Source organism: Nocardia sp. NPDC057227, assembly GCF_042669725.1.
Lineage (GTDB): Bacteria > Actinomycetota > Actinomycetes > Mycobacteriales > Mycobacteriaceae > Nocardia > Nocardia asteroides_A.
Map to the genome: position 1 here is coordinate 110,003 of NZ_JBHUXA010000017.1, position 42,716 is coordinate 152,718.

Annotated in this window: 40 protein-coding genes, 1 tRNA gene and 1 pseudogene (1 of these 42 cut by a window edge); 28 read left to right on the forward strand and 14 right to left on the reverse strand. The window is 71.3% G+C overall.

All coding sequences use genetic code 11. The annotated features are described in order from the left end of the window. Positions 1 to 331: the 3' portion of a hypothetical protein gene (locus tag ACFUJ1_RS23015; RefSeq protein ID WP_378648654.1), read on the forward strand. The gene continues 176 nt to the left of window position 1, outside the view; 331 of the gene's 507 nt are visible here — the last part of the coding sequence; the start codon falls outside the window, past its left edge; it ends in the stop codon at positions 329 to 331. A gap of 6 nt (positions 332 to 337) precedes the next feature. On the opposite strand, the gene ACFUJ1_RS23020 is transcribed toward ACFUJ1_RS23015, so the two are convergent. The 4 genes from ACFUJ1_RS23020 to ACFUJ1_RS23035 all read right to left on the reverse strand — a co-directional run bounded on the left by ACFUJ1_RS23020 (position 338) and on the right by ACFUJ1_RS23035 (position 4,233). Beyond that, a complete protein-coding gene (locus ACFUJ1_RS23020; RefSeq protein ID WP_378648655.1) occupies positions 338 to 1,927 on the reverse strand; it encodes a GMC oxidoreductase in 1,590 nt (529 codons plus the stop codon). Between the two features lie 242 nt (positions 1,928 to 2,169). Then, the gene (locus ACFUJ1_RS23025; protein ID WP_378648656.1) at positions 2,170 to 3,357 is read right to left on the reverse strand and encodes a phosphatidylserine/phosphatidylglycerophosphate/cardiolipin synthase family protein; all 1,188 of its coding nucleotides are present in this window, start codon (positions 3,355 to 3,357) and stop codon (positions 2,170 to 2,172) included. Positions 3,358 to 3,448: 91 nt separating this feature from the next. Then, positions 3,449 to 3,868, reverse strand: a complete 420-nt coding sequence (locus ACFUJ1_RS23030; RefSeq protein ID WP_378648657.1) for a roadblock/LC7 domain-containing protein — start codon at positions 3,866 to 3,868, stop codon at positions 3,449 to 3,451. Next, positions 3,865 to 4,233: a hypothetical protein gene (locus ACFUJ1_RS23035; protein ID WP_233017435.1), complete on the reverse strand. Its 369-nt coding sequence runs from the start codon at positions 4,231 to 4,233 to the stop codon at positions 3,865 to 3,867. Before ACFUJ1_RS23035 ends, ACFUJ1_RS23030 begins: the two co-directional genes overlap by 4 nt. 537 nt (positions 4,234 to 4,770) lie before the next feature. Between ACFUJ1_RS23035 and ACFUJ1_RS23040 the strand changes: the two genes are divergently transcribed. Then, the gene (locus ACFUJ1_RS23040; protein ID WP_378648658.1) at positions 4,771 to 5,871 is read left to right on the forward strand and encodes a hypothetical protein; all 1,101 of its coding nucleotides are present in this window, start codon (positions 4,771 to 4,773) and stop codon (positions 5,869 to 5,871) included. Here the strand turns inward: ACFUJ1_RS23040 and ACFUJ1_RS23045 are convergent. Further along, the gene (locus tag ACFUJ1_RS23045) at positions 5,831 to 6,841 is read right to left on the reverse strand and encodes an alpha/beta hydrolase family esterase (protein WP_378648659.1); all 1,011 of its coding nucleotides are present in this window, start codon (positions 6,839 to 6,841) and stop codon (positions 5,831 to 5,833) included. The two genes, ACFUJ1_RS23040 and ACFUJ1_RS23045, sit on opposite strands and share 41 nt — an antisense overlap. A 95-nt stretch (positions 6,842 to 6,936) precedes the next feature. Here ACFUJ1_RS23045 and ACFUJ1_RS23050 point away from each other — a divergent pair, with 95 nt between their 5' ends. From ACFUJ1_RS23050 to ACFUJ1_RS23085, 8 genes are all read left to right on the forward strand, one after another. Then, positions 6,937 to 7,707: a hotdog domain-containing protein gene (locus tag ACFUJ1_RS23050; RefSeq protein WP_378648660.1), complete on the forward strand. Its 771-nt coding sequence runs from the start codon at positions 6,937 to 6,939 to the stop codon at positions 7,705 to 7,707. Between the two features lie 110 nt (positions 7,708 to 7,817). Then, the gene (locus ACFUJ1_RS23055; protein WP_378648662.1) at positions 7,818 to 8,156 is read left to right on the forward strand and encodes an L-rhamnose mutarotase; all 339 of its coding nucleotides are present in this window, start codon (positions 7,818 to 7,820) and stop codon (positions 8,154 to 8,156) included. Between the two features lie 55 nt (positions 8,157 to 8,211). Beyond that, positions 8,212 to 9,528, forward strand: a complete 1,317-nt coding sequence (locus tag ACFUJ1_RS23060; RefSeq protein WP_378648664.1) for an MFS transporter — start codon at positions 8,212 to 8,214, stop codon at positions 9,526 to 9,528. A gap of 21 nt (positions 9,529 to 9,549) precedes the next feature. Further along, on the forward strand, positions 9,550 to 10,701 hold the full coding sequence (gene rhaI, locus ACFUJ1_RS23065) for an L-rhamnose isomerase (protein WP_378648666.1): 1,152 nt from the start codon (positions 9,550 to 9,552) through the stop codon (positions 10,699 to 10,701). A gap of 33 nt (positions 10,702 to 10,734) precedes the next feature. After that, complete coding sequence (locus ACFUJ1_RS23070; protein ID WP_378648668.1) at positions 10,735 to 12,771, forward strand: bifunctional aldolase/short-chain dehydrogenase; 2,037 nt, start codon at positions 10,735 to 10,737, stop codon at positions 12,769 to 12,771. Then, complete coding sequence (locus ACFUJ1_RS23075; RefSeq protein ID WP_378648670.1) at positions 12,768 to 14,213, forward strand: rhamnulokinase family protein; 1,446 nt, start codon at positions 12,768 to 12,770, stop codon at positions 14,211 to 14,213. Before ACFUJ1_RS23070 ends, ACFUJ1_RS23075 begins: the two co-directional genes overlap by 4 nt. Further along, on the forward strand, positions 14,213 to 15,460 hold the full coding sequence (locus ACFUJ1_RS23080; protein WP_378648672.1) for an alpha-hydroxy-acid oxidizing protein: 1,248 nt from the start codon (positions 14,213 to 14,215) through the stop codon (positions 15,458 to 15,460). The genes ACFUJ1_RS23075 and ACFUJ1_RS23080 overlap by 1 nt, the downstream gene beginning before the upstream one ends. A gap of 58 nt (positions 15,461 to 15,518) precedes the next feature. Then, positions 15,519 to 16,520 (forward strand): LacI family DNA-binding transcriptional regulator, encoded by a 1,002-nt coding sequence (locus tag ACFUJ1_RS23085; RefSeq protein ID WP_378648722.1) that lies wholly within the window; start codon positions 15,519 to 15,521, stop codon positions 16,518 to 16,520. Positions 16,521 to 16,646: 126 nt separating this feature from the next. On the opposite strand, the gene ACFUJ1_RS23090 is transcribed toward ACFUJ1_RS23085, so the two are convergent. Next, positions 16,647 to 17,414 (reverse strand): alpha/beta fold hydrolase, encoded by a 768-nt coding sequence (locus ACFUJ1_RS23090; RefSeq protein ID WP_378648674.1) that lies wholly within the window; start codon positions 17,412 to 17,414, stop codon positions 16,647 to 16,649. 134 nt (positions 17,415 to 17,548) lie between these two features. Between ACFUJ1_RS23090 and ACFUJ1_RS23095 the strand changes: the two genes are divergently transcribed. Continuing rightward, positions 17,549 to 21,406 (forward strand): PQQ-binding-like beta-propeller repeat protein, encoded by a 3,858-nt coding sequence (locus ACFUJ1_RS23095; protein ID WP_378648675.1) that lies wholly within the window; start codon positions 17,549 to 17,551, stop codon positions 21,404 to 21,406. Between the two features lie 10 nt (positions 21,407 to 21,416). Here the strand turns inward: ACFUJ1_RS23095 and ACFUJ1_RS23100 are convergent, their stop codons facing one another. Together ACFUJ1_RS23100 and ACFUJ1_RS23105 are read right to left on the reverse strand one after the other, a co-directional pair. After that, on the reverse strand, positions 21,417 to 22,637 hold the full coding sequence (locus tag ACFUJ1_RS23100) for an oxygenase MpaB family protein (protein ID WP_378648677.1): 1,221 nt from the start codon (positions 22,635 to 22,637) through the stop codon (positions 21,417 to 21,419). Continuing rightward, a complete protein-coding gene (locus ACFUJ1_RS23105) occupies positions 22,588 to 23,250 on the reverse strand; it encodes a TetR/AcrR family transcriptional regulator (RefSeq protein ID WP_378648679.1) in 663 nt (220 codons plus the stop codon). The genes ACFUJ1_RS23100 and ACFUJ1_RS23105 overlap by 50 nt, the downstream gene beginning before the upstream one ends. A gap of 295 nt (positions 23,251 to 23,545) precedes the next feature. Between ACFUJ1_RS23105 and ACFUJ1_RS23110 the strand changes: the two genes are divergently transcribed. The 6 genes from ACFUJ1_RS23110 to ACFUJ1_RS23135 all read left to right on the forward strand — a co-directional run bounded on the left by ACFUJ1_RS23110 (position 23,546) and on the right by ACFUJ1_RS23135 (position 29,492). Continuing rightward, complete coding sequence (locus ACFUJ1_RS23110; protein WP_378648681.1) at positions 23,546 to 24,787, forward strand: oxygenase MpaB family protein; 1,242 nt, start codon at positions 23,546 to 23,548, stop codon at positions 24,785 to 24,787. Between the two features lie 74 nt (positions 24,788 to 24,861). Further along, positions 24,862 to 25,752, forward strand: a complete 891-nt coding sequence (locus ACFUJ1_RS23115; RefSeq protein WP_378648683.1) for a cutinase family protein — start codon at positions 24,862 to 24,864, stop codon at positions 25,750 to 25,752. 272 nt (positions 25,753 to 26,024) lie between these two features. Continuing rightward, positions 26,025 to 27,494: an MDR family MFS transporter gene (locus ACFUJ1_RS23120; protein WP_378648685.1), complete on the forward strand. Its 1,470-nt coding sequence runs from the start codon at positions 26,025 to 26,027 to the stop codon at positions 27,492 to 27,494. A gap of 150 nt (positions 27,495 to 27,644) precedes the next feature. Then, positions 27,645 to 28,406: a polysaccharide deacetylase family protein gene (locus tag ACFUJ1_RS23125; protein ID WP_378648687.1), complete on the forward strand. Its 762-nt coding sequence runs from the start codon at positions 27,645 to 27,647 to the stop codon at positions 28,404 to 28,406. A 28-nt stretch (positions 28,407 to 28,434) separates the two neighbouring features. Further along, the gene (locus ACFUJ1_RS23130; protein ID WP_378648689.1) at positions 28,435 to 28,866 is read left to right on the forward strand and encodes a cupin domain-containing protein; all 432 of its coding nucleotides are present in this window, start codon (positions 28,435 to 28,437) and stop codon (positions 28,864 to 28,866) included. Between the two features lie 80 nt (positions 28,867 to 28,946). Then, on the forward strand, positions 28,947 to 29,492 hold the full coding sequence (locus tag ACFUJ1_RS23135) for a DUF4232 domain-containing protein (RefSeq protein WP_378648691.1): 546 nt from the start codon (positions 28,947 to 28,949) through the stop codon (positions 29,490 to 29,492). 165 nt (positions 29,493 to 29,657) lie between these two features. Here ACFUJ1_RS23135 and ACFUJ1_RS23140 read toward each other — a convergent pair whose 3' ends face one another. The 3 genes from ACFUJ1_RS23140 to ACFUJ1_RS23150 are packed head-to-tail and all read right to left on the reverse strand — an operon-like array spanning position 29,658 to position 31,334. Then, entirely contained in the window at positions 29,658 to 30,506 is an 849-nt protein-coding gene (locus ACFUJ1_RS23140) for a helix-turn-helix domain-containing protein (RefSeq protein WP_378648693.1), read from the reverse strand. After that, the gene (locus ACFUJ1_RS23145; protein ID WP_378648695.1) at positions 30,503 to 31,030 is read right to left on the reverse strand and encodes a DUF6879 family protein; all 528 of its coding nucleotides are present in this window, start codon (positions 31,028 to 31,030) and stop codon (positions 30,503 to 30,505) included. Before ACFUJ1_RS23145 ends, ACFUJ1_RS23140 begins: the two co-directional genes overlap by 4 nt. Continuing rightward, positions 31,008 to 31,334 carry a hypothetical protein gene (locus ACFUJ1_RS23150; protein ID WP_378648697.1) on the reverse strand — a complete coding sequence of 109 codons (327 nt, stop codon included), beginning with the start codon at positions 31,332 to 31,334 and terminating at the stop codon, positions 31,008 to 31,010. Before ACFUJ1_RS23150 ends, ACFUJ1_RS23145 begins: the two co-directional genes overlap by 23 nt. A 288-nt stretch (positions 31,335 to 31,622) precedes the next feature. On the opposite strand from ACFUJ1_RS23150, the gene ACFUJ1_RS23155 reads away from it, so the two are divergent. Beyond that, the gene (locus tag ACFUJ1_RS23155; protein WP_378648699.1) at positions 31,623 to 31,976 is read left to right on the forward strand and encodes a hypothetical protein; all 354 of its coding nucleotides are present in this window, start codon (positions 31,623 to 31,625) and stop codon (positions 31,974 to 31,976) included. A 257-nt stretch (positions 31,977 to 32,233) separates the two neighbouring features. Beyond that, the gene (locus ACFUJ1_RS23160; RefSeq protein ID WP_378648701.1) at positions 32,234 to 32,503 is read left to right on the forward strand and encodes a hypothetical protein; all 270 of its coding nucleotides are present in this window, start codon (positions 32,234 to 32,236) and stop codon (positions 32,501 to 32,503) included. Positions 32,504 to 32,949: 446 nt separating this feature from the next. On the opposite strand, the gene ACFUJ1_RS23165 is transcribed toward ACFUJ1_RS23160, so the two are convergent. After that, positions 32,950 to 33,174: a hypothetical protein gene (locus ACFUJ1_RS23165; protein ID WP_378648703.1), complete on the reverse strand. Its 225-nt coding sequence runs from the start codon at positions 33,172 to 33,174 to the stop codon at positions 32,950 to 32,952. Positions 33,175 to 33,261: 87 nt separating this feature from the next. Then, a tRNA-Pro gene (locus ACFUJ1_RS23170) sits at positions 33,262 to 33,335 on the reverse strand. Positions 33,336 to 33,560: 225 nt separating this feature from the next. Between ACFUJ1_RS23170 and ACFUJ1_RS23175 the strand changes: the two are divergent. The 6 genes and pseudogenes from ACFUJ1_RS23175 to ACFUJ1_RS23200 all read left to right on the forward strand — a co-directional run. Beyond that, positions 33,561 to 33,740: pseudogene (locus ACFUJ1_RS23175) on the forward strand (CYTH domain-containing protein); the annotation flags it as partial. 115 nt (positions 33,741 to 33,855) lie between these two features. Next, the gene (locus tag ACFUJ1_RS23180; protein WP_378648724.1) at positions 33,856 to 34,008 is read left to right on the forward strand and encodes a hypothetical protein; all 153 of its coding nucleotides are present in this window, start codon (positions 33,856 to 33,858) and stop codon (positions 34,006 to 34,008) included. A 45-nt stretch (positions 34,009 to 34,053) separates the two neighbouring features. Beyond that, positions 34,054 to 34,878: a DUF1206 domain-containing protein gene (locus tag ACFUJ1_RS23185; protein ID WP_378648705.1), complete on the forward strand. Its 825-nt coding sequence runs from the start codon at positions 34,054 to 34,056 to the stop codon at positions 34,876 to 34,878. A 121-nt stretch (positions 34,879 to 34,999) separates the two neighbouring features. After that, the gene (locus tag ACFUJ1_RS23190) at positions 35,000 to 36,784 is read left to right on the forward strand and encodes an exonuclease domain-containing protein (RefSeq protein WP_378648707.1); all 1,785 of its coding nucleotides are present in this window, start codon (positions 35,000 to 35,002) and stop codon (positions 36,782 to 36,784) included. A 134-nt stretch (positions 36,785 to 36,918) separates the two neighbouring features. Further along, positions 36,919 to 38,250, forward strand: coding sequence for a lipase family protein (locus ACFUJ1_RS23195; protein ID WP_378648709.1), 1,332 nt, complete (start codon positions 36,919 to 36,921; stop codon positions 38,248 to 38,250). A gap of 109 nt (positions 38,251 to 38,359) precedes the next feature. Next, entirely contained in the window at positions 38,360 to 39,895 is a 1,536-nt protein-coding gene (locus tag ACFUJ1_RS23200; RefSeq protein WP_378648711.1) for a DHA2 family efflux MFS transporter permease subunit, read from the forward strand. 50 nt (positions 39,896 to 39,945) lie between these two features. Here the strand turns inward: ACFUJ1_RS23200 and ACFUJ1_RS23205 are convergent, their stop codons facing one another. Beyond that, on the reverse strand, positions 39,946 to 40,377 hold the full coding sequence (locus ACFUJ1_RS23205) for an SRPBCC family protein (RefSeq protein ID WP_378648713.1): 432 nt from the start codon (positions 40,375 to 40,377) through the stop codon (positions 39,946 to 39,948). Positions 40,378 to 40,465: 88 nt separating this feature from the next. Between ACFUJ1_RS23205 and ACFUJ1_RS23210 the strand changes: the two genes are divergently transcribed. From ACFUJ1_RS23210 to ACFUJ1_RS23220, 3 genes are all read left to right on the forward strand, one after another. Beyond that, the gene (locus tag ACFUJ1_RS23210) at positions 40,466 to 40,840 is read left to right on the forward strand and encodes a VOC family protein (protein ID WP_378648715.1); all 375 of its coding nucleotides are present in this window, start codon (positions 40,466 to 40,468) and stop codon (positions 40,838 to 40,840) included. Between the two features lie 84 nt (positions 40,841 to 40,924). Then, positions 40,925 to 42,010, forward strand: a complete 1,086-nt coding sequence (locus tag ACFUJ1_RS23215) for an LLM class flavin-dependent oxidoreductase (protein ID WP_378648717.1) — start codon at positions 40,925 to 40,927, stop codon at positions 42,008 to 42,010. A 74-nt stretch (positions 42,011 to 42,084) separates the two neighbouring features. Then, positions 42,085 to 42,636 (forward strand): YceI family protein, encoded by a 552-nt coding sequence (locus tag ACFUJ1_RS23220; protein ID WP_378648719.1) that lies wholly within the window; start codon positions 42,085 to 42,087, stop codon positions 42,634 to 42,636. Positions 42,637 to 42,716 lie beyond the last annotated feature (80 nt).

The window sequence follows — 42,716 nt, forward strand, 5'->3', positions numbered from 1 at the left end:
GTCCGGGCTGCGCATCGCCATCACCAGGGTGGAGGCGGTCTCCAGCATCTCCGGCACCGTCACCGTGCTGCACTTCCGCTTCGAGAACCCGGGGCGTGACCCGCTGCCCGCGCGCGGCTGGACCGCCCCGGTGCTCACCTACGGCCCGTCGGACATGCCCGCGGCGCACGTGGTCTCGGTCTCCGAGGGGTACGGCGCCGAGGTGCCCGGCGCACTCGCGCCGGGCACCGGCCAGGAATTGAAGCACGCCTACCGGGTGAACCGGGGCGATCTGACGTCGGCCCGGGTGAGCGCAGGCGCCGTGATCTGGGACGGCGACTTCACCCGCTGACCGCGGTCAGATGACGCTGCCGACGTCCTGCGCGACCAGGTTGTCCAGCGCCCGCTCGGCGACGGCCGCGATGGTCATCGACGGGTTGCAGGCGGCGGTGTTGCCCGGCATGAGGGCGCCGTCAAGCACGTAGAGCCCGCGCTGGCCGAGCACCCGGCCGTTCAGATCGCAGACCGACCCCATGCTCGCGCCGCCGAGCGGGTGCCAGGTGGACGGGAATACCAGGTTGGTGTCGATCAGCAGGCCGTCCGGCCCGGCGATCTTCTGCGCGGCCGGGCCGATGTGGCCGGTCTGCACGACGCTGTCGCCCTCGTGCGGCCAGCGCAGCACCGCGTCGTCCTTGGCGCTGTCGTAGACGAACCGGCCGCGCCCGGCGCTCGCGCCGTAGCCGACCATCACGGTGCTCTGCGCGTTCAGCGAGAGCGGCGGGATGGAGGCCTGGATGAGGGTGTGCGCGTGCTGCGGGTCGGCCCAGTTCTTGCTGCCGAAGACCACCGGGCCGCCCTGCGGCGCACCGAATTCCGCGGAGGGGTCGGTCCACAGGTAGATCCGGTCGGCGTTGCTGCCCCAGTTGCCGCCGAGCTCGTCCGGCAGATCCGGGATCAGCCCCTTGGCGCCCGCCCGCATGAGCAGCCGGGTGGTGTTCATGGTGCCCGCCGCCATGATCAGCGTGGTGGTGGTGAGGATCTTCTGCTCCTGCACCGCGCCGGTGCTGTCCAGGCGCTGCACGTGCACGGTCCAGCGGCCGTCGCCCGCCCGCTCGACCTCGGTGACCTCGTGCAGCGTTCGCACGTCCACCAGCCCGGTGGCCTCGGCCTGGGCGATGTAGGTGACGTCGACGGTGTGCTTGCCGCCGTTGTTCACGCCCATCGCGCCGTCGCCGTTGGTGTAGGAGGCCTTCATCTCGCCGCGGTGCTCGGCCATCGCGAAGTCCCAGTCGATCGGCATCGGGATCTTCGACACCGGAAGCCCGGCGCGCGCGGCCCGCTCGGCGAAGACCCGGGCCGCGCGGTAGTTCTCGGTGGCGACGAGTTCGTCCGGAGCCACGGCGAGCCCGAGCATCTTCGCGACCCGCGGGTAGTGCACCCGGTCCATCCGCGCCCAGTCCAGCTCCTGCGGGAACCAGGTGTTGAAGACCGCCTCGTCCGGCTGCAGCGACATGCCCTGGTAGACCAGCGAGCCGCCGCCGAGCCCGGCCGCGCAGAGCGCCGTCATGTTCTCGCCGACCACCGCCTCCACCAGGCCGGTGTACGGCTCGAAGACCAGCGGGGTGCCGAAGAGGTTCGGGCTGGAGCGGTACCAGAGCACCCGCTTGTCCAGGTTCGACGCCCGCGGGAAGGTCTCCGCGTTCGGGCCGGTCGGCCAGCGCAGGCCGCGCTCGAGCACGGTGACCGGCACCCCGGCCTGCGCGAGCCGCAGGGCGCTCACCCCGCCGCCGAACCCGGAGCCGACCACGACCACCCGGTGCTCTTCCCGGGTGAGCGGCACACCGTTGACCCGGGCGGCGATCGGGGCGGCGATCGACCCGGCACCGGCGAGCACGGCGCCCGCGGCGACGGCCCCGGTCAACAGCGACCGGCGCGAGATTGCTGACATGTCCCACCTTCGGGATGTGGAGTTGAACCGGACAGTGTTGTCCGGTAGCCGAAGTCTGGGCGAGCGCTCCTGTCGCGTCAATCGGACCGGCCGGACGCCGATCGGCCGAGCCGCGCGGTGTCCGCGCGCCCGGCGATCACCGGCGGTGCGTCTGCGCAGGGCGGAACCCTCCGGAAAGCGTGCACGCGGGAATGATAACCCGGTTATCGAGAGGTTGACCGAAAAGGTGCAGAAATGTCTCGCTACAGGAAGCGGCGGATCGGCTGCACCGCGAACTCCCTGGCCCGCTGCGCCGCGGAGCGCCGCTTCCAACGCCCCTCGCGGATCCGCGCGGACTTCGCGACGTCCTCGTCGAAGTGCCCGTCCAGGGTGGCGCAGAACTCCGGGTCGAGCACCGCGAGCATGACCTCTTCGTCGTGGTCCAGCGAGCGCCGGTTGAAGTTGGTCGAGCCGACCAGGCTGGCGATCCCGTCCACCGTGATGATCTTGGCGTGCATCATCGTCGGCTGGTACTGGTGGATGACGACGCCGCACTCCAGCAGGTCCTCGTAGAAGTGCTGGCCGGCCAGCTGGCAGACGCGCTTGTCGGTGTGCGGGCCGGGCAGCAGGATCTCCACCTCCACCCCGCGCCGCGCGGCGGCGCAGAGCAGCTCGATGAAGTAGGCGTCCGGCGCGAAGTAGGCCGTCGCGAGCCGGAACCGGATCTCGGCGGATTCGATCATCACCCGGAGCAGCGTCTGCATGTCCTGCCAGCCGACGCTGGCCGAGCCGCGCACCACCTGGACGACGGCGTCGCCCTGCGGCTGCAGCTCCACGAAGCGGTCGTGCTCGTCGAAGAGCTCGTCGTGGCACTCGGCCCAGCCCTGCGCGAAGGCGGCCGCCATGCCGTCCACCGCCGGGCCGCGCACCTCGACGTGGGTGTCCCGCCACTCGTCCTCGGTGCGGGCGTCGCCGCACCACTCCTGGGCGATCCCGACGCCGCCGGTGAAGCCGATCTCCTCGTCCACCACCAGCACCTTCCGGTGGCAGCGGTGGTTCTGCTTGAACGGCGAGATGTAGACCGGCTTGCGGAACCAGGCGATCCGCACCCCGGCGTCGGTCATCAGGTCGAGCAGGTCCTTCTCGATCAGCCTGCTGCCGAAGCCGTCGAGCAGCAGCCGCACCCGCACGCCCGTGCGCGCCCGCTCGGCCAGCGCGTGCGCGAACTGGCTCGCGATATCGCCCTTCCAGTACACGAAGGTCATCATGTCGACGGTGTGCTCGGCGGCGCCGATGCGCTCGAGCATGGCCGGGAAGATCTCGTCGCCGTTGCGCAGCGCGGTCAGCGCGTTGCCCTCGGAGGCGGCGATGCCGATCAGCCGCTCCAGCCGCCGCCGCAGCGCGACGGTGCGCTCGGCGGTGCCTGCGGGGGTCTTGGTGGCCTCGGACATGTTCGCTCCTTCGCCGGTACGCGCACGACCGATACCCGCCCTGTCCGGCTCGGGCGGGTACCGATCGGTAACTGTAGTGGCCCCGCGCCGGTCAGGCGTCGGGAGCCTGCAGAAGGGCGAGCACCCGCTTGGCCGCGGCGTTGAACCGGCCCATCGTCACCGCGGGCCCACTCGCCACGACCAGCAGCAACGTGGCGGAGACCGGGAACACCCCGACGCAGCCCCGCTCGGCCTCGAAGACCGAGGCGTGCAGCCTGCCCTGCCGCACCAGGGTGGTGAAGTGGTCGCCGATGCCGGAGGCGGCGGCCGCCATGGCCGAGCCGCGCGCGGCGAGGGTGTCGGTGCCCGGCGGGCCGTCCGCGTCCCGGTTCGCCGCGATCACCAGACCGTCCCGCGTCGTCATGATCGCGTGCGCGACGTCGTCGATCTCCTCCACCGCGCGCTGCAGCAGCTTCCCCGCCACCGCCGGATCGCGCAGCGCGACCTCCACCCGTTCGACGGGTCGGCTCATACCCGGACCGCTTGCTCGATGCGCCGCAGCTGGTGCCTGGCCAGCGCGAGGTTCGCGCGGCCGCGGTCGAGCGCCAGGTAGAGGAAGAGCTCCTCGCCGTCGGCATTGCGCAGCGGCATGATGATGTGGAACTGCTGGCCGAGCGTGACCAGGATGTCCTGCACCTCGTCGCCGAGCTGCAGCGCCTCGACGGCCCGCAGCTTGGCCCGCAGCACCTCGGTGTTCAGCGCGCCCGCCATGTCCAGGTCGAACATATTGTGCCCGCCCTGCTTGGCGAGCAGCATGCCGCTCCGGAGATCGACCAGCGCGATCCCGATCGCGCCGTCCACGCTCATTCCGTCGCGCAGCGCTTCTTCCAGCTTCATATCGCACTTTCCCGCCCCGCGAACAACCCCGCCCCGACGGAGGGTGCGCATCCGCACACGCGGAACTACCTGTCTCGAATCGAATATTCAACCGTGCCAACAGAACAGCCGGTCTTGCCGCCGTTCGGCAGCGACAGTCTAGCAACGCCGTTCGGGCGCAACCACCGGGCGCGGGCCGTCCGTGCGCGAGGTTGCGAACCCGCCCGCGAAAGCCGCGCGGGCCTGGCCGGGGGACGGGTGATTCTGCCAGCGCCGCACAGCGGGGACGAGTCCCAATTCCGGGCTTCCGGCGAGTTCGCGCGAAGGCTGGCGAATTCGGGCAACATTGCGCCGAGCCACGCGCACAATTGCGAATGCGAATTCGAGATCGCATCGTCCGGAAGTATTCGCCCCGGTGCGAACGGGGTCGAATCGACGGCCCGGGATGTTCCGTCCGGAATTCCGGGCAACGGTGGGCGCCCTCGGCGGTGTGTCCGCCCGGATTCCGGCGGCGGCTGCGGGAGGCTGGGAGCGGCGGGGCAGGTGGAAGGAGTGCCGATGGCGACGAGTTCCCGGGTGTTGCGCAGCGCGTGGGGCAACTCCAGCGCCGAGGCGTTCCTCATCGTGGCGATCGCGACGATCCTGATCACAAGGCTCTACCTGGAGCTGACCGGGTATCCGCAGGTCGGCGGCAAGAGCCTGCACATCGCGCACGCGCTCTACGGCGGCGCGGCGATGGCGGTGGCGCTGCTGCTCGGCTGGCTCTTCCTCGGCTCCGGCGTGCGCGGCTTCGCGGTGCTGCTCGGCGGCATCGGCTTCGGGCTCTTCCTGGACGAGGTCGGCAAGTTCGTCACCAAGGACAACGACTACTTCTACGGCCCCGCCGCGGAGATCATGTACATCTCGGTGGTCGTGCTGCTGGTGGCGAGCAGGCTGACCAGGGAGCTGCGCACCCCGACCCGCGACGAGTACCTCGGCAACGCCGCCGCGGTCGCCGCCGACGGCCTGGTCCGCGGGCTGCCCCCGCATCGCCGCACCGCCGCGCTGCTCATGCTGGACAGCGCCGCCGAGCTCGGCGCCGACCCGGCCGACGTCACCGGGGTCCGCGCGCTGCTGGAGCGCGCCGCGCACAGGGACGACCGGCTGCGCGCGCTGCGGCTGCGCGCCGCCGCGTTCATTCCCGGCTGGGCGGGCGGGCCGTGGCCGGTGTGGATCCTCGGCTGGCTGCTGGTCTTCTCCGCCTTCGTCACCGTCGGCTTCGGCATCGCCCAGCTCGTCACCGGCGGGCTGCAACTCCAGGACCGCTCCTACGAGCTCGAGCTGGACCGGATGACCGTCTCCGGCGGCATCCTCTTCGTCAGCGCGCTGGTCACGCTGGCGCTGGCGCTGCCCGCGATGCTGCGCGCCCGCCGCGACGGCCCGCTCTGGCCGCTGCGGCTGCTGCGGATCGCGGCACTGGTCTACACCATGCTGAACGCCCTGGTCGACTTCGCCACCGAGGGGTTCGGCGCGCTCACCAATGTCGCGCTCGGGCTGCTCACCATGGCGTTCATCTCGCGCCGGATCGCGGTGCGGTACGCCGAGCTCGTCGGGGCGGCGGACGAGCTCGGCGAGCCGGTCAGGCGGGCAGTGGATGCGCCTGGAAGAAATCCCAGATGATCGGGGTCGCCGCGATCGACGGCGTGTCCTTGCCGACGAACGGCTCGGGGAAGGGCACTTTGCTGCCCGGCCACACGTGCCCGCCGCCGGTGATCGACCAGAACTCCACCGAGCCGTCGGCCGGGCAGCTGTACCGGTAGCGCACCACGTCCGGCGCGACCTGCTCGACGGCGGGGTTCGCGGCGCAGCCGTTGCGCGCGGCCCAGGCGGCGGCGTTGTCCGGGATGCTCCGCGGCGCCGGGCCGTTCGGCCCCCGGTCCTTGTCCTGCGGGTTGGCCGAGCCGGTGCCGTCGGTGCGTGGGAGCAGCCTGGCGTTCGGGCCCGCGCCGCCGCCGTAGGCCACGATCGGATCGTCGGTGCCGTGGAAGGCGAGCACCGGCACCGGCCGCGTCGTCGCGCACCACTCGAAGTCCTGCAACCCCGCCACCGGTGCCACCGCGGCGATCCGGTCGGAGAGCCTGCAGGCCAGCGCGGAGCTGGTGAAGGCGCCCATGGAGAGCCCGGTGACGTAGATCCGCCTGGTGTCGACGCAGAGCGCCGCCTGGGCGTCGTCGAGCACGCCGGTGAGCCAGTCGATGTCGGCGCCGCCCGGCTGGAAGTTCCAGCGCGGCGGCCCCGGCTCGTCGATCTGCGGGGTGACGGTGGCGTACCCGCGCTGCAGCCCGTACTCGCCGACCCCGCTGCTCCTGGTCTGGATCTCGGCCGGCTCCAGGTAGCCGTGCAGGTCGACGACGAGCGGGTACGGCCCGGGGGTGGCGGGGACGTCGCGCAGGTAGAAGCCGGAGCGGCCGGCCCCGGTGTAGGTCTGGGTGGTGTGGCCCGCGGCGGCGGCGGGGATCGCGCACCCGGCGGACGGCACCGCGCCGGGGTCGGCCCCCGCAGCGGCGGGAACGGCGGCCGGCGCGGCGAGCAGCGCCATTGTGGCGGCGACGGCGCCGAGCACCCGGCCGGGAATCACTCTCTGGAACACCCGGCCATGCTCTCACCCGGGAGGCCGCCACCCCCCTCGAAACAGTTATTCTCTAGTATGAGAATGGCATTATCGGACACGCGGCGGGAGATGCGATGACGGTGGACAGCAGGCTGGAGGAGCGCGGCCACATCCTGCGCGAACTGGGCTTTGCCACGCGCCGGGCCGGCGACGAGCTGCACGGCGCCGCGGAGATCACCCCGGAGATGCACGTGCCAGGCACCGAGCATCTGCGCACCTCGGTCCTCGTCACCTGGGCCGACACCCTCGCCGGGCTGCTCGCCTCGCTGGTCATGGGTCCGCGCGTGCCGGTCACCCTCGAGCTCGACATCCACCTGCACGGCCCGGCGCCTGCGGCGGGGCGGGTGGCGGCCGTCGGCCGGACGGTCAAGGTCGGGCGCTCGGTCTTCGTCGCCGAGCTCGACTTCAGCGTCGACGGCGAGCCGATCGCCGTGGCAGGCGCCTCCTTCATGGTCGCGCCGGACCCGGGCGTCACGCTCCCGGACCGGCTCAGCGTCGAGATGCCCGCCGGCACCGACCGGCTGCGCATCCCGCTGGCGGAGCGCGCGCAGTGCGTCCGCACGGGTCCGGGCGTCGCGGTGCTGCCGCGGACGCCGGAGGGGCTCAATGCCTCCGACACCGTGAACGGCGGGCTGCTCGCGCTGGTCGCCGAGGAGGCGGTGCTCTCGCTCGCGCCCGGCGCCACACTCGGCTTCCTCGGGCTGCGCTACCTGCTCGGCGCCAGGGTCGGGCCGGTCACCGCGACCGCGCGCAAACACGGCGAGCTGGCCCGGGTGCAGGTCAGGGATACCGGCAACGACGACCGGATCACCACGCTCGCCACCGCCCGGACCTTCGGCGGCTGAGCGCGCAGCTACCTGTTGACCGGACCACAGTGTGGGGCGTACGGTGACTGCACTCACAGATTGAAACGTTTCAATCTGTGCCGGTTCAACGACGAGGCGGATCAACCCCGATGCCGGACACCACCGAACGCGTCTGCTTCCTGCTGGCCCTGCGCCCGGAGCGGATCGACGACTACCTGGCGGCGCATGAGACCGTGTGGCCGGAGATGCTCGACGCGCTGCGCGCCGCGGGCTGGCGCAACTACTCGCTGTTCCTGCGACCGGAGGACGGCATGGTGGTCGGTTACCTGGAGTCGCCCGACTTCGAGCGGGCGCGATCCGCCATGGCGGCGACCGCGGTGAACACCCGCTGGCAGTCCGCCATGGCCGAGTACTTCCGGCCGGTGTCGAGCACCTCCCGCCCGGACGAGGCGCTGCACCGGCTCACCGAGTACTTCCACCTCGCCTGAGCCCCCCGAACCCCCCAACGAACAACCCCCACACTCCGCACCCCCGAGGAACACCATGAAGGTAGGCGCTCGCTCCACCACCGGGTGGAAGGCGACCATCTCCGTCGCGATGTCCAACTACATCGAGGCCGGCTCCATCATCGCCATCGCCACCAGCCTCGCCTTCTGGCAGGAGGCCTTCGGCATCAGCAACTTCGCCGTCGGCCTGCTGGCCGCGCTCTCCGCCAACGCCTTCGGCGCGGCGATCGGCGCAGGCATCGGCGGGCCGCTCTGCGACCGCTACGGCCGCAAGGCCATCTACACCTACGACCTGCTGGTCTACATGGCCGGCGTGCTGCTCGCGGCCTTCGCGGTGAACTTCGGCATGCTGCTGGCGGCCTTCGTGATCACCGGCATCGCGGTCGGCGCCGGCGTCCCCGCCTCCTGGACCTACATCGCCGAGCAGGCGCCGAGCACCGCGCGCGCCAGGCACGTCGGCACCGCCCAGCTGGCCTGGTCGGTCGGCCCGCTGATCGGCTTCGCGCTGGCCGCGGCGCTGGCTCCGCTGGAGCTGCTCGGCTCGCGGCTGATCTTCCTGCACCTGTTCGTGGTCGCCGCCGTGGTCTGGTGGATCCGGCAGGGGCTCGCCGAGTCGCAGATCTGGAAGGACGAGACCGGCTCCGGCACCGGCGCGGCCACCGAGGCCACCACCGGCGGCCAGGGCATGCGCGGGCTCTTCTCCCGGCGGATCAACATCACCGCGCTGCTCGTGCTGATCGGCATCTACGGCTTCTGGAACACCGTCGCGGGCCAGGCGGGGATCTTCATGCCCCGGGTCTACGACAGCGCGGGCGTGCACAGCGCCGTCCAGCAGAACCTGCTCCAGGTGCTGGTCTGGGGCTGCACCGTGGCCGCCACCTACTTCGGCTTCATGGCCTACGCGGACCGGGTCTCGCAGCGCAAGCTCTACATCTTCGGCGCCGCGCTCGGCATCCTGGCCTGGTGCGTGCTGGTGTTCTTCACCGACGCGGGCATGCCGACGCTGCTGATCTTCGCGGTGCTCTGGGGCATCTCAAGCGGCATCGGCGCCCAGGCCTTCTACAGCCTGTGGACCAGCGAACTCTTCGCCACCCCGTACCGGGCCAGCGCGCAGGGCTTCATGTTCTTCGTCGTCCGCTCGGCCACCGGCCTGCTCAGCTACTTCTTCCCGACCCTGCTCGCCGCCACCGGGCTCACCGCGGTGGGGCTGCTGCTGGTCGGGCTGCTCACCGTCGCACTGGTCATCGGCGCGGCCTTCGCGCCGAAGACGCAGGGCAAGACGCTGCGCGAGATCGAGACCGAGCGCTACGGCGCCCCGGTCGCCGCGGCCGAGCCGCGCACCCCGGTGGCCTGAGCCCCCGAGAAAGGAAGCATCATGTCCGTCGATACCGCGCTGCGGAATCTCGCGATCGAGCTGCCCTCCTGGGCCTTCGGCAACTCCGGCACCCGCTTCAAGGTGTTCGGCACGCCGGGCACCGCGCGCACCGTGCGGGAGAAGATCGCCGACGCCGCCACCGTGCACCGGCTCACCGGCCTCGCGCCCGCCGTCGCGCTGCACATCCCGTGGGACGCCGTCGACGACTACGCCGAGCTCGGCCGGTACGCGGGCGAGCTCGGGGTCCGGCTCGGCACCGTCAACTCGAACACCTTCCAGGACGACGACTACAAGCTCGGCAGCCTGACCCACACCGACAAGCGGATTCGGCAGAAGGCGATCGACCACCACCTCGACTGCCTGGAGATCATGGAGCGCACCGGCTCCCGCGATCTCAAGATCTGGCTCGCCGACGGCACCAACTACCCCGGCCAGGGCGACATCAGGGCCAGGCAGGACCGGCTCGCCGAGTCGCTGGCCACCATCTACCAGCACGTCGGCGACGGCAGGCGGATGGTGCTGGAGTACAAGTTCTTCGAACCGGCCATGTACATGACCGACGTGCCGGACTGGGGGACCGCCTACACCCAGGTGAGCGCGCTGGGGGAGCGGGCGGTGGTCTGCCTGGACACCGGCCACCACGCGCCGGGCACCAATATCGAGTTCATCGTGGCGCAGCTGCTCCGCCTGGGAAAGCTCGGCTCGTTCGACTTCAACTCGCGCTTCTACGCCGACGACGACCTGATCGTCGGCGCGGCCGACCCGTTCCAGCTCTTCCGCATCCTCTTCGAGGTGCTGCGCGGCGGCGCGCTGGAGCCGGACTCCGGGGTCGCGCTGATGCTCGACCAGTGCCACAACATCGAGGACAAGATCCCCGGGCAGCTCCGCTCGGTGCTCAACGTCCAGGAGATGACGGCGCGGGTGGCGCTGGTCGACCTCGACGCGCTCGCCGCCGCGCAGGAGTCCGGTGACGTGCTCGGCGCCAACGCCGTCTTCATGGACGCCTTCTACACCGACGTCCGGCCGCGGCTGGCGGCCTGGCGGGCCGAGCGCGGCCTGCCGGAGGACCCGATGGCCGCCTACGCCGGCTCCGGGCAGCAGGAGCGGCTCGCCGCCGAGCGCACCGGGGCCGCCGCCTCCTGGGGCGCCTGACCACACCCACACCGAAACGAGGAACCACCTGCCATGACCCACCCCACGGTCGCGGAACTGATCGCCAGGTCGAACCGGCTCGGCGCCGACCCGAAGAACACCAACTACGCGGGCGGCAACACCTCCGCCAAGGGCACCGGCACCGACCCGGTCACCGGCGAACCCGTCGAGCTGCTGTGGGTCAAGGGCTCCGGCGGCGACCTCGGCACGCTCACCGAGCCGGGGCTCGCGGTGCTCCGGCTGGATCGGCTGCGCGCCCTGACCGGCGTCTACCCGGGCGTCGAGCGCGAGGACGAGATGGTCGCCGCCTTCGACTACACCCTGCACGGCAAGGGCGGCGCCGCCCCCTCCATCGACACCGCCATGCACGGCCTGGTCGAGGCGGCGCACGTCGACCACCTGCACCCGGACTCCGGCATCGCGCTCGCCACCGCGGTGGACGGCCCGGAGCTGACCGAGAAGATCTTCGGCGACCGGGTGGTCTGGGTGCCGTGGCGGCGCCCCGGCTTCCAGCTCGGGCTCGACATCGCCGAGCTGCGCAGGGCCAACCCGCAGGCCATCGGCACCATCCTCGGCGGCCACGGCATCACCGCGTGGGGCGAGACCTCGGCCGAGGCCGAGGCGCACTCGCTGGAGATCATCCGGACCATCGAGGGGTTCCTCGCCGCCAACGGCAAGGCCGAGCCCTTCGGCCCCGCGCTGCCCGGCTACGCGGCGCTGCCCGAGCCGGAGCGCCGGGCGCGGGCCGCCGCGCTGGCGCCCTTCCTGCGCGGGCTCGCCTCCACCGACCGCCGCCAGGTCGGGCACTTCACCGACACCGGCCCGGTGCTGGACTTCCTCGCCCGCGCCGAACACCCCCGGCTCGCCGCGCTCGGCACCAGCTGCCCGGACCACTTCCTGCGCACCAAGGTCGCGCCGCTGGTGCTCGACCTGCCCGCCGACGCCCCGCTGGATCGGGTGCGGGAGCGGCTCACCGAGCTGCACGCGGCGTACCGGGCCGAGTACCGCGCCTATTACGAGCGGCACGCCACCCCGGACTCGCCCGCGCTGCGCGGCGCCGACCCGGCCATCGTGCTCGTCCCCGGCGTCGGCATGTTCAGCTACGGCGCGGACAAGCAGACCGCGCGGGTGGCGGGCGAGTTCTACCTGAACGCGATCAACGTCATGCGCGGCGCCGAGTCGGTCTCCCGGTACCAGCCGATCGACGAGGCGGAGAAGTTCCGCATCGAGTACTGGGCGCTGGAGGAGGCCAAGCTGGCGCGGCGCCCGGCGCCGAAGCCGCTGGCGGGCCGGATCGCGCTGGTCACCGGTGCGGCGTCGGGGATAGGCAGGGCCATCGCGCGGCGGCTGGCCGCCGAGGGCGCCTGCGTGGTGGTCGCGGATCGGGACGCGGCGAAGGCCGCCGAGGTCGCGGCCGAGCTGGGCTCGGCCGACGTGGCGATCGGCTTCGGCGCCGACGTCACCGACGAGGGGCAGGTCCAGGCCGCGGTGGACGCCGCGGTGCTCGCCTTCGGCGGCCTGGACCTGGTCGTCAACAATGCCGGGCTCTCGCTCTCGAAGTCGCTGCTGGAGACCAGCGCCGCCGACTGGGACCTGCAGCACGACGTCATGGCCAAGGGCTCGTTCCTGGTGTCCAAGGCGGCGGCGCGGGCGCTCATCGACCAGAAGCTGGGCGGTGACATCCTCTACATCTCGTCCAAGAACTCGGTCTTCGCCGGGCCGAACAACATCGCCTACTCCGCGGCGAAGGCTGATCAGGCGCACCAGGTCCGGCTGCTCGCGGCCGAGCTGGGCGAGCACGGGGTCAAGGTGAACGGCATCAACCCGGACGGGGTGGTGCGCGGCTCCGGCATCTTCGCCGGCGGCTGGGGCGCGCAGCGCGCCGCCGTCTACGGGGTCGAGGAGTCCGAGCTGGGCGCCTTCTACGCGCAGCGCACCCTGCTCAAGCGCGAGGTGCTGCCCGAGCACATCGCCAATGCCGCGTTCGCACTCTGCGGCGCCGACTTCTCGCACACCACCGGGCTGCACGTGCCGGTCGACGCCGGGGTCGCCGCGGCGTTCCTGCGATGACCGGCGCGGTCGCCGCCGTCGATCTCGGCGCCACCAGCGGACGGGTCATGCTCGCCGGGGTCGGGCCCGGCCGGATCGAGATGCGGCAGGTCGCCCGATTCGGCAACGACCCGCTGCCGCTCTGGCACGGGGACCGGGCGGCGTTGCACTGGGACCTGCCCGGGCTGTACCGCGAGGTCGGGCGCGGGCTGGCCGCGGCCGCGCGGCTGGAGCCGGGGCTGCTCGGCGCCGGAATCGATTCCTGGGCGGTGGATTACGGCCTGCTGCGCCGCGGCGCGCTGATGAACCTGCCGTACCACTACCGCGACACCCGCACCGCCGCGGGCGTCGAGGCGGTGCACGCCGTCGTGGACCAGGCCGGGCTGTACCGCCGCAACGGCCTGCAGTTCCTGCCCTTCACCACGGTGTACCAGCTCGCGGCCGAGAAACTCGCGGGCACACTGGATGCCGCCGACGCGGCGCTGCTCGTCCCCGACCTGCTCGGCTACTGGCTCACCGGAGCACAGGTCACCGAGCGGACCAATGCCTCCACCACCGGCCTGCTCGGGCTGGACGGCACCTGGGACACCGAGCTGCGCACCCGGCTCGGGCTGCCCGCGCTCTTCCCGGACGTGGTCGACCCGGGCACCCCGCTCGGCCCGGTCCTGCCGACGGTCGCGGCCACGTTCGGGCTCGACCCCGGCTTCACGCTGAGCACCGTCGCCTCGCACGACACCGCCTCCGCGGTCGCCGCGGTGCCCATGGCACCGGACGCCGCCGCCTACATCTCCTGCGGCACCTGGGGGCTGGTCGGCGTCGAGCTGCCCGCCCCGCTGGTCGGCGCGGCGGGCCGGGCCGCCAACTTCACCAACGAGCGCGGGCTGGACGGCCGCACCCGCTACCTGCGCAATGTCATGGGGTTGTGGCTGCTCAGCGAGTCGATGCGGCACTGGCAGCGCACCGGCACCGGCGCCGACCTGGCCCGGCTGCTCACCGCCGCGGCCCAGGCGCCCGCGCCCGCCGCCACCTTCGACGTCGACGACCCGGTCTTCGGCACCCCCGGCGACATACCCGGCCGGATCGCCGAGTGGTACGCCGCGCGCGGCCTCGAGGTCCCCGATGGCCCGGTCGCGATGGTGCGGGCCATCGTGGAGAGCCTCGCCGCCGCCTTCGCCACCGGCGTCCGCACCGCCGCCGAGCTCACCGGCACCCCGGTGCGCAGCATCCACCTGGTCGGCGGGGGAGCGCGGAACACGCTGCTCTGCGCCCTGCTCGCCGACCACGCCGGGGTGCCGGTGCTCGCCGGACCCGTCGAGGCGACCTCGCTCGGCAACATACTGGTGCAGGCCCGCACGCACGGGCTGCTGCACGGCGATGTGGACGCGCTGCGGGCCGAGGTGGCCGCCGCGTTCCCGCCGCGCCGCTACCCGCCCCGCACCGAACCCGTCAGGAAGGCAGGCTGATGAAACGACAGCTCCCCAGGCCGCGCGATCTCGCGCCGCTCATGCGGTTCAAGAAGCCGCAGTTCGGTGCGGAGCGGCGACTGGCGGCCGCGCTCACCATCGAGGACCTGCGCCGGATCGCCGAGCGCCGCACCCCGCGCGCCGTCTTCGACTACACCGACGGCGCCGCCGAGGCGGAGATCTCGCTGGACCGCGCCCGGCAGGCTTTCCGAGACATCGAGTTCCACCCGGCCATCCTGCGCGACGTCGCCAAGGTGACCACCGGCTGGGACGTCCTCGGCGCCCCGGTCGCGCTGCCCTTCGGCATCGCACCGACCGGCTTCACCCGCATGATGCAGACCGAGGGCGAGTACGCCGGGGCCAGGGTGGCGGGCCGCTCCGGCATCCCGTTCTCGCTCTCCACCATGGGCACCGCCGCCATCGAGGACGTGGCCGCCGCCAACCCGCACGGCCGCAACTGGTTCCAGCTCTACATGTGGAAGGACCGGGAGCGCTCGATGGCCCTGGTCGAGCGCGCCGCCGCCGCCGGGTACGACACCCTGCTGGTGACCGTCGACGTCCCGGTGGCGGGCGCGCGGCTGCGCGACACCCGCAACGGCATGTCCATCCCGCCCGCGCTCACCCCCGCCACCGTGCTCGACGCGCTGCCCCGGCCGCGCTGGTGGATCGACTTCCTCACCACCGAGCCGCTGGCCTTCGCCTCGCTCGACCGCTGGTCCGGCACGGTCGCCGAGCTGCTCGACTCCATGTTCGACCCCACCGTGACCTTCGAGGACCTGGCCTGGATCAAGGAGCAATGGCCGGGGAAGCTCGTGGTCAAGGGCATCCAGACGCTCGCCGACGCCCGCGCGGTCGTCGACGTCGGGGTGGACGGCCTGGTGCTCTCCAATCACGGTGGGCGCCAGCTCGACCGCGCGCCGATCCCCTTCCACCTGCTGCCCGAGGTCGCCCGCGAGCTGGGCCGCGACACCGAAGTCATCCTGGACACCGGCATCATGTCCGGCGCCGACATCGTCGCCTCGATCGCGCTCGGTGCCCGCTTCACCCTGATCGGCCGGGCCTACCTGTACGGCCTCATGGCGGGCGGCGAGGCCGGGGTCGAGCGCGCGGTGCAGATCCTGGCCGGGCAGGTGGAGCGGACCATGCGGCTGCTCGGGGTGCGCAGCCTGGAGGAGCTGGAGCCGCGGCACGTCACCCAGCTGACCAGACTTGCCCCGCGCCCGGTGGCGGATCAAGATCGGGGGTGAGCAGTTCGGGCGCGGTGCCCGCACCGGAACGGAGGAGGCGCGAGCCCCGGTGGTGAGCATGAAGGAGGTGGCCGCCGCGGCGGCGGTCTCGGTCGGCACCGTCTCCAATGTGCTCAATGCCCCGGAGAAGGTCGCGCCCGCCACCGTCGCGCGGGTGCAGCAGGCCATCGACCGGCTCGGCTTCGTCCGCAACGACGCCGCCAGGCAGCTCAAGGCCGGGCGCTCGCGCTGCGTCGGGCTGGTGGTGCTCGACATCGGCAACCCGTTCTTCTCCGACATCGCCCGCGCCGCCCAGGAGCGCGCCGCCGCGCACGACCTCGTCGTCCTGCTCGGCTCCAGCGACGACGACCCCGAACGCGAGCGGCAGTACCTCGAAACCTTCGACGAACAGCGCGTTTTCGGGCTCATGATCTCGCCGTCCGGAGCCGGCGACGAGCGGATCGGCGCGCTGCGCAACCGCGGCATCCCGGTGGTGCTCGTCGACCGGGACGGCAACGGCACCCCATTCTCCTCGGTCGCCGTCGACGACATCGCCGGCGGCGACCTCGCCGTCCGGCACCTGTGCGGCACCGGACGCCGCCGGATCGCCGTCGTCGGCGGCCCGGCCACCCTCTCCCAGATCGCCGACCGCCGCACCGGGGCCCGCCGCGCCGCCGCCGAGCACGGCGTCGAGCTCGAGATCTGGGACACCGCCGCGCCGACCGTGCTCGCGGGCAGGCAGGTGGGCGAGCGCATCGCGGACCGGCCCGTCGGCGAGCGCCCGGACGCCGTCTTCTGCGTCAACGACCTGCTCGCCATCGGGGTGCTGCAGGCGCTCACCCTGCGCGGCGTCCGGGTGCCCGCCGACATCGCGCTGATGGGCTACGACGACATCGACTTCGCGCAATCCGCCATCGTGCCGCTGACCTCGATCCGGCAGCCGCGGGCCGAGATCGGCTCCTCCGCCGTCGACCTGCTGATCGCCGCGGCGGAGCGCGGCGGCGAGCCGGAGCACGTCTGCTTCCGCCCCACCCTCGTCGAACGCGCCTCCACCGAACCGATTGCCGGTCAACACGTTTGAGTGCCCCGATCGGAGCAAGTCCGAGGGTGACGCCGGGGCAACCCTGTCCGTGCCCGATGGTGCGGGCCTCGGCGTCGTAACCGGCCCCGGGCGGGCGCCCTGCGACCAGGTCTCCGCCCGGGGCTCCTACCCTCCGGCGCGCCGGATGGGCTGGCGGGTCGGCACCGGGTCGGTGCCGAGGAACCCGGCGACCAGCCCGTACACCAGCTCCGGCTTCTCCATCACCAGCAGGTGCGAGGTGCCCGGCACGATGGCGAGCTCGGCATCCGGGATCGCGCGGTACAGCTCGAGCGTGTGCTCCGCGGCGATGACGTCGTCGTCACCCGCCATCACCAGGGTGCGGGCGGTGACGGCCTTCAGGTCCGCGGCGGTGTACTCCGGCTCGGCGCGGCCCAGCTCGATCACCTTGCGGGCCAGCTCGGGAAAGTGCTCCTCGCCGTCCGGCGAGACCTCGCCGTGCCTCGTCGCCAGGTATGCCATGGCGGATTCGTCCTCGAAGCTGTCGAGCACGCCGGGCAGAATGCCATCGGCGTGGTAGTTGCCGCTGATCAGCACCAGTTTTCGCACCAGGTCCGGCCGATCCAGCGCGACCCGGAGCGCCAGGTTCGCCCCGTCGCTGTGCCCCACCAGGTGCGCGGGCCCGCCCACCACCCGCTCCAGGAAGGCGATCAGATCCGCCGCCAGCGCCGCGTAGCTCAGCGGGCCCGGCACGTCCGGGGTGTGCCCGTGCCCCCGCCGGTCCATCCGGTGCACCTGGAATCGGCTGATCAGCAACGGGAGCGCGGGCGCGAAGGTGCGCGAGTCGACGAAGCCGCCGTGCAGCAGCACCGCCGGTTCGCCGTCCCCGTGCACGTCGAACCAGGTGGGCACGGTACCGAGCTCGATGTTCGCCATGCGCCCATCATCCGGCATCCGCTCGGTGCCCCCGCACCCCGTGTACCTCGAACAACGGATACCGGGGTGAGCCGCAGCTCCGTACCGTTCCGCAGTGGGGGAGTCGGGTGCCGCGGGCGAGGGATGGGTGTGTGATGTCGAGCGAGCAGCAGCCGATCCACGAGCTGAAGCCGTGGGAGGTGGCGCGGGTGGCGGGCGTGCTCACCGCGCTGCCCGTGCTCTACATCTTCGGGATCGAAGGGGTCACCACCGAGACCGAGATCGACCTGACGACCGGGGAATCGACCTCGACGAGCGATCTCGGAACCCAGTTCGGCCGTGCCGCGGTGTGGCTCGTGCTGACCCTGGTCGCCGCCGGGGTCGAGCGGTACACGCGAGCGCACGCGACGCCGTGGCCGCCGCGCGTGCGGGCGCTGCTCGCCGTTCTGCGGCTCGCCCCTGCGCCCGCCGTTTCGGAGCCTGCCGCCGTGCGGCCGTTCGAGCTGCGGCCGTACCACGTGGCGCGGGCCGCGACGGTGGTCGCGGTGTTGCTCGCCGTCTTCGGGGCGGCGGGGGTCATCTGGCTGCTGGTCGCGGGCTGCTGCCTCGGCGCGGAGTGGTTCACGCGGACGCGGGGGATCGGCTGGCCCGGCCCGGTTCGGGAGGCGCTCGCCGAGTCCGGGCCGGCACCGCCGCGCGAACCGGGGGCCGAGGCGCCGGGGCAGCGCTGGGCCCGCACGATCGGCGCGGCACTGGTGAGCGATGCGGCGGCGCCGCTGCTTCCGGCACGGGCGCTGCGGCTCGGCGAGATCTTCCGGGTGGCTACCGTGGCGACCCGGCGCAGCTGGCGGGTGTCGGTCGTGTTCACGGTGGTGGCGGTGATCGTCGCGTTCGTGCTGTTCTTCGTCGTCACGAGCCAGGTCGCGCAGATCGGGTCGAGCGGCGCCGAGTTCGCCGGTGACGATCCGGCGGCGGGGCTCGCCTTCCTGATCGGTTCGTTCCTGCTCGGCTACCTCGTCGCCATCGTGGTGATCGGGGTGCCCGCCGATGCGGCGATCAACGGCGTCACGGTGTTCGCCGCCGACGCGGCGCTCCGCGGGGTTCCGGTGCGGCTCGACGGGGTGCTCGCGCGGGTCCGGCCGCGCCTCCTCGCGCTGTGCGGGTTGCAGGCGGTGTGCTACGCCGTCGCGGTGGTGATCCGCACCGCGCTGCCGATCCTCGCGCTGCTCGTCGGCGGATTCTCCGCGCTGGTGGTCGCCTGGGTTCTGACGATTCCGCTGTCGTTCGCCGTCGGCATCGTCATCGGGCTGGCGCCGGTGGTACTCACTCTGGAGGACATCGGCATCGGTGCCGCGCTCCGGCGCTCGGTGGAGCTGGTGCGGAGCGCGCTCGGGCGGGTCGTCGCGATCCATCTGGTGTGGGTGGGGATCGTGGTGGTCGCCCTGGTGACGCTCCTCCTCCCGCTCGGCATCGGCCTGCTGCTCCCCGGCGTGCAGGTGCTGGTCTTCCCGGTCGCCGCGCTCGTCCTCGCCGCCGGTTTCCCCTACTTCCGCACCCTGCAGACGGTCGTCTACGCCGATCTCACCCGCGGCACGCGAGCCGACACCAGGGAGGTATCCGGGATCTCCCCGGCGGAACCCGCCTCGCCCGCTGCACTCGCGTCGCCCACGCCGTCACAGGCGCCGACGGTGTCACTGCGGAAGGAAGCACCCGCGTTACCTGCCTCGCCTGTGCTGTCGGCGTCGGCCGGACTGCCCGCCCCGCCGCCCCCGCCGACCGGGGCATCGAGCAGGGAGGAACCTGCGGCAGCGCCGCGCTCCCGACGCGCCCTCGCCGCTGCCGGCGCAGCGGCGGTGCTCGCCCTGCTCATCGCCGCGGGCACCGCGTGGTGGCCGGCGGACCACCCCGCCCCGGACACCGCACCGCAGGCGGAAGGGCTGCTCCGCGGCACCTTCCCGACCGCACCGCAGGCCGGCTGGCGACTCCCGGCGTCGGAGGTGTTCGCGCGCGCCCAATTCCGGTCCCCGCGCCCGGACCCGATGGGATCGTCGACTCCCGAATTCCTCGACCTGGGCGACACCCTGGTCACCCTGGCCGTCCTGCCGAACACCGACCGGGAACCGGTACTCGTCGCGGTCGACACCGATTCCGGGACGGCGCGCTGGACGGCCCCCGGCTGGTACGACATGTGCGCTACCGGGACCACCGGTGGACTCCTCCCGTGCTACCGCAGCGGCGGTTTCGGGCCGGAGCACCGATCGGAGATCGTCTTCCTCCGCCTGTCGGACGGATCCATCGAGCACACGGCCCCGGCCACCGACGACCTCTCCTGGCTCGAGGTCATCGGCGACGACATCATCACCGCCTCCTACTCGAGCATCACCAGCGGCACAATGCACGACCTCACCGCGCACTGGGCGACCGAGTGGGAGCCCGACCCGGTGTGCCCCGGCTCCGGCGACAGCTACCAGCACGGCGCCACCGACGATTTCGTCTGGTTCGGCAGCGACGCGGGCGCGATCGTCCTGCGCCGCACCGACGGTTCGCGAGCCATCGCCGCGGACGTGCAGAACGTCGCGGTCTACCCGGACCACGGTCTGGTCGCCCAGACCTGCACCGCGAAGTCCGCGGGCCCGGCCACCGCGGTCGTGCTCGACCGCACCGGCAAGCAACTGCGCACCCACCCCGGCGGCGGCGTCCCGGTCCCGGCCGGCTCCGGAGCCGGCGGGACATACCTGGCCGCGGACGGCGCCTGGGACTTCGCGAGCGGCGCTCGGCTGTGGTCGTCCAGCGCACTGGATTCCGGGGGTGTGCTCGTCGACGGCACCGTCGTCACCGTCGGCCGAGACGGCCTGTCGGCACTCGAGCTGAGCAGCGGCTCCCGGCTGTGGTCGGCCGATATCGAGTCCAGGAGCTGGATGTCGGACCGGCAACGAATTCTCGTGCAGGACTACGACAGCCGAGTACACGCCGTCGACCTGCTGACCGGCGCAGTGGAGTGGACCATGCGCACCCGCGGCGGCCGAGCCGCTCCCGCCGGAGCGGGCTTCGCCGAGATCGACGGCGACGCGCTCACCTACTACGGCCCCACCGGAGGCCCGGCAACCGAGCCCGAAACACCAGCCGACGAGGACGGGTCGAACCAGATCGTCACCCGCTGCGGCCACCCCCCGGAGCTGACCCCCGTCGAGTACCGCACCACCGGCGACACCCTGACGGTCCGAATGGAACTGCGCGCCCACTGCGCCACCGGAGACATCCTCGCCTCCGACGCCCTGCGCATCACTGTCACCGACCGCGGCCGACCGATCGCAGCGGGCGTCTTCGACCTCTCCGCCACCCCACTCCACCTTCCGGCGACCTCGCCCGGGAGCAACGGAACCACCTCGGTACAGCAGGATTTCGAGTTCCCGGTCGGCACCTTCTGGCGCCTCCCCAACTCCATCGGCGACCGCCCCGACCCCGGCGCCGTTCGCGCCAGAGGCGGCTCGACCCAGCTCGTCGAGTGCGTCGACCAGGGCACGAACCAGGGACCGGCCGGCGCACGGCCCCCGGCGAACAGCGCGGCGAGGTCCTACGTTGCCGCACACTCGGGCACGTCACCCGCCGACGCCGACCGAGCCGCACTGGACGCCCTCCGCGCCCAGGCCGACGCCGACCGCCCCTCGGTCACCCGCGACCTCGCCGACCGCTGGGTCCCACAGCTCTCCGCCAAGCGGGAGGGCCTGGTCGCCCCGGACGTGGACGGCCGCGTTGTCACCTGGACGCCGTCCGCGATCCTGGAGCAGCACCTGCGCCTCCGGCTGCGCTACCCCGAGGTCCGCCTGGTCTACAGCGACGACTGGCGCACCTTCGACCTGCGCGGCTGGTGGGTCACGCTCGCCGGAGTCACGCACCGCGACCCCGGCGGTGCCAAGCGCTGGTGCGACGACAGGGGAATCGCCGTCGACGAGTGCTTCGCGAAACTGGTCAGCAACACCAGGGATTCGCGCGGCACCACCGAGTACCGCTGACGCCGGACCCTCAGGCGATCCGGGCGTGCGGCGGCGCGGATTCGCCGATGGTCGCCTCGGTCTCGCCGGTGAGCAGCCGCAGGAACCCCTCCTGCTCGCTCCGCCCCTGCACCGCGGCGCGGCCGGTGCCGCCGGGCAGCACGCGGACGAGTGCGCTGCGCGCCAGATTCACCGGGATGCGCAGCGCCGGATACCACGGCAGGTGGGCGGGCAGGCCGAGCGTCCGCATCGCCTTCGGCCCGAGGAAGGCGCTGGTGACCGAGAGGTGCTGCGAGCGCGCGATCCTGCCGCGCAGCTCGGGCAGGTTCGGGTAGTGCCAGGTCAGGGGGTCGTCGGCCATGGGGAGGGCGAGCTGCCTGCTGGTGTCGTCGGGGTTCGTGATGGCGCTCAGGCAGTGGTAGAGGATGCCGACGCCGTCCCGGAACCCGGTCGGCAGCCACTCGTCCCGCACGCCGATGAGCCAGCCGACGTAGCGGGTCAGGTGCGCCGCCGCCGCGGTGTCCGCCCGGCTCGGGATGATGCCGAGCACCATTCCGCCGACGAACGGCGCGAGCAGCGCGCCGACCAGGGTGGCCGCCATGTCGGTCTGGTTGATCGGCAGCCCCCACTCGTCGCCGCGCCAGTCCGGCATGGCGGCCACGTGCCTGCGCACCAGCCCGTGGATCAGCCGGACCTGCAGCGTGGAGCGGTACCCCTGCCCGTACAGCTCCATGCCGTTCTCGGTGGAGACGTCCATCGCCCACTGCAGCGTCTCGGCGAAGCGCTGCGCGGGTCCCTTCTCCAGCGCGCCGGTGCGCAGCAGCGTCTTGTTGAAGCCGGAGGCGAGATAGCCGCCGAGGAAGGAGACGTCGCGGGCGAAGTAGAGCCCGTCGGTGCCGCCGGAGCGGAACACCCGCTCGCCGTGCCGGAGCAGGTCGGGGTCGACCCAGTCCGGGGTCGCCTCGACCGCGCCGAAGAAGACGCGCAGTGGCTCGGGGGCGTTCGGCACGCTGTCGATCCCGCTGCGCAGCGCCTGCTCGAAGAGCGGGCGGGTGGTCCGCATCCCCTCGGCGGACATCCAGTCGACCAGCCGGTCCATCGGCTCGTCGCCGACGAGCAGCGACTCGCCGAGCTGCCGCCAGCGCTCGTCGTCGGGCTTCCCGATGCCGAGCAGCAGGGCGAACGGGCCGAGACCGGGGGCCTTACGTGGCCTCTCCGGATGCCGGGTCGGGATGGGCGCGGTCGTCGTCATCGGTGACTTCCTCGGTGGTGGTGGCGATGCCGTGCTTCATGAGCGGCACGATGGAATGCCGGACGAAGGCGCGGGCCAGCTCCGGATCGGTGAAGTCGACGCTGCCGCCGCCCGGCGTCAGCATGAGCGAGTGGGCAAGGCGGGCAACCAGTTCCGCGACCGGCCGCGGATCGTAACGCGCCACCAGCCCGGCCGCCTGGGCATGCGTGAGCATCCCGACGATGTAGTCGATGCCGATCGCGACCAGCCGCTCGCCCTGCACGGTGTAGAAACCGAGCGCCTCCTCCGGCGCGACCCGCAGCAGCTGGGTGACCAGCCGGTGGATCCCGGTCTGCAGCAGGACGTAGAGGATCGTCTCCTCGAGCTGCGCCTCCACCCCGGACGCCGTGGTGGCGATCGCGGTGACCTCGGCGAGCATGCGGCGGGTCTCGCGCTCCAGCACCGCCTCGACCAGGTTGTCCTTGCCCGCGAAGCGGCGGTGGATGGTGATCCGGTTGATGCCCGCGCGGCGCGCGATGTCCTCCAGGCTGGCCCGGCGGATCCCGACCTGCAGGATCCGGTCCAGCGCGGCGTCCATGATCGACTCGTCCACGCTGTCGTACCGGTCCGGCATGTAACGAGTATCCAAAAGCTGTTTCATTGTGTCAATCAGCGTCGGTACGTTACCGCCTATTCGCGAGGTTCGAGAGGCTTCGCGTTGCGGGTCCAACACCATAGACCACAACATGTTCGTTACCGAATTGACTGTTCAGAGCCGTGAATCGGACAACTGGTGGTGCGTCCTACCCAAAAAGTGGGAAAGTCTGTCGCCCACAACCGAACCCTGCTAAGTTACTGAGTATTCCGGTTCATGAGGCATGAGATTCCCGGCGGTCGGGGCGTGCTGGAACTCAACGAGGAGTAGCGACATGGATGGATTCAGCAGGCGTAACGCGCTGAAGGTCGGTGGGGCGCTCGGCGCGGTCGGAGCGCTGGCGACGGTGGCCCCGGCCCGCGCCGAGCCGTGGACGTGGTCGCCGGACGGCTCGGTGGCAGGCAGCGGCGACGGCGCCGATCCGCTGACGGTCTGGGACCCGGAGTCCGACCAGCTGGTCGCCTCGCTGATCGACCGCGGCGAGGTCCCGGCGATCAACGCGCTGCTGCGCACCTGGACGCGCAACAGTCAGCCGCTGCCCGATGGCCTCCCCGCCGACCTGCGCGATTTCATCGAGTACAACCGGCAGCTGCCCGCCTGGGCGGACCAGGGCAAGCTCACCACCGCGATCGAGTTCAACAAGAAGCGCGGGCTCTACCTCGGCGTCCTCTACGGCCTCGCCAGCGGCATGATGTCGACGGTCATCCCGAAGGAGGCCAAGGCGGTCTACTACTCCAAGGGCGGCCAGGACCTCAAGGACCGCATCTCCAAGACCGCGAAGCTCGGCTACGACATCGGCTCGAACAATGCCTACGCCCCGGACGGCGAGATGATCGTGACCTGCGTCAAGACCAGGCTGGCGCACTCGGGCGTTCGGCACCTGCTGCCGCAGTCGCCGCACTGGGTGAACTCGGCCGACGAGCAGATCCCGATCAGCCAGCAGGACATGATGGTGACCTGGCACAGCCTGCCGACCACCGTCATGCGGCACCTGACGGCCTGGCGGGTGCCGATCCCGGTGCACGAGTCGGAGGCGTTCCTGCACTCCTGGCAGGTCTGCGCGCACATGCTCGGCATCCGCGACGAGTACATCCCGAACTCCTGGGACCAGGCGAACGCGCAGGCCGCGCAGACGCTCGACCCGGTCGTGGCGGCCACCCCCGAGGGCATCAAGCTCGCCGACCGGCTGCTGCACCTCGGCAACAACCTGGATCTGGCCGTTCTCAGCAAGGGCGTGCTCGGCGCGTTCACCCGCTTCATCCTCGGCGACCGGCTCGCCGACGATCTGCGGATCGCGCGCGAGCCGGTCTGGGAGACGCTGCTCGACGTCTCCTGGGGCCCGTTCGTCGCCGTCCGGGAGGGGCTGCTGCCGGTCGTGCCGCTCGCGCCGGACGCCTACTGGCTCTTCGACGAGTTCCTCCGCCAGTTCGCGCTCGTCTATCTCTCCGAACTCAGGATGCCGTTGAACATCGAAATCCCTACGATGAACCGTGACATGAACGTGCCGCCGAAGTAGTCGGGGACTCGGGGCACTCGAGGGATGCTTCTTGTGACGACATGGAGACCATGATGTTTACACGGTGGAAATCGGTGGCCGCCCTCTGCGCGGCCACCGCGGTGTCGAGCGCACTGCTCGCCCAGGGCCCCGTCGCCTCGGCGGCGCCCGGCGGCTGCCCCGACCTGTACGTGGTGGCGGTGCCGGGCACCTGGGAGACGTCGAACGAGGATCCCGGCCGCGGGATCCTCGCCCAGGCGGCCGAGGGGCTGCCCGGCGACGTCCGGGTGGATTACATCCACTACGCCGCGACCGCCTTCCCCTGGGAGGGCGAGGTCTACGGCCGGTCCAAGGCCGAGGCGGTGGACGGCGCCCGCGGCGCGGTCCAGGCCATGGCGCTGGCCTGCGGCGAGACCAAGATCGCGCTGCTCGGCTACAGCCAGGGCGCGGACGCGGCCGGTGACGTGGCGGCCGAGATCGGCACCGGCCTCACCGTCGTCCCCGCCAACCGGGTGGCGCTGGTCGGGCTGGTCTCCGACCCGCGCCGCTCGCCGACCGACGCGCTGATCGGCGCGCCGGTCTCCGGCGCGGGCGCGACCGGGGCCAGGGTGAACGGCTTCGGCTGGGTCAGCCCGGTGACCTACACCTTCTGCATCGAGGGCGACCTCTACTGCGCCATGCCGGACGGTGACTTCGCCGGTCGGCTGGCTGGGTTCGCCGTGCAGCTCTCCAACCCCGATCCGACCAAGATCGGCAGCTACCAGTACCAGGCGGGCGAGCTGCTCAGCGACGCCTTCGCCGCGGGCGGCTGGGGCCTGCTCGCCGACCAGCTCAACTCCAACGCCTACGACGAGCGCAAGGATCAGGTGGACGCCTTCCTGAAGTCCGGCATCCACCAGTCCTACGCCGGCTACAGCGTGGCCCCCGGCGGGGTGACCGCGCTCGGCTGGCTGCGGCAGCGGCTCGTCCAGGTGCTGCGCGGCTGATCCCCTCCGCGCACTCCGAACGCCCCCGGTACTCCCAGCCGGGGGCGTTCTGCTGCGTGACCACCGTCACTTTTCTGATATCGCAGCAGCGTGCGAACCCTTCCACCCGGAAAATCGGATGCGTTCTGTCGGTGCTGCGCGGAATACTGACCGCCACCCGATGAGTTCGACCGGTGCATACCGTCTGAACCACCAAGGCACCGGCGGGGAGTTCGGTGCCGTGGTCACGGGTCAGCCCAGACCTTGCCGACGTTCCAGCCCCGGAGGTGCCCATGCCCGTCGAAACCGCAGTGCCCATACCGAAGGGACGGACACCGCTGGTCATCCGGGTCCTGGTGCTCGCCACCTTCGTGGTGATCCTGAACGAGACCATCATGATCAACGCGATCCCGCGGCTGATGGCCGACCTGCACGTCGACGACCGCGCCGCGCAGTGGGTCTCCACCGCGTTCATGCTCACCATGGCCGCGGTCATCCCGGCCACCGGCTGGTTCCTGCAGCGCGTCACCACCAGGCAGGCGTACGCGACGGCGATGGCCGTGTTCCTGTTCGGCACCGCGCTCTCCGCGCTCGCCCCGACCTTCGGGGTGCTGCTGGTCGGCCGGGTGATCCAGGCAGGCGGCACCGCCGTCATGATGCCGCTGCTGATGACCACCCTGATGACCGTGGTCCCGGAGCGGGACCGCGGCCGCGTGATGGGCAACGTCACGCTCGCCATCTCGGTGGCGCCCGCCATGGGCCCGGTTCTCTCCGGGCTGGTGCTGCAGGTCGGCTCCTGGCGCTGGCTCTTCGTGCTGGTGCTGCCGATCGCCGGGGTCGTGACCTGGCTCGGGCTGCGGCAGCTGAAGAACGTCGGCGAGCCGGAGGCCGGTTCCATCGACGTGCTCAGCGTGGTGCTCGCCGCGCTCGGCTTCGGCGGCCTGGTCTTCGGGCTGAGCCGGTTCGAGAGCAGCGACTACACCACCCCCGCGCTCTTCGTGGCCGCGGGCATCGCCCTGATCGCGATCTTCGCGCTGCGCCAGCTCCGCCTGCAGCGCACCGGGACCCCGCTGCTCGACCTGCGGGTGCTGCTGGCGGGCACCTACACCAAGGCGCTGGTCCTGATGTCGGTGGCGTTCCTGGCCATGATGGGCTCGATGATCCTGCTCCCGCTCTACCTGCAGAACCTGCGCGGCCTGAGCCCGCTCGCCACCGGCCTGCTGGTGATGCCGGGCGGCCTGGCCATGGGTGTGCTCGGCCCGACCATCGGCAGGTTGTTCGACCGCTTCGGCGGCCGCTGGCTGGTGATCCCCGGCGCGATCGGCATCGCCGTGGCACTGGCCGGCTTCAGCCGGATCACCCTGACCATGCCGTACTGGCAGCTGCTGGCGCTGCACATCCTGCTGATGTTCTCGCTGGCGGCCACCTTCACCCCGGTCTTCACGCTCGGGCTCGGCGCGCTCCCGCACCACCTGTACTCGCACGGCAGCTCCATGCTCGGCACCCTGCAGCAGGTCGCGGCGGCCTTCGGCACCGCGCTGGTGGTGACCGTCATGTCCGCGCGGAGCAGCGCGCTGGTCGAGGACGGGGTCGACGCGGTCACCGCCCACCTGGACGGCACCCGCCTCGCCTTCCTGGTCTCGGCAGCGCTCGCGCTGATCGTGGTGGTGGCGGCGATCCTGCTGCCCAACCGGGCCGCGGTCGAGGAGGACATCGAGGGGGAGCTCGACGCGGCCACCCCGCCCGAGCTGGTCAAGGGCTGAATCAGGCGCGCGGGGCCCGGCTGTCTCGGCAGCCGGGCCCCGTCGCGTTCTCGGTATGAGAATTTGCCGAGATGTCGTGCGGTTGGTCCGGTGCCCTGCCCGATTCCTCCCCTATATTGCCATTCTGTGGAACGCAGACACTTCCTGGCTATGCTCGCTGCCGGCGCCGCCGCCGCGAGCGGTTGCAGCCGGTTGCCGCCCGCGGAGGCGGAGCCGTCGGCGCTCGCGCCTGCCACCACGGTCTCGCTTCCCGTGCCTCGCGCCCCGGTGCCCGCGGTGCCGGTGCCTCGGGTGCCGGTACCCGTGGGCGCGGTCACCGCGATCCCCGGCCCCGGCACCAGCCTCGCGCTGACCGTGGACGACGGCGCCGACGCCGAGGTGGTCGGCGCCTACATCCGATTCGCCCGCGACACCGGCGCCCGCTTCACCTTCTTCGTCACCGCCGCGTTCGACGGCTGGCGCACCCACCGCGCCGCGCTGCGGCCGCTGGTGGAGTCCGGCCAGATCCAGCTCGCCAACCACACCTGGGACCACCCCGCCCTCACCGCCATCTCCCGCACCGCTGCCGCCGAACAGTTCACCCGCAGCAAACAGTTCCTCCTGAACACCTACGGCGTAGACGGCACCCCCTTCTACCGCCCGCCCTTCGGCTACCGCAATGCCGACATCGACGCCGTCGCCGCCGACCACGGCTACACCGTCCCCACCCTCTGGTACGGCTCGCTCTCGGACTCCGGCCTGATCACCGAGGAGTACCTGCTCGAGTGCGCCCGCACGTACTTCCACGCCCAGGCCATCGTCATCGGCCACGCCAACCACCCGCCGGTAACGCACGTCTACGGGCAACTCCTCGACATCATCCGCGAACGCGGGCTATCCCTGGTCACCCTGAACGACGTATTCCGCACCTAGCCGCGTTCGCGCTGGTTAGACTGCCGAAATGAGACCTTTGATCAGCGCTCTCGTCGCCGGATCGGTCGTTCTCCTCGGCGCAGGCAATGCATCCGCAACCCCCGGCGTCGACATCACCGCCGTCACGCTGGGGCAGGTCACCGTCCCCGCCGGGATCTTCCCCGCCGCCACCGACCTGGTCGCCCGCCGGATCACCATCGCCCCCGGCGGCTCCACCGGCTGGCACTTCCACGACGGCCCCGTCTTCGGGGTGATCGCCGCGGGCGAGCTCACGCACCCCGGACCGGACTGCGTCGCGCCGATCTACCGCGCGGGCTCGTTCATCGACGAGCCGGCGGGGGAGTGGAACACGCACATCGGGCAGAACCTCGGCTCCGAGCCGGTGGTGCTGTACGTCGTGTACGCCCCGCCCGCAGGCGATCCGCTCTTCCGGGACGCGCCCGCCCCGGAGTGCGCGTGACTCGTTAACACCCGCGGCGGTCGCCGGCGATTCGGAGTGCGACGGGCTCGTCCCTCCGACTCTGCCACGAGGTGTTGTCCATGAAACGTCTTCTCACCGCCGCCGCGCTCCTCTCGGCGGGCGCCGCCGCCCTCACCGGCTGCACGAATTCCGCTGCCACCGAGGAGGTACCGGTCCAGGGCGCGCCGTCGGCGTCCGTTCCCGCCTGTGCCGACGGGCAGCTGAACTTCAATGCCGAGCCGGTCGTCAACTCCGCGGGGACGACCGTCGGGTTCAAGATCAACTACTGGGTGGTCGGTGCCAGCGGTGCGTGCAGCCTGACCGGGTACCCCGCGGTCACCGCCGCGGGTGGGGGCCCGCAGGTCGACGCTGTGCGGCAGTTGCGCGGTGGGCTCTTCGGCGGGCTGCCGGAAGGGGAGGACACTCCGCCGACCGTCGTGCTCGATCGGGACCACGGGGCGCAGGCGGTGGTCGAGACGACCGTGATCGCGCATCAGAGTTCGGCGTGCCCGACGTACACGGAGTTCCTGACGACGCCGCCGAACACCACCGACACCCGGTCGGTGTCGGTGACCGTGCCAGGCTGCGAGTTCGCTGTCTACCCGGTGTACGCCTGGTCGCGGTGAGTGCGAGCCGGGCGGATGCGCCCGGCATCCATCCGCTCGACCGGTGTTGACGACAGACCGGTCGTCGGCGCGACCAGGTCAGAGGCTCCCCAGGCGACCGAATCGTCTTGGATTCCTCGCCCTTCGGCACACTATCGGCGCACTGAAAATGCGGCCTGAACTGGCCTAATCGGCTCGGCCGGATTCGAAGTACGACGCGGCCGCGGTGATCAACGAGCGCGCCGCGTCGCCGTAGACCGCTCGAGCGTGTAGACCCTCCCACAGCCGTTCGTAGAGCGCGAGTTCGCTCGGTGCTGTGACGCTGAGCTCGGCGCTCGCCGTCTCGATAAGCGCGAGGCGGTGATCGAACAGGTGGAACGAGCCGGTCAAGTACACGAACTCGGCGCGCAGCGGGATGACACCGAGCGCCAGCCGGGGATTGCCGAACGCGGTGGAGCACAGGCCGGCGAGCTGCTCGGCCATGACCTGCGGCCCGCCGAGCGTGGTGTGCAATGCCGTCTCGTGGATCAGCACAGCCACTCGCGTACTACCCGTCCGGACGATCTCCTGGCGCGCCATGCGCGCCGCGACGGCTTCACCCAGATCGTCGGGTGTCGCGAGAAAGCCGATGCACTGCGCGAGCACCGCGCGGGCGTAGCTCTCGGTCTGGAGGAGTCCAGGGACGATCGTCGGGTTGTAGAGCCGCAGCCGTCTGGTCTGGGATTCGAGTTCTCGACCGCGTCGCTGCCGTCGGGCGTGCCCGGCGGCGGTGATCCGCTTCCATTCGGCCCACTGCGCCTGCACGTTGCGCAGCGCCGCGACCAGGTCCGGCAGCGTCAGTTCGGCGTCGCAGACCTGGCACCACACCGCAAGATCGGCTTCGCTGGGCAACTGCTTACCGTGCTCGATCCGGCTGGTCTTGGACCAGTGCCACCCGGCGGCGGTGCTGAGCTGCCTGCCATCCAACCGCGCGTCTTTCCGCAGCTCCCGAAGCCGTGCCCCGAGGGCTGCTCGCGCTCGAGAAGCGCCGTTCACGGCGCGGTGTAGCGCGCGAATGGCACCGCCGCCGCCCAGACCCGATCTCGGACGGCAACCGCGTGCGCGACGACCGTGGGATCGTCGGTGAACGCGGCCCCGGCCCAGTAGCCCCGGTCGTCGAACAGGCTGAACGCCACCGAGGTGTCATCGAACAGCCAGAAATCCTCGCGGCCCGGATCGGCCGCGACGGCGAGGTGGCGCGCCAGGTACCGGACATCTTCCCCGGCCGCGATGTTGTGCGTCGAGAGCGCGAGCAGGTACCGCGTGTACAGCGTGTGCGGTTCGGTGACCACGCGCGCCCGGTGCACGGCGACACCCCGCGCCACCGTGTCGGCTACGTGATCGGTCCAGCCGGTGAACCAGGCGCCGCCGGGGTCGGCCGTCTCGTCGGCTCGGAAGGCGGCGAGCGAGGCAGTCTCGGTTTCGGCGAGGTAGTCGTCATGAACCTCGAGGTGGAACGCGCGACTCCGCGCGGTGGAGAAGATCGGCCGGAGACCGTCAGGACCGTCGAGCAGGCGCATCGGGGCGCACCTCCTCGCCGGCCTGGATTTCCACCGCGGCCTCATGGCCCGGAATCTGCATGAGCGCCAGAGGTTCCGGATCATCCACCGGCACGCCGGAGAGCATGAACGTCCCGTGGCCGGTGTCATGCAACCCGGTCAGACAGGTCCCCGCCTCCGCGAAGGCGAGCAGTCGGTGCGGAATCTCGATCCGGTCGACCGTCGGGGCCTTCCAGCCCTGCACGATCAGTGTGTCGCGGTCGCTTGCGTATAGGCGAGGCGAACCGTCGCCGCCGGACTCGCCGCCGATGAATCGAACCCGCATGGTGCTGTCCTTCAGGGTGGTGGGTGCGTGGGTTTGCGTCTCGTGCAACTCGATCGTCCCAGCCGACAGCGCAGCGGCTCAAGCACTTCGGGCCGGTTGCGCACTTCCACGCACTTCTCTGGAGTCTCGAACCTGCCCCCGCTTAGCGTCCAAATCGGCCCCGCCGCCGGGTCGACACCGCGTGCCCTCATCCGCGCACCGCTCCGCATCCGGCCGCGCACCGATCCGAACCGGGACGTCCCCGGCGGCGGGTGCCATGCCAAACAGCAGCTACACAGGGGGCACGCCATGAGCGAACTGGGAACAGCATTGCTGATCGGAACCGCGATCGTCGTCGTGGTCGGCGTGGTGCCGCTGCTCGTCTCCCTGTGCTGGCCGAACCACCTGCCACCGGATCAGCGCGCCGCCGCGATCACCGAGAGCCTGCAAGTGAAGGGGCTGGACGAGGACATGCAGACGCATTATTGGCCCGCCGGATGGCCGCACGATGCCCCAGAGCGGCGACTGTCTATCCCGGAAGCACACCAAGCAGTGCAGCGGCACCGCAGCTGCGAGGCGGCCGATTGCCCGCGTAAGGCTGCCGCGCTGCGGGTGCTGGTGCAGTCCGGCCGGGTAGTGCTCGACCCTCGTCGAGGCTACTGAGTAGTTGTCTATCGCCGGGAGTTTGCCGCTTCTGGCTTATCCGAGCGGATGACATCCTCGTACATCCCGGATTCGGAGACGATCGTCCTGCCCATCGAGTCGATGACGAGTCGTTGCGAGTGCGACGGGGCCTGGTAGCACTCGGTACCGAAACCGAGGAGGGCTTACTGAAGTCTCGCTCGAGCCGCCGTGATCTTCCGCCGCCCACCGAGTTCGCTCGAACGCTGCGCACGTTGAAGGCGCTAGGGCGGGGATGCTTGACGCGCGAGGATTCGTGGAGTGACGACCGTCTGATTGCGTTTCAATCGGATGGCAGTGTGGTCCGACCGGAGTGGTACTCGGATCGGTTCGACGTCATCCGCGAGCGCGCGGGGCTTCGACGCATCCCGCTGAAGGGGCTCCGCAACTCTTCCGTCAGCAACATGCTCGCGTCCGGCATCCCGGTGCATGTGGTTGCCGCGTGGCATGGCCATGATCCGGCGGTGTCGTTGTCGATCTACTCCGACGCGCAACGAAACTGCCTCTGACCTGCTCGGGCTGACAGGATTTGAACCTGCGACCCATTGACCCCCAGCTCACCCTCGCAGCCGTTCGCGCACGTCAAACGCGCCAGGAGCCGTGTCATCGCGCTCCATTCGTGCTGGTCGTGGACAGCTCCACCGTGTCTGTGACATTTGCTGTTGTTGGTAACCGCTGGCGGGAGTGTCTACCTAGCGTTGGTCATCGTCGGGTCTACTGCGGAGGGTCTGCGGACCGCAGCGATCGGCGGGGCCTCTCCCCTACCATGAATGGGTGTGGTTCAAGATTGTACTTACGTCGGTGCTGTTGCTGGCGGCCCTGTTATGGGGAGTGACATGGTTATTCGAGCATCCGGCGGTATTGGATTCCTGCGACCAGGTGCCATGCTCGCCGGATGTGTTCACGAAACCCACGACCACACCGCCGGCGCCGGCGCCGGGCGAACCGTACGCGATCACTTCAAGCGCCTACAAGTGCTGTGTGTAAAGGCAAAGCCCCACCAGCGCGAAATCTCTTTGGCTATCGACTGCGGACGGGTCAACCGTTGTTCGCCGACGCCGGGGTGCCGCTGCGCCGGTTGCAGCGGATCGCCGGGCACACCGATCCGCGGATCACGCAGCGGTACCTGCACCCGGACCTTCGGACCCTGCTGGAGGACGGCGAGCTGCTTTCCCAGCACGTACGGTCCCGTTCTGGTCCCGCTCTGAGGGTGGTCGGTGAATGACAAAACCCCTTCCCATGCTGGTGGGAAGGGGTTTTGCGTGAGTCGGGCTGACAGGATTTGAACCTGCGACCACTTGACCCCCAGTCAAGTGCGCTACCAAGCTGCGCCACAGCCCGCTGCACCCTGCGTTCAGGTGCTCGATGAGATTACCGCAGGTCTCGCTCCGGACGCTAATCCGCTGGTCAGGGCAGTGGAAGCCTCCGGTTCAGGTACTGGCGGACCGATGGCATGGTCCGCCCTGACTCTCGACATCTGCTCGAAACCGACCACCGCTATCCGCCGGAGAGGATGATCGCCCTGTGTTCGAGGTCGAACGTAAGCGCGTGCTTCCCGACGGCACCGTGCTCCGCCAGCGGCTCGCCGAACTCGGGTATTGCGACACCGGCGCGGTCACCGAGGTCGATACCTACTACAGCCGTCCTGATGTGGACTTCATGGAGACGGTCGAGTGTTTGCGAGTCCGCGAGCGCGACGGTTTCGCCGAGGTCACCTACAAGCCGCCGTCGGATGTGACCACCCATTCCGCTACAGACGTGATCACCAAGCGGGAGACCAACGTGGAACTCGCTGATGCCGGGGCAGCGGGTGCGGCGAATGCGCTCCTCGTGGCGAGCGGGACCCTTCGTCGAAACCGAGGTGAGCGCCACGGACAGCGCTGCCGCGGCGGTCCGGCTCGCAGACACCGAGCGGGCGCTCGGGATCTCCGAGTATCCGGTCGCGCAGCTGCCCTACCGTGATCTCGTCATGGCGGCGCTCGGCCTGGCGACAACCGCTGTGAAGCGTGCGTAGAGCGGTATGTGACTCGCACGGTTACGGTCTTTCGGTGGTGTGGTTATGAGGAAGTCGAATCAGGTCCATCGTGAGGTGGCGCGGAGCGCGCCGTTTCAGGTGGCGGCGCGGGCGGGGCTGGTGGCGTACGGCTTGGTGCACCTCCTCGTGGCCTGGGTCTGCGTTCAGCTCGCGCTCGGCGATTTCGACGGCGACGGGGTCGGGAAGGCGGACAAGACCGGGGCGTTGCAGAATCTCGCGGAGCATCGGGAGGGGGAGTTGGTGCTCTGGCTGATCGCGGGTGGGCTCGGGGTCGCCGTGCTGTGGCAGTTGCTGGAGGCGGTCACCGGTGCTCGGAGCAGTCGGAGGGACAAGCTGCTGCGTGTCATGAATTTCGGTGAGGCGGTGCTGTTCGGCTACCTCGCCTACAGTGCGATCAAGCTCGCGAACGGGAAACCGGCTTCCTCGACCGACCAGGCGCAGCTTGCTCTCGTCGGCAACCTGTTGAGCAGGGAGTGGGGGAAGGTGGCGGTGGTCGGGATCGGGCTCGCCATCATTGTGGCGGGGTTGTTCGTGGCCCATCACGGCTGGTCGAAGCGGTTTCGGGAGGAGCAGGATTTCCGGGGTGCGGGGCGGTCGACGGAGCGGGTCGTGATCCGGCTCGGGCAGGTCGGGTACGCGGCGCTCGGGGCGGTGTACGCGGGCGGTGGGGTGCTCGTGATCGTGGCCGCGGTGCAGAGTCAGCCGCACAAGGCGACGGGGTTGGATGTGGCGCTCAAGACGCTGGCGGGTCAGCCGTACGGGACCGTGCTGCTGCTCGTCGTCGCGGTCGGGCTGGCGGCGTTCGCGGTCTTCACGTTCCTCGATGCCAAGTTCCGCAAGGTTCACTAGCGTAATGCGCGCCGGGTACCGGCGGGGAACACGGGCGTCCACGTGCACGCCGCGGGGGCCGGTGCCGGGTCGGCACGCAGCCGGTTGCCGGCGCTATGTCGCGGTGATGCACAGTGTTTCGGTGGAGCTGGGGTCTTACGCGCTGGTGGATGTGGAGACGACGGGGCTGCGGCCGGGACAGCACCGGGTGCTGTCGGTGGCGGCGCTGCTGCTGGACGATGCGGGGGCGGTGGTGCGGGAGTTCCATACGCTGGTCGATCCGGGCGGGGATCCGGGGCCGGTGCACATCCACGGGCTGACGCGCGAGATCCTGCACGGCGCACCGGAATTCGGGCGGGTGGCGGGGGAGCTGGCCGGGGTGTTGAGCGGGCGGGTGCTGGTGGCGCACAATGCGCGGTTCGATCACGGGTTCCTGGCGGCGGAGTTCCGGCGGGCCGGGGTGCGGATGCCGGTGCGGAGCCGGATGTGCACGTTGGCGCTGGCTCGGCGGATCGCCCTTCCCACGGTCGATTTCAAGCTGGCGACGTTGGCGGCGCACTACGGGGTGGTGCAGCGGCGGGCGCACGACGCGCTGGACGACACCCGGGTGCTGGCGGGGGTGTTGCGCGGGCTGGCGGGTGACGCGGCGCGGCTGGGGATCGCGGCTCCGGTGCTGGACTGTGCCGACGAACCGGCGCGGTGGCCGCGCAGCCGAGTCGGGGCGAAGCCGGTGTGCGAGTACCGGTACCCGGGGAAGTTGCTCGCGGGGGAGCCGCTGGTGCAGGGGATGAAGGTGGCGATCACCGGCGACACCGCACTGGAGCGGGAGGTGCTGGTGGCGCGGGCGGAGGCGGCGGGGCTCGATGTCACCGGCGCGGTGAGCGGTCGGACGAGTGTGCTGGTCTGCAACGATCCGGGTTCGGGTTCCGGCAAGGCGCGGCGGGCGCGGGAGCTGGGGACGGTCGTGGTGCGGGAGGGGGAGTTCCTGCGGTTGCTGGGTGACGTGCGGGCCGGGGAGGCGCTCGGGGCGGTGCCCGTGGGCGCGTCTCAGGACGCGGGGGCCGGCAGTCCCCTCGACGGTGTTCGCGCCGGCCGGGCCGTCGGCGTCGGCCACGGCGCGGTCGGTGTCCAGGAAAAGCCTGCCGGAGGTCCGCGCGGAGACCGAGGGGCACGCGACGCCGTCACGGAAACCCGCGGCCCGCTCACCGGCCGCCGCATCCTCGTCCTCGGCGGCACCCACGCGGAAGCCGCCCGAATCCGCGCCGCCATAACGACCCTCGGCGGCGCGGCCGCGGCGAACCTCTCCGCCCGCGTCACCGACGTCGTCGCGCTCACCTGCGGCCGCCCCGACCAGCGACTGGCCCGCGCGCAGAAGCTCGGCCTCCCCATTCACGGCCGGGAACTCGTGCAGCACAGCACCCCCACCGCGGCCGGGAGCACGACGACCCTCGCCCGCGGTCAGGCAGTAGACCTCCCGGATCAGTCCAGATGGACCATCCGCGCGGCCTGGCACACCCACACCGTCGACCTCGTCGCCTTCCTGCTCGACGACACCGAAACTGTCTCCCAGGATGCCGACTTCGTCTTCTACAACCAGCCCGAAACCCGGGGCGCCACCTTGACCTGCGACGGCCCGGCCGAACAGGCCGTCGAACTCGACCTGACCGCCCTCGGCCCCGGCCGCACCCGCATCGTGATCGCCGCCGCACTGGAACAACCGGGCGTCACCTTCGGCGACGTCGGCCCCGTCGAACTCGACATCGACGGCTTCGCCCAGGCCACCCTGGACGCCGCGACCGAGGAGCGCACCCTGCTACTGGCCGAGATCTACCGGCGCGGGGAGCGGTGGCGGCTGCGCGCGGTCGGGCAGGGGTATCCGACGGGGCTGGCGGAGCTCGCCGCCGGGTACGGGGTGGAGCTCGGCTAGCGATCTTTGGCAGATGTCACAGCCGCGGCGGCGCCCATGGTGAGGTGCCAACGCGGTCGCGAATCCGCTCGAATGCCGGGGCGGCGGAACCCTAGTCTCGGGCCGGAATCGGTTCGAGTGGAGGGTGCGGGTCTGTGAAAGCGTCTCTGGCGGTCGTGGTTACGGTGCTCGTGGGTTGCGCCCTGATGGGCGCCCCGGCCTCCGCGGCTCCGCCCTATCCGGTCGAGCCGTCGGTGCCGGCGGGCACGCCGTCGCCGCTGCAGGAGTGGATCGACGGCACCGTGCCCGCGCCGCCCGCGGCGGCCGACGACGAGACGCTGTGGCGGGCGGTGCTGCCGACACCGACGGGTGACCCGATCTTCGATGCCTGGCCCGACGACCTCCCCGCGTTCGCGCCGGGCGCGATCATCGAGGCGCGGGATGTGACGGCGACGACCGCGGTGCGGATGCCGACGCCGATCGCGCGGGCCACGCTGCTCAAGTTCCGCTCCACCTCGGCGACGGGCGCGCCGTCGTTCGGGACCGCGACGCTGATCGTGCCTGCGGTGCCGTGGTCGGGCCCGCGGCCGGTCGAGGTCAACGCGCTGCCGATCAATTCGCTCGGCACGCACTGCACCCCGGGGTACCAGCTGTCGCACGACCTGCTGGACAAGCCGAACCTCGATCTCCCGGTCTTCCTGCCCGCGGTCTGGACGGCGCTCGGCAAGGGCCACGCGGTGCTGCTGCCCGACCACGAGGGCCCCTTCATGGCCTACGCCGAGCCGAATGTCGCGGCGCACGTCGTGCTCGACTCGATCCGCGCGGCGCGCGGTTTCCTGCCCGGTGAGCTCGGCGAGAGCCGGTACGTGGCGATCGGCTACTCCGGCGGGGCGATCGCCGCCTACGCCGCGGCCATGAAGCTGGACGAGTACGCGCCGGAGCTGAACGGGGTGCTGGCCGGAGCGGCGGCGGGTGGCGTCGTCACCGACTACGTGAACGTCGCGCACCAGTTCAACGGCAAGATCTCCTCGGGCATCCTGCTGACGGTGACGCTGGCGATCGCCCGCGAGCACCCGGAGATCCTGCGGCACACCAACACCCTCGCCCAGTGGGTGGCGACCTCGCCGCTGCGCGACATCTGCGGCGAGACCTCCGGCCCGCTCGGCATCGTCGGCCTCCCGGTCGACGTCGGCGCCGACACCGCGGCCCCGCTCGACAGCGAGTTCGCGGCGGCGCTCTTCGACCGCTTCGACCTGACCGACGCGACCTCCCCGGTGCCGCTGTACATCTACCACGGCGCGCACGACCCGTGGATCCCGCTCGACGACGCCGAGCGGGTGTTCCGCGAGCAGTGCGGGCGCGGCGTCCCCTCGGTGTTCCGGGTGGTGCCGGGCGAGCACCTGATCGGCTACGTCACCGGCGCACCGGAACTCGAGGGCTGGATCGACGGGCGGCTCCGCGGTGCTCCCGCGCCGCGCGAGTGCTGAGCGGCTACTCCGGCAGGCCGAGGGCGTGGTCCGCGGTGGCGCCACCGACCGGAAGACGACCGGTATTTCCCGTTTGGTGTCAGCCGGGTCCCGATGGCAGGCTCAAGCGGTGACGCAACCTCCGGATATCCAGGCGACCGGGTCCGACCCGGCCTCCGACAAGTTGGACGGCGCGGTCTTCCGCGTCGCGGGCGTGGTGGTGCTCGGCGCCATCATGTCCATTCTCGACATCACCGTCGTGACGGTGGCCCTGCCGACCTTCCAGCTCGAGTTCGGCACCAGCTACGCCGTCGCGGCCTGGACCATGACCGGCTACACGCTGGCCCTGGCTACGGTGATCCCGCTGACCGGCTGGGCGGCGGACCGCTTCGGCACCAAGCGGCTCTACCTGGCCGCGCTCACCTTCTTCGTGCTCGGCTCGGCGCTCTGCAGCCTGGCCTGGAACATCGAGACGCTGATCGCGTTCCGGGTGATCCAGGGCATCGGCGGCGGCATGCTGATGCCGCTCGGCATGACGATCATGACCCGCGCGGCGGGCCCGCAGCGGGTCGGGCGGCTGATGGCGGTGCTCGGCGTGCCGATGCTGCTCGGCCCGATCGGCGGCCCGATCCTGGGCGGCTGGCTGATCGAGAGCCTGAGCTGGCACTGGATCTTCCTGATCAATGTGCCGATCGGCGCGGTCGCGCTGATCGCCGCCTTCGTCGTGCTGCCCGCCGACGACCCGGAGCCCTCGGAGTCGTTCGACTTCCTCGGCATGCTGCTCGCCTCGCCCGGCCTCGCGCTGTTCCTCTACGGCGTCTCCAGCATTCCCGAGGCCGGCACCGCGCTCACCCCGAAGGTGCTGGTCCCGGCGCTGGCCGGTGTCGTGCTGCTCGGGCTCTTCGTCCGGCACGCGCTGCGCACCGAGCACCCGCTGATCGACCTGCGGCTTTTCCGGAACCGCGCGCTGACCTTCGCGGTGCTGACCATGGTGCTCTTCGCCATCGCCTTCTTCGGCGCCGGGCTGCTGCTGCCCTCGTACCTGCAGCAGGTGCGCGGCGAGTCGGCGCTGTGGGCGGGGCTCTTGATCGCCCCGCAGGGGCTCGGCGCCATGCTGAGCATGCCGATCGCCGGTCGGCTCGTCGACCGCTCCGGGCCGGGCAAGGTGGTGCTCACCGGCCTCGTGCTGATCGTCATCGGCACGGTGTACTTCACCCAGCTCGAGGCGGATTCGCCGTACCCGATCCTGCTCGGCTCGCTCTTCGTCATGGGGCTCGGCATGGGCTGCACCATGATGCCGGTCATGACCGCCGCCCTCCAGACGCTGAACCACCAGCAGGTGGCGCGCGGCTCGACGCTGATGAACATCGTGAATCAGACCGCGGGCTCCATCGGCACCGCGGTCATGTCGGTGGTGCTGACCGGGCTGCTCGAGAATGAGCCGCTGGCCGGGCCCGCGATCGCCGCGCAGTTCGACCCGCGGGTAGCGGCCGAGCTGCCGCCCGCCGCGGTGCGGGAGGGGCTCGACCAGGCGGCGCAGGCGTTCGGCCACACCTACGTGGTGGCGCTGGTGCTGATCGTGCTGACCTTCGTCCCGGCGTTCTTCCTGCCGCGCACCAAGCCGAAGGCGCCGGAGGGCGCCGAGGCGCAGGTCCTCGTGCACTGAGTTCCCGGTCGACGGGCCCGGCGGCGGAAGCGGCCGGGCCCGTCGCCGTCTCAGGAGTACTTGGCGACGAAGGAATCGAGCGAGCGCTCGAAATCGCCCTTGACCGCGCGCGCCACCCCGGACCCGATCGGCCCGAAGAGCGGCGCCCCGCCCAGCTCCACATCGATGGAGACCGAGGCGCCGTCGCCCTTCGGCGCGACGGTGAAGCGCAGCCCCACCTTGGTGCCGCCCTTGCCCGCACCCTTCAGCGCCAGCGTGCGCGGCGGCGTGGCCTCGGTGACCGTCCAGGTGACCCGGTTGCGCATGCCCTTCACGCTGACCACCCCGACCAGCTCCGTGCCCGCGGCGAGCTGCTCGGGCACCGGCCCGCGCCAGGCCTCGTGCATGGTGAGCCAGGTGCCGAGTTCGGCCAGGTCGGATGCGTGCGACCACGCCTGCTCGGGGGTCAGCGGCACGTCGGCGGAGACCTTCAGCTTTGCCATGCGCGCATGGTATCCCCGGCGCGAGGGGTCGTTTCGCCGCGCGCGGGCCCGGGTACCTGGGGACGGACCGCGAAAGAGGGGAGCCCCGATGACCACCGACCCGGTGGCGACGCTGCGCACCGTCGTCCTGGATTGTCCGGAACCGGCCACCCTGGCCCGGTTCTACGCCGGCCTGCTCGGCGGCGAGGCCGTGGACGAGGACGACGACCCGACCTGGCAGGTGCTGATCGAGCCGGGCGGGCGGCGGATCGCCTTCCAGCACGCGCCGGAGTACACCCCGCCGGTCTTCCCCGACCCGAAGGCCTCGCAGCAGCTGCACCTGGACCTGCTGGTCGCGGAGATCGAGGCCGCCGAGCGGCGCGCGCTCGACCTCGGCGCGGTGCTGCTGGAGCCGCACGACGACGACCGGTTCCGGGTCTACCGCGACCCGGTCGGGCACACCTTCTGCTTCGTCTGGGAGTGACCCCGGTCACTCCGGAATAGTCCGGGACCCTCCCCGTGTTCAACTGGTTGCCACATCAACCAATGGACATTCGAGGAGGGTCTCGTGCAGTTCGGAATCTTCACCGTCGGCGACGTGACCACCGACCCCACCACCGGCCGCACCCCGGGCGAGGCCGAGCGGATCAAGGCGATGGTCGCCATCGCGAAGAAGGCGGAGGAGGTCGGGCTCGACGTCTTCGCGACCGGTGAGCACCACAACCCGCCCTTCGTCCCGTCCTCGCCCACCACCCTGCTCGGCTACATCGCCGGGCAGACCGAGCGCATCCAGCTCTCCACCTCGACCACGCTGATCACCACCAACGACCCGGTGAAGATCGCCGAGGACTTCGCGATGCTGCAGCACCTGGCCGACGGCCGGGTGGATCTCATGCTCGGCCGCGGCAACACCGGCCCGGTCTATCCGTGGTTCGGGCAGGACATCCGAAACGGCATCCCGCTCGCCATCGAGAACTACGGGCTGCTGCACCGGCTCTGGCGGGAGGACGTGGTCGACTGGGAGGGCCGCTTCCGGACCCCGCTGCAGTCCTTCACCGCGACCCCGCGCCCGCTGGACGGCGTGCCGCCCTTCGTCTGGCACGGCTCCATCCGCAGCCCGGAGATCGCCGAGCAGGCCGCCTACTACGGCGACGGCTTCTTCGCGAACAACATCTTCTGGCCGCGCGGCCACTTCCAGCGGCTGATCGAGCTCTACCGGCAGCGCTACGAGCACTACGGCCACGGCTCGGCCGACCAGGCGATCGTCGGGCTCGGCGGGCAGGTGTTCCTGCGGCACAACTCGCAGGACGCGGTGCGCGAGTTCCGGCCGTACTTCGACAACGCGCCGGTCTACGGGCACGGGCCGTCGCTGGAGGAGTTCACCGAGCAGACCCCGCTCACCGTCGGCAGCCCGCAGCAGGTGATCGAGAAGACGCTGAGCTTCCGCGAGTCCTTCGGCGACTACCAGCGCCAGCTCTTCCTCGTCGACCACGCCGGGCTGCCGCTGAAGACCGTGCTCGAGCAGCTCGACCTGCTCGGCGCGGAGGTCGTGCCGGTGCTGCGCCGCGAGTTCGCGGCGCGCAAGCCCGCGCACGTCCCCGACGCCCCGACGCACGCCGCGCTGCTCGCGGCGCGCACCGCGGTGACCGCCTGAGCCGCCCCCCCCCGACGACGTGACGCCGTCACGCCCGCTTGACCGATTCATCTCTGACGCCAAGGAGTAACCCCATGACCAAGTCTCTCGCCGACCTCGGCCTCACCGCAGGCACCTGGGCCATCGACCCGGTGCACTCCACCGTCGCCTTCGCCGTGCGCCACCTCATGGTCAGCAAGGTGCGCGGCCGCTTCACCGACTTCTCCGGCGCGCTGGAGATCGCCGAGGACGGCACCGCCACCGCGCACGCCGAGATCCGGGTCGACTCGGTGACCACCGACAACCCGCAGCGCGACGCGCACCTGCGCACCGCCGACTTCTTCTCCGCCGAGCAGTTCCCGCTGGCCACCTTCACCGCGACCGGATTCCGCCCGCAGGGCGACGATTTCGAGGTCGACGGGGAATTCTCGCTGCGGGGCGTCACCAAGCCGGTGACCCTGAAGGTGGAATTCCTCGGGGTGAATCCGGGCATGGGCAACGGCCCGGTAGCCGGGTTCGAGGCGCAGACCGTGGTCAGCCGCCGCGATTTCGGGCTCGACATCGATATGCCGCTGCCCGACGGCGGCGCGGTGATCGGCGACAAGATCACCCTGACGCTGGAGATCGAGGCAGGCCTGCAGGCCTGACGCCCCGCCACACCACGATCGGCCGGACCCCGCGCGGGGGCCGGCCGAGCGGTGTTTCCCCGGGGGTCGCGGGGACCGAA

Bases quoted from the DNA above. Each gene is read 5' to 3' on its own strand.
- ACFUJ1_RS23130 (WP_378648689.1), top strand. From the start codon at position 28,435: ATGAGACCTTTGATCAGCGCTCTCGTCGCCGGATCGGTCGTTCTCCTC.
- ACFUJ1_RS23185 (WP_378648705.1), top strand. From the start codon at position 34,054: ATGAGGAAGTCGAATCAGGTCCATCGTGAGGTGGCGCGGAGCGCGCCG.
- ACFUJ1_RS23210 (WP_378648715.1), top strand. From the start codon at position 40,466: ATGACCACCGACCCGGTGGCGACGCTGCGCACCGTCGTCCTGGATTGT.
- ACFUJ1_RS23135 (WP_378648691.1), top strand. From the start codon at position 28,947: ATGAAACGTCTTCTCACCGCCGCCGCGCTCCTCTCGGCGGGCGCCGCC.
- ACFUJ1_RS23120 (WP_378648685.1), top strand. From the start codon at position 26,025: ATGCCCGTCGAAACCGCAGTGCCCATACCGAAGGGACGGACACCGCTG.
- ACFUJ1_RS23030 (WP_378648657.1), bottom strand. From the start codon at position 3,868: ATGAGCCGACCCGTCGAACGGGTGGAGGTCGCGCTGCGCGATCCGGCG.
- ACFUJ1_RS23050 (WP_378648660.1), top strand. From the start codon at position 6,937: ATGACGGTGGACAGCAGGCTGGAGGAGCGCGGCCACATCCTGCGCGAA.
- ACFUJ1_RS23095 (WP_378648675.1), top strand. From the start codon at position 17,549: ATGTCGAGCGAGCAGCAGCCGATCCACGAGCTGAAGCCGTGGGAGGTG.
- ACFUJ1_RS23125 (WP_378648687.1), top strand. From the start codon at position 27,645: ATGCTCGCTGCCGGCGCCGCCGCCGCGAGCGGTTGCAGCCGGTTGCCG.
- rhaI (WP_378648666.1), top strand. From the start codon at position 9,550: ATGTCCGTCGATACCGCGCTGCGGAATCTCGCGATCGAGCTGCCCTCC.
- ACFUJ1_RS23100 (WP_378648677.1), bottom strand. From the start codon at position 22,637: ATGACGACGACCGCGCCCATCCCGACCCGGCATCCGGAGAGGCCACGT.
- ACFUJ1_RS23070 (WP_378648668.1), top strand. From the start codon at position 10,735: ATGACCCACCCCACGGTCGCGGAACTGATCGCCAGGTCGAACCGGCTC.
- ACFUJ1_RS23110 (WP_378648681.1), top strand. From the start codon at position 23,546: ATGGATGGATTCAGCAGGCGTAACGCGCTGAAGGTCGGTGGGGCGCTC.
- ACFUJ1_RS23025 (WP_378648656.1), bottom strand. From the start codon at position 3,357: ATGTCCGAGGCCACCAAGACCCCCGCAGGCACCGCCGAGCGCACCGTC.
- ACFUJ1_RS23220 (WP_378648719.1), top strand. From the start codon at position 42,085: ATGACCAAGTCTCTCGCCGACCTCGGCCTCACCGCAGGCACCTGGGCC.
- ACFUJ1_RS23075 (WP_378648670.1), top strand. From the start codon at position 12,768: ATGACCGGCGCGGTCGCCGCCGTCGATCTCGGCGCCACCAGCGGACGG.
- ACFUJ1_RS23080 (WP_378648672.1), top strand. From the start codon at position 14,213: ATGAAACGACAGCTCCCCAGGCCGCGCGATCTCGCGCCGCTCATGCGG.
- ACFUJ1_RS23105 (WP_378648679.1), bottom strand. From the start codon at position 23,250: ATGCCGGACCGGTACGACAGCGTGGACGAGTCGATCATGGACGCCGCG.
- ACFUJ1_RS23035 (WP_233017435.1), bottom strand. From the start codon at position 4,233: ATGAAGCTGGAAGAAGCGCTGCGCGACGGAATGAGCGTGGACGGCGCG.
- ACFUJ1_RS23205 (WP_378648713.1), bottom strand. From the start codon at position 40,377: ATGGCAAAGCTGAAGGTCTCCGCCGACGTGCCGCTGACCCCCGAGCAG.
- ACFUJ1_RS23055 (WP_378648662.1), top strand. From the start codon at position 7,818: ATGCCGGACACCACCGAACGCGTCTGCTTCCTGCTGGCCCTGCGCCCG.
- ACFUJ1_RS23155 (WP_378648699.1), top strand. From the start codon at position 31,623: ATGAGCGAACTGGGAACAGCATTGCTGATCGGAACCGCGATCGTCGTC.
- ACFUJ1_RS23020 (WP_378648655.1), bottom strand. From the start codon at position 1,927: ATGTCAGCAATCTCGCGCCGGTCGCTGTTGACCGGGGCCGTCGCCGCG.
- ACFUJ1_RS23090 (WP_378648674.1), bottom strand. From the start codon at position 17,414: ATGGCGAACATCGAGCTCGGTACCGTGCCCACCTGGTTCGACGTGCAC.
- ACFUJ1_RS23145 (WP_378648695.1), bottom strand. From the start codon at position 31,030: ATGCGCCTGCTCGACGGTCCTGACGGTCTCCGGCCGATCTTCTCCACC.
- ACFUJ1_RS23150 (WP_378648697.1), bottom strand. From the start codon at position 31,334: ATGCGGGTTCGATTCATCGGCGGCGAGTCCGGCGGCGACGGTTCGCCT.
- ACFUJ1_RS23060 (WP_378648664.1), top strand. From the start codon at position 8,212: ATGAAGGTAGGCGCTCGCTCCACCACCGGGTGGAAGGCGACCATCTCC.
- ACFUJ1_RS23040 (WP_378648658.1), top strand. From the start codon at position 4,771: ATGGCGACGAGTTCCCGGGTGTTGCGCAGCGCGTGGGGCAACTCCAGC.
- ACFUJ1_RS23085 (WP_378648722.1), top strand. From the start codon at position 15,519: ATGAAGGAGGTGGCCGCCGCGGCGGCGGTCTCGGTCGGCACCGTCTCC.